This window comes from Halomonas sp. DP1Y21-3 (assembly GCF_019801245.1).
Lineage (GTDB): Bacteria > Pseudomonadota > Gammaproteobacteria > Pseudomonadales > Halomonadaceae > Halomonas > Halomonas litopenaei.
On record NZ_JAHVJM010000003.1, the window covers coordinates 172,551 to 228,243 of the forward strand.

General features: G+C 65.8%; 53 protein-coding genes and 2 pseudogenes (2 of these 55 only partly in view). 35 read left to right on the top strand and 20 right to left on the bottom strand.

All coding sequences use genetic code 11. The features are described 5' to 3' along the window. Positions 1–932: the 5' portion of a type I glyceraldehyde-3-phosphate dehydrogenase gene (gene gap / locus KUV74_RS09445; protein WP_045993129.1), read on the bottom strand. Its footprint begins 70 nt before the window's first position; the window shows 932 of its 1,002 coding nt (coding positions 1–932); the start codon lies at positions 930–932; its stop codon lies beyond the left edge, outside the window. 360 nt (positions 933–1,292) lie between these two features. On the opposite strand from gap, the gene KUV74_RS09450 reads away from it, so the two are divergent. After that, positions 1,293–1,769, top strand: coding sequence for a methylglyoxal synthase (locus KUV74_RS09450; RefSeq protein WP_045993128.1), 477 nt, complete (start codon positions 1,293–1,295; stop codon positions 1,767–1,769). A gap of 20 nt (positions 1,770–1,789) precedes the next feature. After that, the gene (pgi, locus tag KUV74_RS09455) at positions 1,790–3,460 is read left to right on the top strand and encodes a glucose-6-phosphate isomerase (protein ID WP_045993127.1); all 1,671 of its coding nucleotides are present in this window, start codon (positions 1,790–1,792) and stop codon (positions 3,458–3,460) included. A gap of 291 nt (positions 3,461–3,751) precedes the next feature. Here the strand turns inward: pgi and KUV74_RS09460 are convergent, their stop codons facing one another. Both KUV74_RS09460 and KUV74_RS09465 read right to left on the bottom strand, forming a co-directional pair. Then, the gene (locus tag KUV74_RS09460; protein WP_222516209.1) at positions 3,752–4,171 is read right to left on the bottom strand and encodes a fluoride efflux transporter FluC; all 420 of its coding nucleotides are present in this window, start codon (positions 4,169–4,171) and stop codon (positions 3,752–3,754) included. Between the two features lie 22 nt (positions 4,172–4,193). After that, positions 4,194–4,562, bottom strand: coding sequence for a fluoride efflux transporter FluC (locus KUV74_RS09465; RefSeq protein WP_124805054.1), 369 nt, complete (start codon positions 4,560–4,562; stop codon positions 4,194–4,196). A 422-nt stretch (positions 4,563–4,984) separates the two neighbouring features. On the opposite strand from KUV74_RS09465, the gene ybiO reads away from it, so the two are divergent. Continuing rightward, complete coding sequence (gene ybiO, locus KUV74_RS09470; RefSeq protein ID WP_261395253.1) at positions 4,985–7,360, top strand: mechanosensitive channel protein; 2,376 nt, start codon at positions 4,985–4,987, stop codon at positions 7,358–7,360. Positions 7,361–7,653: 293 nt separating this feature from the next. Here ybiO and KUV74_RS09475 read toward each other — a convergent pair whose 3' ends face one another. The 4 genes from KUV74_RS09475 to hemC are packed head-to-tail and all read right to left on the bottom strand — an operon-like array spanning position 7,654 to position 12,191. Further along, complete coding sequence (locus tag KUV74_RS09475) at positions 7,654–8,880, bottom strand: heme biosynthesis HemY N-terminal domain-containing protein (RefSeq protein ID WP_045993949.1); 1,227 nt, start codon at positions 8,878–8,880, stop codon at positions 7,654–7,656. Then, the gene (locus tag KUV74_RS09480) at positions 8,877–10,469 is read right to left on the bottom strand and encodes a uroporphyrinogen-III C-methyltransferase (RefSeq protein ID WP_222516210.1); all 1,593 of its coding nucleotides are present in this window, start codon (positions 10,467–10,469) and stop codon (positions 8,877–8,879) included. Before KUV74_RS09480 ends, KUV74_RS09475 begins: the two co-directional genes overlap by 4 nt. Positions 10,470–10,494: 25 nt before the next feature. Next, positions 10,495–11,259, bottom strand: coding sequence for a uroporphyrinogen-III synthase (locus KUV74_RS09485; RefSeq protein ID WP_045993947.1), 765 nt, complete (start codon positions 11,257–11,259; stop codon positions 10,495–10,497). Next, positions 11,259–12,191 (bottom strand): hydroxymethylbilane synthase, encoded by a 933-nt coding sequence (hemC, locus tag KUV74_RS09490; RefSeq protein ID WP_045993946.1) that lies wholly within the window; start codon positions 12,189–12,191, stop codon positions 11,259–11,261. The genes KUV74_RS09485 and hemC overlap by 1 nt, the downstream gene beginning before the upstream one ends. Before the next feature lie 330 nt (positions 12,192–12,521). Here hemC and argH point away from each other — a divergent pair, with 330 nt between their 5' ends. From argH to KUV74_RS09530, 8 genes and pseudogenes are all read left to right on the top strand, one after another. Then, on the top strand, positions 12,522–13,937 hold the full coding sequence (gene argH, locus KUV74_RS09495) for an argininosuccinate lyase (RefSeq protein WP_108131863.1): 1,416 nt from the start codon (positions 12,522–12,524) through the stop codon (positions 13,935–13,937). Further along, positions 13,934–14,068, top strand: a pseudogene (lptM, locus tag KUV74_RS21045) (LPS translocon maturation chaperone LptM); the annotation flags it as partial. The gene argH and the pseudogene lptM, both read left to right, overlap by 4 nt. 83 nt (positions 14,069–14,151) lie before the next feature. Then, entirely contained in the window at positions 14,152–15,459 is a 1,308-nt protein-coding gene (gene lysA, locus KUV74_RS09505; protein WP_222516211.1) for a diaminopimelate decarboxylase, read from the top strand. After that, a complete protein-coding gene (dapF, locus tag KUV74_RS09510) occupies positions 15,459–16,292 on the top strand; it encodes a diaminopimelate epimerase (protein WP_045993942.1) in 834 nt (277 codons plus the stop codon). The genes lysA and dapF overlap by 1 nt, the downstream gene beginning before the upstream one ends. Positions 16,293–16,407: 115 nt before the next feature. Further along, on the top strand, positions 16,408–17,127 hold the full coding sequence (locus tag KUV74_RS09515; protein WP_045993941.1) for a DUF484 family protein: 720 nt from the start codon (positions 16,408–16,410) through the stop codon (positions 17,125–17,127). After that, positions 17,120–18,100, top strand: coding sequence for a tyrosine recombinase XerC (locus KUV74_RS09520; RefSeq protein ID WP_222516413.1), 981 nt, complete (start codon positions 17,120–17,122; stop codon positions 18,098–18,100). Before KUV74_RS09515 ends, KUV74_RS09520 begins: the two co-directional genes overlap by 8 nt. Next, positions 18,097–18,855, top strand: a complete 759-nt coding sequence (locus KUV74_RS09525; protein ID WP_231498545.1) for an HAD family hydrolase — start codon at positions 18,097–18,099, stop codon at positions 18,853–18,855. The genes KUV74_RS09520 and KUV74_RS09525 overlap by 4 nt, the downstream gene beginning before the upstream one ends. Positions 18,856–18,930: 75 nt before the next feature. Continuing rightward, on the top strand, positions 18,931–20,064 hold the full coding sequence (locus tag KUV74_RS09530) for a fimbrial protein (protein WP_222516212.1): 1,134 nt from the start codon (positions 18,931–18,933) through the stop codon (positions 20,062–20,064). A gap of 40 nt (positions 20,065–20,104) precedes the next feature. On the opposite strand, the gene yihA is transcribed toward KUV74_RS09530, so the two are convergent. Beyond that, positions 20,105–20,713, bottom strand: coding sequence for a ribosome biogenesis GTP-binding protein YihA/YsxC (gene yihA, locus KUV74_RS09535; RefSeq protein WP_108131866.1), 609 nt, complete (start codon positions 20,711–20,713; stop codon positions 20,105–20,107). 233 nt (positions 20,714–20,946) lie between these two features. On the opposite strand from yihA, the gene KUV74_RS09540 reads away from it, so the two are divergent. From KUV74_RS09540 to KUV74_RS09565, 6 genes are all read left to right on the top strand, one after another. Further along, positions 20,947–21,567 (top strand): c-type cytochrome, encoded by a 621-nt coding sequence (locus KUV74_RS09540; RefSeq protein WP_045993937.1) that lies wholly within the window; start codon positions 20,947–20,949, stop codon positions 21,565–21,567. Positions 21,568–21,781: 214 nt separating this feature from the next. Then, positions 21,782–22,423, top strand: coding sequence for a thiol:disulfide interchange protein DsbA/DsbL (locus KUV74_RS09545; protein WP_045993936.1), 642 nt, complete (start codon positions 21,782–21,784; stop codon positions 22,421–22,423). Then, on the top strand, positions 22,420–23,244 hold the full coding sequence (locus KUV74_RS09550) for an endonuclease/exonuclease/phosphatase family protein (protein ID WP_045993935.1): 825 nt from the start codon (positions 22,420–22,422) through the stop codon (positions 23,242–23,244). Before KUV74_RS09545 ends, KUV74_RS09550 begins: the two co-directional genes overlap by 4 nt. Before the next feature lie 300 nt (positions 23,245–23,544). Then, positions 23,545–24,105, top strand: coding sequence for a TRAP transporter small permease subunit (locus KUV74_RS09555; RefSeq protein WP_124805047.1), 561 nt, complete (start codon positions 23,545–23,547; stop codon positions 24,103–24,105). Next, positions 24,106–25,509, top strand: coding sequence for a TRAP transporter large permease subunit (locus tag KUV74_RS09560; protein ID WP_222516213.1), 1,404 nt, complete (start codon positions 24,106–24,108; stop codon positions 25,507–25,509). It begins immediately after the preceding gene. A gap of 266 nt (positions 25,510–25,775) precedes the next feature. Continuing rightward, entirely contained in the window at positions 25,776–26,879 is a 1,104-nt protein-coding gene (locus tag KUV74_RS09565) for a TRAP transporter substrate-binding protein (RefSeq protein WP_045993932.1), read from the top strand. Between the two features lie 138 nt (positions 26,880–27,017). Here the strand turns inward: KUV74_RS09565 and KUV74_RS09570 are convergent, their stop codons facing one another. Next, positions 27,018–27,443 carry a YqaA family protein gene (locus tag KUV74_RS09570; protein ID WP_045993931.1) on the bottom strand — a complete coding sequence of 142 codons (426 nt, stop codon included), beginning with the start codon at positions 27,441–27,443 and terminating at the stop codon, positions 27,018–27,020. Between the two features lie 74 nt (positions 27,444–27,517). On the opposite strand from KUV74_RS09570, the gene thiD reads away from it, so the two are divergent. The 5 genes from thiD to KUV74_RS09595 all read left to right on the top strand — a co-directional run bounded on the left by thiD (position 27,518) and on the right by KUV74_RS09595 (position 32,449). Then, entirely contained in the window at positions 27,518–28,348 is an 831-nt protein-coding gene (gene thiD / locus KUV74_RS09575; protein WP_222516214.1) for a bifunctional hydroxymethylpyrimidine kinase/phosphomethylpyrimidine kinase, read from the top strand. A 182-nt stretch (positions 28,349–28,530) separates the two neighbouring features. Further along, a complete protein-coding gene (locus KUV74_RS09580; RefSeq protein WP_045993929.1) occupies positions 28,531–29,376 on the top strand; it encodes a universal stress protein in 846 nt (281 codons plus the stop codon). 86 nt (positions 29,377–29,462) lie between these two features. Further along, a complete protein-coding gene (locus KUV74_RS09585) occupies positions 29,463–30,074 on the top strand; it encodes a chalcone isomerase family protein (protein ID WP_052704448.1) in 612 nt (203 codons plus the stop codon). 233 nt (positions 30,075–30,307) lie between these two features. Further along, positions 30,308–30,745, top strand: coding sequence for a D-aminoacyl-tRNA deacylase (dtd, locus tag KUV74_RS09590; RefSeq protein ID WP_045993928.1), 438 nt, complete (start codon positions 30,308–30,310; stop codon positions 30,743–30,745). 291 nt (positions 30,746–31,036) lie between these two features. Next, a complete protein-coding gene (locus tag KUV74_RS09595; RefSeq protein WP_222516215.1) occupies positions 31,037–32,449 on the top strand; it encodes a uracil-xanthine permease family protein in 1,413 nt (470 codons plus the stop codon). Between the two features lie 65 nt (positions 32,450–32,514). On the opposite strand, the gene KUV74_RS09600 is transcribed toward KUV74_RS09595, so the two are convergent. Further along, entirely contained in the window at positions 32,515–34,461 is a 1,947-nt protein-coding gene (locus KUV74_RS09600) for an ATP-binding cassette domain-containing protein (protein WP_108449484.1), read from the bottom strand. Positions 34,462–34,532: 71 nt separating this feature from the next. Here KUV74_RS09600 and KUV74_RS09605 point away from each other — a divergent pair, with 71 nt between their 5' ends. The 7 genes from KUV74_RS09605 (at position 34,533) to KUV74_RS09635 (ending at position 40,781) form a co-directional block, all read left to right on the top strand. After that, positions 34,533–35,060 carry a TIGR02444 family protein gene (locus KUV74_RS09605; RefSeq protein WP_261395267.1) on the top strand — a complete coding sequence of 176 codons (528 nt, stop codon included), beginning with the start codon at positions 34,533–34,535 and terminating at the stop codon, positions 35,058–35,060. A 158-nt stretch (positions 35,061–35,218) separates the two neighbouring features. Beyond that, complete coding sequence (gene dctP, locus KUV74_RS09610; RefSeq protein ID WP_108131873.1) at positions 35,219–36,241, top strand: TRAP transporter substrate-binding protein DctP; 1,023 nt, start codon at positions 35,219–35,221, stop codon at positions 36,239–36,241. Between the two features lie 217 nt (positions 36,242–36,458). Beyond that, positions 36,459–37,037, top strand: coding sequence for a TRAP transporter small permease (locus tag KUV74_RS09615; RefSeq protein ID WP_045993924.1), 579 nt, complete (start codon positions 36,459–36,461; stop codon positions 37,035–37,037). A 34-nt stretch (positions 37,038–37,071) separates the two neighbouring features. Beyond that, positions 37,072–38,355 carry a TRAP transporter large permease gene (locus KUV74_RS09620; RefSeq protein ID WP_045993923.1) on the top strand — a complete coding sequence of 428 codons (1,284 nt, stop codon included), beginning with the start codon at positions 37,072–37,074 and terminating at the stop codon, positions 38,353–38,355. Between the two features lie 45 nt (positions 38,356–38,400). Then, a complete protein-coding gene (locus KUV74_RS09625; RefSeq protein ID WP_045993922.1) occupies positions 38,401–38,844 on the top strand; it encodes a universal stress protein in 444 nt (147 codons plus the stop codon). A gap of 169 nt (positions 38,845–39,013) precedes the next feature. Continuing rightward, the gene (locus KUV74_RS09630; protein ID WP_045993921.1) at positions 39,014–39,730 is read left to right on the top strand and encodes an FKBP-type peptidyl-prolyl cis-trans isomerase; all 717 of its coding nucleotides are present in this window, start codon (positions 39,014–39,016) and stop codon (positions 39,728–39,730) included. Positions 39,731–39,734: 4 nt separating this feature from the next. Then, positions 39,735–40,781 (top strand): PHB depolymerase family esterase, encoded by a 1,047-nt coding sequence (locus tag KUV74_RS09635; protein WP_222516216.1) that lies wholly within the window; start codon positions 39,735–39,737, stop codon positions 40,779–40,781. Positions 40,782–40,808: 27 nt separating this feature from the next. On the opposite strand, the gene KUV74_RS09640 is transcribed toward KUV74_RS09635, so the two are convergent. Then, positions 40,809–41,435, bottom strand: a complete 627-nt coding sequence (locus tag KUV74_RS09640; protein WP_261395271.1) for an SCO family protein — start codon at positions 41,433–41,435, stop codon at positions 40,809–40,811. Continuing rightward, positions 41,432–41,953 (bottom strand): hypothetical protein, encoded by a 522-nt coding sequence (locus tag KUV74_RS09645; RefSeq protein WP_222516217.1) that lies wholly within the window; start codon positions 41,951–41,953, stop codon positions 41,432–41,434. Before KUV74_RS09645 ends, KUV74_RS09640 begins: the two co-directional genes overlap by 4 nt. A gap of 157 nt (positions 41,954–42,110) precedes the next feature. Between KUV74_RS09645 and KUV74_RS09650 the strand changes: the two genes are divergently transcribed. Further along, complete coding sequence (locus tag KUV74_RS09650; protein ID WP_108131876.1) at positions 42,111–43,022, top strand: AEC family transporter; 912 nt, start codon at positions 42,111–42,113, stop codon at positions 43,020–43,022. A 642-nt stretch (positions 43,023–43,664) separates the two neighbouring features. Here the strand turns inward: KUV74_RS09650 and KUV74_RS09655 are convergent. Continuing rightward, positions 43,665–44,594 (bottom strand): LysR substrate-binding domain-containing protein, encoded by a 930-nt coding sequence (locus KUV74_RS09655; RefSeq protein WP_222516218.1) that lies wholly within the window; start codon positions 44,592–44,594, stop codon positions 43,665–43,667. A 247-nt stretch (positions 44,595–44,841) separates the two neighbouring features. Here KUV74_RS09655 and KUV74_RS09660 point away from each other — a divergent pair. Continuing rightward, positions 44,842–45,711, top strand: a pseudogene (locus KUV74_RS09660) (DMT family transporter); the annotation flags it as partial. A gap of 58 nt (positions 45,712–45,769) precedes the next feature. Here KUV74_RS09660 and trmB read toward each other — a convergent pair. The 3 genes from trmB to thiS form a co-directional block, all read right to left on the bottom strand. Next, positions 45,770–46,516 (bottom strand): tRNA (guanosine(46)-N7)-methyltransferase TrmB, encoded by a 747-nt coding sequence (gene trmB, locus KUV74_RS09665; protein WP_045993958.1) that lies wholly within the window; start codon positions 46,514–46,516, stop codon positions 45,770–45,772. A gap of 85 nt (positions 46,517–46,601) precedes the next feature. Continuing rightward, complete coding sequence (locus tag KUV74_RS09670; protein WP_045993915.1) at positions 46,602–47,396, bottom strand: thiazole synthase; 795 nt, start codon at positions 47,394–47,396, stop codon at positions 46,602–46,604. Between the two features lie 86 nt (positions 47,397–47,482). After that, on the bottom strand, positions 47,483–47,683 hold the full coding sequence (thiS, locus tag KUV74_RS09675; protein ID WP_181248714.1) for a sulfur carrier protein ThiS: 201 nt from the start codon (positions 47,681–47,683) through the stop codon (positions 47,483–47,485). 106 nt (positions 47,684–47,789) lie between these two features. Here thiS and KUV74_RS09680 point away from each other — a divergent pair, with 106 nt between their 5' ends. Continuing rightward, the gene (locus tag KUV74_RS09680; RefSeq protein ID WP_222516219.1) at positions 47,790–48,182 is read left to right on the top strand and encodes a DUF423 domain-containing protein; all 393 of its coding nucleotides are present in this window, start codon (positions 47,790–47,792) and stop codon (positions 48,180–48,182) included. A 9-nt stretch (positions 48,183–48,191) separates the two neighbouring features. On the opposite strand, the gene KUV74_RS09685 is transcribed toward KUV74_RS09680, so the two are convergent. After that, positions 48,192–48,605 carry a PaaI family thioesterase gene (locus tag KUV74_RS09685; RefSeq protein WP_045993913.1) on the bottom strand — a complete coding sequence of 138 codons (414 nt, stop codon included), beginning with the start codon at positions 48,603–48,605 and terminating at the stop codon, positions 48,192–48,194. 200 nt (positions 48,606–48,805) lie between these two features. After that, positions 48,806–50,992, bottom strand: coding sequence for a malate synthase G (locus KUV74_RS09690; RefSeq protein ID WP_222516220.1), 2,187 nt, complete (start codon positions 50,990–50,992; stop codon positions 48,806–48,808). A 473-nt stretch (positions 50,993–51,465) separates the two neighbouring features. On the opposite strand from KUV74_RS09690, the gene KUV74_RS09695 reads away from it, so the two are divergent. Together KUV74_RS09695 and KUV74_RS09700 are read left to right on the top strand one after the other, a co-directional pair. Continuing rightward, the gene (locus KUV74_RS09695; protein ID WP_052704447.1) at positions 51,466–52,488 is read left to right on the top strand and encodes an alpha/beta hydrolase; all 1,023 of its coding nucleotides are present in this window, start codon (positions 51,466–51,468) and stop codon (positions 52,486–52,488) included. Beyond that, complete coding sequence (locus KUV74_RS09700; RefSeq protein ID WP_261395276.1) at positions 52,473–53,009, top strand: hypothetical protein; 537 nt, start codon at positions 52,473–52,475, stop codon at positions 53,007–53,009. Before KUV74_RS09695 ends, KUV74_RS09700 begins: the two co-directional genes overlap by 16 nt. Positions 53,010–53,118: 109 nt before the next feature. Here the strand turns inward: KUV74_RS09700 and KUV74_RS09705 are convergent, their stop codons facing one another. Continuing rightward, positions 53,119–54,624 carry a YifB family Mg chelatase-like AAA ATPase gene (locus KUV74_RS09705; RefSeq protein WP_222516221.1) on the bottom strand — a complete coding sequence of 502 codons (1,506 nt, stop codon included), beginning with the start codon at positions 54,622–54,624 and terminating at the stop codon, positions 53,119–53,121. A 119-nt stretch (positions 54,625–54,743) separates the two neighbouring features. Then, positions 54,744–55,124: an accessory factor UbiK family protein gene (locus KUV74_RS09710; protein WP_222516222.1), complete on the bottom strand. Its 381-nt coding sequence runs from the start codon at positions 55,122–55,124 to the stop codon at positions 54,744–54,746. 397 nt (positions 55,125–55,521) lie between these two features. Here KUV74_RS09710 and KUV74_RS09715 point away from each other — a divergent pair, with 397 nt between their 5' ends. Next, on the top strand, positions 55,522–55,693 hold the 5' portion of the coding sequence (locus KUV74_RS09715; RefSeq protein ID WP_045993909.1) for a P-II family nitrogen regulator. It continues 167 nt past the right edge of the window; only the first 172 of its 339 coding nucleotides appear in the window; the start codon lies at positions 55,522–55,524; the stop codon falls past the right edge of the window.

Here is a 55,693-nt window from a genome sequence, read left to right on the forward strand (position 1 = left end):
CAGGCCATGACCTTGACCAGGCGACCATTGACGCGGGTGTGGTTGGCGTCGAAGGTCGAGGAGGCCGGATCGTGGTTGAAGTCGATGGACACCAGCGGCTGGGCGTTGACGTTGAGCACCGGAGAATTCTCCGCCGCCTTGGCCACGATCTCGTTGATCTCTTCCTTGGTGGTGTCGCGCGAGGCGTTGAACACCAGATCCACCAGCGAGACGTTGATCACCGGCACGCGCACGGCCAGGCCATCCAGCTTGCCGTTGAGCTCCGGTAGCACCTTGCCCACGGCAGCGGCAGCGCCGGTCTTGGTCGGGATCATGGAGTGGGTGGCGCTACGCGCGCGGTACGGGTCCTTGTGGTACACGTCAGACAGGTTCTGGTCGTTGGTGTAGGCATGGACCGTGGTCATCAGGCCATTCTCGATACCGACGGCGTCGTTGAGCGCCTTGGCCACCGGCGCCAGGCAGTTGGTGGTGCAGGAGCCGTTGGAGACGATGGTATCGCTGGCCTTGAGCACGCCGTCGTTGACGCCGAACACGATGGTGGCGTCGCCGTCGGGGCTAGGCGCGGAGACCAGCACCTTGGCGGCACCGGCCTCGACGTGCTTGCCGGCGTCGGCGCGCGTGGTGAACAGGCCCGTGCACTCCATCACGATGTCTACGCCGAGCTTCGCCCAGGGCAGGCTGGCCGGGTCACGCTCGGACAGAATAGCGATACGGTCGCCATCGACGCTCAGACTCTCCTCGTCATGTTCTACCTTGAAGGGAAAGTGACCGTGAGCGGTGTCATGGCGCAGCAGGTGGGCGTTGAGCGAAGGATCACCGAGATCGTTGATGGCAACGACCTCAATCCGGTCCCGGTAACCGTTTTCGTACAGTGCGCGCAGCACGTTGCGACCGATACGTCCGAAACCGTTGATGGCAACCTTGAGCGTCATAGCGAATATCCCCCTGAGCGGCGAAAGCGTTCTTGCGTGAAAGCTGGTGAGTCGACGGTAGGCGGATTCACTAAAGATGCAAATCCCCCGCAAGGACGTCGTCAGTGGGCACCAATGTGGTACAGACAGCGCCGGGACTCAAGCACTATTTTGTTAAACTTACAACATTTCTCCAAAAACATTGATGAAGGACACTCTAATAAGCACGAAATTTCGACAACTTACTGCCCGCGCCTTCTCTATGAAGGCCCGCGCTAGACCTTAGTCGCATCGCCAAGCCGTAGTAATATTACCTTCAACGCTCTAAGGTATCCCTCATCCCGGTGACACCATTCACCACGCCTTTATCCCGGAGGCCCCATGCCCCAACCCGTCAAGGAAGTCAGCCGCATTCTGCCGGCTCGCAAGCGCATCGCCCTGGTCGCCCACGACGGCAAGAAGCAGGAACTGATGGAGTGGGCCTCCCGCTGGAAGGACACCCTGATCGCTCACCAGCTGCTCGGCACCGGCACCACCGCCGCGCGGCTCAGCCGCACCCTGGGGCTGGAGGTGGAAGGCCTGATGAGCGGTCCGCTGGGAGGCGACCAGCAGATCGGTGCTCGCATCACCGAGCAACGACTCGACCTGCTGATCTTCTTCTGGGACCCCTTCGCCCCCCAGCCCCACGACCCGGACGTCAAGGCGCTGCTGCGCCTGGCCGCCCTGTGGAACGTGCCGGTGGCCTGCAACCCCTCCAGCGCCGACTTCATGATGAGCTCGCCCTGGCTCGGCCAGGACTACGAGATGCAGATCCCGGATGCCAACGCCTGGATTTCCTCTCGCAGCGATAACAACTGACCAATATCGAGGATTCTCCCGTGTTCCAGCTGACCCGAAGCGTGACCTGGCAGTCGCTGTTGAAGCTTCGCGACGAGACCGCCGACGACCGGATTCGCGACTACTTTGCCAAGGATCCGAAGCGGTTCGACAAGATGAGCCTGCGCGTGGGCGGGCTTTTTCTGGACTACTCCAAACACCAGATCTCCGACGCGGTGCTGGAGAAGCTGGTCGAGCTGGCCGAACACTCGGCGCTGGTCCAGCGTCGCGCCCAGATGTTCTCCGGCGACATCATCAACGTCACCGAGGACCGGCCGGTACTACACACGGCGCTGCGCAATCTGGGGGACAGCCCGGTCATCGCCGATGGCAAGGACGTGATGCCGGAGATCCACGCCACCCGCGAGCAGATCAAGCGCTTCTCCGAAGAGGTCCGCAGTGGCAACTGGAAGGGCTACAGCGGCGAGCGTATTCGCGACGTGGTCAACATCGGCATCGGTGGCTCCGACCTCGGCCCCAACATGGCCAGCCGCGCCCTGCTCAAGTACCGCCAGGCGGACCTGAACTTCCACTTCGTCTCCAACGTGGACGGCGCGCATATCCAGAAGGTGCTGAGCCGCCTCGACCCGGCCACCACCCTGTTCATCGTCTCGACCAAGACGTTTTCCACCCAGGAGACGCTGCTCAACGCCCGCACCGCACGGCGCTGGTTCGTCGAGAACGCCGGCGATGACGCCGACATCGGCGCTCACTTCATCGCCGCCTCGACCAACCGCAAGGCGGCGATGGAGTTCGGCATCCGCGAGGAGAACGTGTTCGAATTCTGGGCCTGGGTCGGCGGTCGCTATTCGATGTGGTCCTCGATCGGCCTGCCCATCGCCCTGGCGATTGGCTATGAAGGCTTCATCGAGATGCTCGAAGGCGCCTACGAGATGGACCAGCACTTCCAGAACGCCCCGCTCGGCGAGAACATGCCGGTGCTGATGGCGCTGATCGGTATCTGGTACATCAACTTCGTCGGTGCCGAGACCCAGGCCATCGTGCCCTACGACCAGGCCCTGCATCAGCTGCCGGCCTTCCTGCAGCAGCTCGACATGGAGTCCAATGGCAAGTCGGTCGATATCTTCGGTCGCCCGGTGGACTACAAGACCGGCCCCATCGTGTGGGGGCAGACCGGCTCCAACGGCCAGCACGCCTTCTTCCAGCTGTTGCACCAGGGCACCCGCTACGTGCCCATCGACTTCATCGCCTCGCTGAAGCCCGAGCCCGGCGTCGAGGACCACCACTTCGCCCTGCTCACCAACATGCTGGCCCAGGCCAACGCCTTTATGGAAGGCAGCAGCAAGGGCGGCGACCTGGACCCCTACAGCTGCCCCGGCAACCGCCCCTCCAGCGTGCTGCTGCTCGACGAACTGACACCACGCAACCTGGGCGCGCTGATCGCGCTCTACGAGCACAAGGTGTTCGTCCAGGGGGTGATCTGGAACATCAACTCCTTCGACCAGTGGGGTGTCCAGCTGGGCAAGCGCATCGCCGGCGAGATCAGCGAGAAGATCGACGAGCGCAGCCAGGACTTCGACGCCTCGACCCAGGGACTGCTGGGCCTGGTGCGGGAGCACTTCCAGGCGCCCGGCAAGAGCGTGGAAAAGGCCGCTGAAAAGGCAGCGAAGAAGACCGCCAAGCCCGCCGGCAAGGACGCCAAGGCCAAGTAAGCGGGGCGGAGGCGGAAGGTGCCGAGCACCGAGTGCTCGGCACGGGCCCGCCATGGCGGGCACCCAGCGACGGACAAGAAAAGCCAACGGGCCACCCCGGAGTCTGCGCTCCAGGGTGGCCCGCCTAGGTCTGGCTCGCGCGGGTCTGGCTCGCGCTGTTCTGGCTCGCGCTGGTCTGGCCTGCTTTCCGCTGGCTCGCGGGGGCCGGAATAGCGGGATAGCGTCTGGCTTGCCGAGACGAGGCCTGGGCTACTTAAACGACCGCCGGGGCTACTCTGACGAGCGTCTGGGCTACTCGGACGAGCCTCTGACCAGGGCCCGCCGTGCGCTGACGTCACCGGCCCAGGCCGCCGCCAGCCATAGCGGCACGCTCAGCACCACATAGGCCAGCGCCAGCCAAGGGCTGCCGCCGGTGGCCAGGCGGGCCGCTTCGAGGCTGAACAGCGAAAAGGTGGTGAAACCTCCACAGAAGCCCGCCACGACAAGCGGATGAAGGCTCGCCAGCCGAGGGCTGTCGCTCAGGGCCGCATGGGAAGCAAAGCGGGCAATCAACCAGGATCCCAGCACGTTGACCAGCAGGGTCGCCCAGGGAAAGGACGACGCCACCAGGCCCGAGACCGCGACGCCGGTCAAGAGGCGACACACCGATCCCAGGGCGCTGCCAAGGCCCACCGCCAGATAGAGCCGCCAGACGCTTGTTGCCTGACTCATGCTTCTCCCCTCTGCCGACACCTCACAGGCCACCCCCGAGGGCAAGTCCCGCCACCACGGCGGCCAGGCCGGCCAGCAGGGTCAACGAGACGTTGAGCGCGGCCGCTGCATGACGACCTTCGCGCATCAGGTCCAGGGTCTGCAGACTGAAGGAGGACACCGTGGTGAAGCCGCCCATCACCCCGCTCAGCAGCATGAGTGCCGCGGTCGAGCCTGCCACCAGGCGACTGGCCAGCAGGCCGATCACTAAGGCTCCCAGCAGATTGACGATCAGGGTCCCCCAGGGGAAGCGTACTCCCCAGGCGGCCGCTGCCCGACGACTGACGAACAGTCGCCCCATGCCTCCTGCGGCGCCCCCCAGCGCTACCGCTGCCAGCGTCCACCACTCCATCACCAATCGCCTCGGCCAAAACCGCCATGGTATGCAAATACCTGGGCGATGTCGTGACCGGTGGCAATACCGCTGGACCTCGCCCTCGGCGTGGCGAAACGGGCTGATCGCAGATGGCCCGTAAAGCGACAAGGCACAGACAATACCGAGCCTCGGAAGGCGGGAAATCAAAGACGCTGAAGGTGCTGAAAATCTAAAAAAAACGCCGCCCGAGGGGGCGGCGAAGTTGTGCTTGCCTAGCAGGGATGAAGCGCATGGGATGCGTTCACGATCAATATGGCACAGAATTGGCAATCCGTACAACTTTTGTACATCCTTGATTGCGTACAAGCGGCAAACGGGCATGTTAGCCTGCGACAGATTCGTCCAAGGACGCCCCTCTGCCCCGACGGGCCCACCCATCAAAGGAGAAGGTTTGCGTGATGCGATCACGACTCTGCTCTCGACTCTTCAGCGTGCTGATGCTCGCGCTCGTGCTGCTCGCGGGACCTGCCATCGCCCAGCAGGGCGGTGACGCCAGCGGCTCTGGCGGTTCCTCCAGTGACGGTCCGGCCTACTCGACCCTGGCCGACCTGCTGGAAAACGAACAGGCGCGCAGCCAACTGATCGAACAACTGCGACAGATGGCGGAAAACGCCCCCGAGCAGGCCCAGGCCGCCGGTGAACAGGCCGTCGACAGCGCCGCCGAGGCTACCCTGCCCAAGCAACTGGCGGACATGACCAGCCGCGTGGTCAGCGAGTTCGGCAATCAGTTCGAGAATCTCGCCGCCATCTTCGGTGGCATGATCGACGGCGCCCTGACCGAAGGCGAACTCAACTTCGATCTGTTCACCCAGGCGGCGATCAACCTCGGCCTGGTGATTCTGGCGACCTTTGTGCTGTTCGTGATCATCAGGCGTCTGGTCAGGCCACTGTTCACACGGTTGAGCCAATATTCGCAGAACGGTCAGAACCTCAACCCCACCATCCGCCTGGTGCTGTGCGTGGTGCTGGCGGTGTTCGTGGACGCCGCCGTGGTGGGTCTTGCCTACGTCGGCGGCAACCTGGCCGCCACTTTCGCCATCGGTGAAACGGGTAGCCTGTCGACCCGGGCGTCGCTGTTCCTCAATGCCTTCCTGGTCATCGAGCTGTTGAAGGCGGCCGTGCGCATGCTGTTCGCCTCACGCTACGAGGGCCTGCGACTGCTGCCCATCACCGCTCCCAGCGCGTCCTACTGGAATCGCTGGATCGCCCGGCTGATTGGCCTTACCGGCTACGGCCTGATGGTGGTGGTCCCGTTGATCAACACCTACCTGTCTTACCGTGTCGGTGAGGGCATCGGCGCTCTGATCATGATCGGCGCCTACCTGTACGCCATCACCGTGGTGCTGATCAATCGCAGCCGCCTGCGCGATGGGCTGTTCGATGCCGCTGTCAGGTCCAGCCTGTCGGCCTCCCGTGTCGCGCTGCGCCTGCTCGGCCGCATCTGGCATCTGCTGGCGATCACCTACTTCACCGTGGTGCTGGTGCTGACCCTGACACGCCCCGAGGACGCCCTGCCGTTCGTGCTGATCGCGACCCTCAAGACCCTCGGTATCGTGCTGGCTGCCATGCTGGTGTCGCGCCTGCTGGCCCAGGCCATCGGTCGTCGCATCACCCTGTCCGGTGAGCTGCGCAAGAAGCTGCCGCTGCTCGAGGCACGCCTCAACTCCTATGTCCCGACGATGCTGCGCGCCTTCAACGTGCTGATCCTGATCGTCGCCGCCATGGCCCTGCTCAACGCCTGGGGCGTGTTCGACATGGCCACCTGGTACGCCTCCGAAGCGGGTCGCGTGCTGGTCAGCCAGGTGATCAACGTGGCCATCATCCTGATCGTCGCCGCGGCGGTCTGGATCGGCCTTGCCAGCCTGATCGAACACAAGCTGAATCCGACCACCGGCCGCGGCATGCCCTCGGCCCGGGCCCAGACGCTGCTGTCGCTGTTCCGCAATGCCCTGGCCATCGCCATCGTCACCATGACGGCGATGATCGTGCTGTCGGAAATCGGCATCAACATCGGACCGCTGATTGCCGGTGCCGGTGTGCTCGGTCTGGCCATCGGTTTCGGCGCCCAGAAGCTGGTGCAGGACATCATCACCGGTATCTTCATCCAGGTGGAAAACGCCATGAATACCGGCGACGTGGTGACCCTGGGCGGCATCACCGGCACCGCCGAGAAGCTCAGCATCCGCTCGGTGGGTATCCGTGACCTACACGGCACCTACCATCTAGTGCCGTTCTCCAGCGTCGATGTGGTCTCCAACTACATGCGTGGCTTCGGCTACCATGTGGGCGAATACGGCGTCGCCTACCGCGAGAACGTGGACGAGGCCATCGTCGCCCTGCGCAACGCCTTCGACGAACTGTCCTCCGACGAGGACCTCAAGTCCGAGATCCTCGAACCCCTCGAGGTGGCCGGTGTCATCGCCCTGGCCGACAGCTCGGTCAACATCCGGGTGCGCATCAAGACCACCCCCGGCAACCAGTGGGCGGTGGGCCGTGCCTACAATCGTCTGGTCAAGCTGCATCTGGACGAGGCGGGCATCGAGATCCCCTTCCCGCACACCACGATCTTCTTTGGCGAAGACAAGCAGGGCCAGGCGCCCGCCGCCAACCTGCGCCTGGTCGAGAAGGATGTGGTGGCGACCGGCGAAGCCAGGGATACCGCACCGCTGCCCGGCGAGGACGGCAGTATCGACTCGCCCCGCGAGCACGAGACCCGCGAGGATGCCGAGACCAACGCCAAGTTCAGGGGCGACTACGACCCCGACGGCAACTGACAGACCTTACCTGCAACGCTTCTGGGGCGGCCTACGGGCCGCCCCTTTTTATTGATCGAATCGCCAGGGTGCCGAGCCCTGACGCCACGCTCTGGCGCCACAGCTCTGACGACACAGGCGTGGCGGCAGCTGCACGCCGCAAGCCGGGCCTGTACTCGCCTTCAGCATGGTGACGCCACGCCGCGCTGGCGCGGCGCACGAGACCCATCCACCAGGACCACAAACGCCACGGGCGGGGCCGAAGCCCCGCCCGTGGCGTTTGTGGGTACTGCTTAGTAGATCGAACGCCTGGCTCAGGCCTGCTGAGCGTCGCTCGGCTGCGGCAACGAGGGCAGCGACTTGTCGAGCAGCTCGACGCTCTGGCGATAGTACAGCTGGCTCTTGTTGTGCTCGCCCAGGTTGGCATAGAGCCGCGCTAGCTCGGCACAGACCACCCCGCTGGGACGCTGACGCTGGCTCGCCTCGAAGTACTCCTGGGCCTTGCCCCAATAGGCGTTACGCAGCGCCAGACGCCCCAGGGTCAACAGCAGGTCGGGATCATTGGGCCGCTCCTGCAGCCACTTCTCGGCGGTCACCAGCTGACGTGAAGCGTCCACCCCAAGCAGGCCATAGCGCAGCACCAGACGGCTGTCCCAGTTGGTCTTGAGCGAGTGGCGCAGCAGTTTCTCGGCGATCACCTGTTCGTCGCAGCGCACCAGCGTCTCGACGTAGAGCACCAGCAGGTCGATGTTGGTGCGCAGGTACTCGGGCATGTCGGACCACAGGTTGCGCACCCGCTCGATATCCTCGGGATTGCGCGTCTCCTGCAGGATCAGCTCGCGGTAGGCCTGCAGCTCGAGCTGTTCACGCTCTTCCCGGGCGATCAGCTGCTGGTCGGCCAGACGCGGCAGCAGGCGACGCAGGCCGTCCCAGTCGCTGACGCTGATATAGGCGGCCTTGAGCTGCTTGAGCACCTGGGGATGGCGCGGCAGATGACGGTCCAGACGGGTCAGGATCGCCAGCGCTTCCTCGTACTGCTGGCGGTCCAGCATCAGCTGGGCCTGCATCATGCCCACCGCGGGATCGGCGCCGTCGGTGGAGATGTGGGCCCGCTTCAGCAGGGTGTCGGCCTGGTCGTAGCGGCCCTGGTAGTGGGCCGCCAGGGCGGCAGACAGGTAGTTGACCAGCGGGGTGCTGGAGTCATCGGCGGCCTTGACCAGGGCCTTCTCGGCGCGCTTCCAGCGCCCTTCTGCCAATGCCACCAGGCCGCGCACGGTGCGCTTCATTGCGGTGCGATTGCGTGCCCGCGAGTTCCACACCTTGAAGCGGCTGACCGGACGGCTCAGGCGGAACAGCACGCGCAGGGCAAAGTGCAGCACCATGAACAGGGCCAGCAGGATCACCAGGCCGAACCAGAACGAAGTCTGGAAGGAGGTGTCGCCCACCCGCACCAGCCAGTAGCCGGGCACCGACATCATCAGCTGACCAAACAGCGCCCCGAGCGCGAGGCCAACGACAATGAGCAGGATCAGCTTTCTCATGCGTTATCTCCCTGGCCGGAAGCGCCCGCTTCGAAGCGCTGCTCGATGAACCGGGCCAGCGCCTGCTGGGAAGCGCTGATATCGGGAAGCTCCGGGCGGATGGACTTGCCCTTGAGCTCGCCCAGACGAGCGATCACCGACTGCACCGACTCGTCGTCGACGTCGTAGTAGCCTTCGAGCAGGGTGATGGCCTTGTCGAGGCTGGCCTCGTACAGGCCGGTCTCTTCCTTGAGCAGGGCCAGCTGGGACTGCTCCAGCACCAGGCGCAGGCTCTGACGCAGATAGGACTCCTGCTCCGGGGTGATCAGGGCTTCCAGCGCCTGGTCGTGGTGGCGTACCGTCACCAGCTCCTTGAGCTCTTCACCGACCCGTGCCAGCTGCTCCTGCCAGGCACCGGAAGGAGCCTCCTCGATGGTGGTATCGGCGGTGAACTGCTCGATGTCCTGGGCCAGCGGCAGGCCGGCGATCTGCTCCTGCTGGGCGTTCAGGGCCAGGTAGAGGCCAGTCCGGTCAACCTTGGGCACCGTCTGCAGGGCGGCAAGCTCCTCGGCGATGGCGCGGCGTACCGGGACCAGTGCCGGATTGTTGGCCTCTTCCAGGCGAGCGTCGGCGGTGCGCAGCAGCGCCGCAGCACCTTCGACGTCACGCTCGAGCTGCAGGCGCTGATTGGCCAGACGCAGCAGGTAGGCGGCCTCGGCGTGCAGCCAGTCACGCTCGTCGGCGTTCTGTTCCTTGGACAGCTCGGCCAGTACCCGATCGAGGGTCTGGTTGACGTCGGACTTGTAGGCGTCGAAGTCGCTCTTGATGCCGTCCACCGCCTGGCCCATGGTCTCGCGACGCTCGGCAAGGCCGCTTTCCAGCTGGGACGACAGCTCCTGGACCTCGGCCACGCTGGGGCTGTTCTGCTTGAGCTGGTCGATGCGCGCGGACATGGCCTGCTGCAGCTGCCAGCCCTTCCAGCCGACAAAGGCCACGCCGGCGATCAGGATCAGCACCAGCACCAGGGCCACGACGCCGGCCTTCCCTCCACCAGAGCCGCCGGAAGACGAGGTCGCGGCACCGCCGGCGCCGGCAGAAGCCCCACCGTTACCACCCTTGCCTGCCGCTGGGCTGGGCTTGTTGTCACTGGGCTTGTTGTCACTAGCTTTGGCGCCACTGGCCTTGGTGTCACTGGACTTGCCATCGCCGGGCTTGCCGGCACTGGCCTTGCCGCTGTTGTCGGGCTTGCTAGCGCTGGGCTTGCTGTCGCTGGGCTTGCTGGCACTGTCCCCGGCGGCGCCCTTCGCTGCAACCGGAGCGGCGTCACTCGGCGTGGCCTTGGCGGTGCCTGCGCTCGACGCCGTGGCGCCGGCAGGCGATGAGCTGCCCGTCGCCGCAGCGGGTGTGGAGGATGCCGCGCTGGCACTGGACGAAGTGGATCCGGTCGAGCTGCTGCCACTCTTGTCGCGACGCCGCGACCGCCGCTGGGAGCCCCCCTTGCCCGCGCCGCCCTTCGAGGCGTCCGTGCCTGAGGTCGCGCTTCCTGTGCCCTGCTGGCCGGAAGCGGACGGGGTCTGCTGCTCGTCCTGATCGTGCTGTTGGTTGCTCATCTGTCGCTAGCCCTTTTAGAGATCTTCATTCGCCATCCTCTGGGTCGCAGGTCCTTGCCACCGCGGCCGCCAGCGCCGCAGGAGACGCGCCAGACGCCACGACCGGGATGCGAAATCCCAGCGTTTTCGCCAGTGTAGCCAACCGCTGGCTGGATACGACAAGCGGTTGTTGAAAGGCGGCCTCTGAACACCATCTTGCCAGATGTTCAAGGATTTCTCCGCTACTGACCACCAACGCCTGATAGCCCCCTTGTTCGAGCCATGTTCTGGCCCCGGCGTCGGGAGTGATCAGGCGACGTCGATACACCTCGAGACGCGTGACACGCGCGCCCCTCTGCCCCAGGGTGTCGCCCAGCAGCGGGCGGCCACCTTCGCCCGCCACCAGCAGCACTCGCTGGTGCTCCAGGCGCTGCAGCGAGGCCAGCGCCAGCAAGGCCTCGCTGGTCTCTTCTCCGGCGGCGGGGGCAGGCACCCTCACCTTTAGCCCCAGCGCCTGGTGCAAGACCATCGCCGTGGCCTGCCCGACGGCGTACAGTTCAAGCCCCTGGGGCAGCTGTGGCCAGTAGCGATCCAGCGCCTCGACCAACCGCTCGGCGGCGGCGGGACTGATGACTACCACCTTATGAAAGTGGTCGATGTCGAGCCAGGCCGAGCGCACATCTGCCGTCTCTGGCACAGTTTCCTGCCGCATCACCTCGAGCCGCTCGGTGCTGAACCCCTTGCTTTCGATGGCCTCGGCCAGCGCTTGGGCGCGTTCGCCGGGCCGGGTGATCAGTACCGGAGTGCCCATCAACGCGGTCCGTAGACCTCGGCCAGGATATCCCCGGCGCCCTGCTCCAGCAGCTGCTCGGCGACGCGGATCCCCAGCGCTTCGGGTTCGTCCACCGAGCCACGCCCCTCGGCACGCAGCACGCGGGAACCGTCGGGCGTGCCGACAAGGGCTCTCAACCACAGGGTTCTGCCATCGTCCTGATAGATGGCGTGCCCACCGATGGGCACCTGGCAGCCGCCTTCCAGACGTGTATTCATGGCCCGTTCGGCACGCACTCTGGTCGCCGTCTCGATATCGTCGAGCGGTGCCAGCAGCGACACCAGCTCGGTGTCGTGCATGCGGCATTCGATGCCAAGCGCGCCCTGACCACAGGCCGGCAGGCAGATCTCCGGTGGCAGCTCCTGGGCGATACGTTCACCGAGCCCCAGCCGCTTGAGCCCGGAGGTGGCCAGCAGGATGGCATCGAATTCGCCAGCGTCGAGCTTGGCCAGGCGTGTCTGGACATTGCCACGCAGACTGATGACCTCGAGGTCAGGGCGGGCCTCGCGCATCTGCAGTCCGCGGCGCAGGCTGGAGGTACCCAGACGGGCACCCTCGGGCAGGTCCTCGAAGCGAGCATAGTCATTGGAGACGAAGGCGTCGGTGGGCTCGGCGCCTTCCAGGATCACCGAAAGCCCCAGGCTCTCGGGAAACTGCATCGGCACATCCTTCATGGAGTGCACTGCGATATCGGCGCGGCCGTCGAGCATCGCCTCCTCGAGTTCCTTGACGAACAGCCCCTTGCCGCCAACCTTGGCCAAGGGCGTGTCGAGAATCTTGTCACCGCGGGTCGACATCGGTACCAGCTCGACCTCGAGCCCGGGGTGAATCGCCATCAGGCGATCGCGAACATGTTCGGCCTGCCATAGGGCCAACTGGCTCTTGCGCGTCGCGATACGCAGCCTGGACATCTGTTGCACGTTGCTCTCCCTGGTCGGGCTTGCGACCAAATCGCCGCGTCCGCCATGTTAAATGAATGACGTCATCATAAAGCACGGTCTCCGTCAGTAAAATCGACGGCGACGGGACCCGTTGCCGCGCCTGCCAGAAGCGCCTGCTGCCACCCTCGTTTCAGGGGCTGATGCCGCACCGTCCTTGCCGGCCCGCTGCACCCTCGCCTCAAGGGCCGACTCTGGTACACTTTGGGCATACCAACGACAACGGCTGCCGGCTCCGTCAGCGCCCTCGGCGCCGGCCACCGATCACGTCGCCATCGCATCGTCATTCAGGAAGTCCATTCAATGAGCCAGACCACCAACCAGTCCTGGGGCGGCCGCTTCAGCGAACCCACCGACGCCTTCGTCGCTCGTTTCACCGCCTCGGTCGATTTCGACCAGCGCCTGGCCCGCCATGACATCCAGGGCTCCATCGCGCATGCCACCATGCTCGCCCAGGTTGGCGTGCTGAGCGAAGAGGAACGTGACGCCATCCTGACCGGGCTCAAGGAGATCGAGACGGAGATCGCCGAAGGGCGTTTCGAGTGGTCGGTGGCGCTGGAAGACGTGCACATGAACATCGAGGCACGGCTGACCCAGAAGATCGGCATCACCGGCAAGAAGCTGCACACCGGGCGCTCGCGCAACGACCAGGTGGCCACCGATATTCGCCTCTACCTGCGCGAGGAGATCGACCTGGTCGCCAGCGAGCTGGCGCGGCTGCGTGCCGGGCTGATCGAGCTGGCCGAGGGCGAGGCCGACACCATCATGCCGGGCTTCACCCACCTGCAGACCGCTCAACCGGTGACCTTCGGCCACCACCTGCTGGCCTGGCAGGAGATGCTGGCCCGCGACCACGAACGCCTGCTGGACTGCCGCAAGCGGGTCAACGTGCTGCCGCTGGGCGCCGCCGCCCTGGCCGGCACCACCTACCCCATCGATCGTCACCTGACCGCCGAGCTGCTCGGCTTCGAGCGCCCCGCCGAGAACAGCCTCGACGCGGTCAGCGATCGGGACTTCGCGATCGAGTTCACCGCCTTCGCGAGCCTGCTGCTGATGCACCTGTCGCGGATGAGCGAGGAGCTGGTGCTGTGGACCAGCGCCCAGTTCGACTTCATCGACCTGCCCGACCGCTTCTGCACCGGCTCCTCGATCATGCCGCAGAAGAAGAACCCGGACGTGCCCGAGCTGGTGCGCGGCAAGACCGGCCGCGTCTACGGTCACCTGATGGGCCTGCTGACGCTGATGAAGTCGCAGCCGCTGGCCTACAACAAGGACAACCAGGAAGACAAGGAACCGCTGCTCGACACCCTGGATACCGTCAAGGGGTGCCTGCGCGCCTTCGCCGACATGGTCCCGGCCATCGTCTCCAAGGGCGATTCCATGCGCGAGGCCGCTCGCAAGGGCTTCTCCACCGCCACCGACCTTGCCGACTATCTGGTACGCAAGGGCGTGGCCTTCCGTGACGCCCATGAAATCGTCGGTCAGTCCGTGGCCTACGGCATCGAGAGCGGCAAGGATCTGTCGGACATGAGCCTCGACGAACTGCGCCAGTTCTCCGACGTCATCGGCGAGGACGTGTTCGAGGTGCTGACCCTGGAAGGCTCGGTGGCCGCCCGCAACCATATCGGTGGCACCGCACCCGACCAGGTGCGCGCCGCTGCCCAGCGCGCCCGTGAGGCCCTCAAGACCCTTGCGTCCGGCCAGGGAGGCGCCCAATGAACCGCCTCGTCAAGGTGCTGCGACCCGCCCTGTTGCCGGCCCTGCTGCTGGCCCTGATGGCCCTGGCGGGCTGCGGCCAGAAAGGCCCCCTGTACCTGCCCGGTGACGAAGAAGCGGCGGAGCGCTACGGCCCCCGCGAAACCGTCGAGGACGAACAGGGCGAAGAGGACAGCCAGGAAAGCGACCAGAGCGCGACCGAGGACGAGAGCTGAGCATGGATCACTTCAACTACCGAGACGGCGAGCTGTACGCCGAAGAAGTGCCTCTGGCCCGCATCGCCGAGGCGGTGGGCACCCCCTGCTACGTCTATTCACGTGCCACCCTGGAGCGCCACTTCCAGGCCTACCGCGAGGCACTGGGTAGCCACCCGCATCTGATCTGCTACGCGGTCAAGGCCAACAGCAACCTGGCGGTGCTCAACGTGCTGGCGCGCCAGGGGGCCGGTTTCGACATCGTCTCTCAGGGCGAGCTCGAGCGGGTGCTGGCCGCCGGGGGTGACCCGGCCAAGGTGGTGTTCTCCGGCGTCGCCAAACGCCCCGACGAGATGGCGCGCGCGCTCGAGGTCGGCATCAAGTGCTTCAACGTGGAGTCGCGCCCAGAGCTTGAAGTGCTCAATGAAGTGGCCGGCCGCCTGGGCAAGGTGGCGCCGGTGTCATTGCGGGTCAATCCCGACGTCGACGCGGGCACCCATCCGTATATCTCCACCGGGCTCAAGGACAACAAGTTCGGTATTCCGGTGGACGAGGCGCTGGAGGTCTACCGCCTGGCCGCCGAACTGCCGCACCTCAAGGTCACCGGACTCGACTGCCATATCGGCTCGCAGCTCACCGAGATCGCTCCCTTCCTCGACGCCCTGGAGCGTCTGCTGGTGCTGCTCGACCGCCTGCGCGAGGAGAACATCGAGGTCTCGCACCTCGACCTGGGCGGCGGCCTCGGCGTGCCCTACAGGGACGAGACGCCGCCGGCCCCGTTCGACTACGCCTCGAAGCTGCTCGAGCGCCTGTCGCGCTGGGACGGCGGAGAGCGCCTGACGCTGCTGTTCGAGCCGGGCCGCTCGATCGCCGCCAACGCCGGCGTCATGCTGACCCGGCTGACCTACGTGAAGCCCGGCGAAACCAAGAACTTCGCCATCGTCGACGCGGCCATGAACGACCTGATTCGGCCCTCGCTGTACCAGGCCTGGCAGGCGATCATCGAGGTCGATACTCGCCTGGACCGCGCAAGCGACGTCTACGACGTGGTCGGCCCGGTGTGCGAGACCGGCGACTTCCTCGGCAAGGAGCGTCAACTGGCGGTGGCCCCCGGCGACCTGCTGGCGGTGCGCTCGGCAGGCGCCTACGGCTTCGTGATGGCCTCCAACTACAACAGCCGCCCGCGTCCGGCGGAGGTACTGGTGGACGGCGACGGCTATCAGGTGGTGCGCCGACGCGAGACCCTCGAGGACCTCTGGGCCGGTGAGTCGCTGCCCGGCGAATCGCAACCGGGATCGGCATCGGGATCGACGTCAGGAGCACCGCGCTGATGCTTCTGCACTTCACCAAGATGCATGGCCTGGGCAACGACTTCATGGTGGTCGACCTGGTCACCCAGCGGGCCCGCATCGAAGCCGAGGAAATCCGCCGTCTGGCCGACCGGCGCTTCGGTATCGGTTTCGATCAGCTGCTGGTGGTGGAACCGCCGCGGGACCCGGACATGGACTTTCGCTACCGGATCTACAACGCCGACGGCAGCGAGGTCGAGAATTGCGGCAATGGTGCGCGCTGCTTTGCCCGCTTCGTACGTGACAAGCGGCTGACCCACAAGCGCCAGATCCGGGTCGAGACCGCCGGCGGCCCGCTGGTGCTGGATGTGCATGACGACGAGCAGGTCAGCGTCGACATGGGTGCCCCGCGCTTCGCCCCGCCGAGCCTGCCCTTCGAGGCCGACGAGGACCGCCTGCGTCACACCCTCGAGGTCGACGGCGAGACCCTCGAGATCGCCGTCGCCTCCATGGGCAACCCCCACGCGGTGATCAAGGTCGACAGCGTCGACCAGGCGCCGGTGGAGCGCCTGGGCCCGCTGGTCGAACACCACCCGCGCTTTCCCAAGCGGGTCAACGTGGGCTTCATGCAGGTGGTCTCCAGCCACGAGATTCGCCTGCGGGTGTTCGAGCGCGGCAGCGGCGAGACCCTGGCCTGTGGTACCGGCGCCTGCGCTGCGGTGGCCTGCGGCATTCGCCAGGGCCTGCTCGAAAGCCCGGTGACCGTCCACCTGCCCGGCGGCAGCCTGACGATCCGCTGGGAAGGTGGCGAGCGCCCCTTGATCATGACCGGCCCCGCCGAGCGGGTGTTCGATGGACGAATTCCGCTGCGTTGACCCCAGGCGCACAGGACTCGACGGGACTGGGCTAAGCTGCCAGCAAGGTACCGGTCCCTCGCTTTCCCGGAAAATCGATCCAGCCTAGACATTGAACTCCAACAGGAAGACGCGCATGCCTCAAGCCGCCCCAGAGCCCCGCAAGACGCTCGACCCGGACCGCGTCGCCGAATGGCTGGCACGCCACCCGGACTTCTTCGTCGGTCGCGAAGGCCTGCTGCAGAGCCTCACGATTCCCCACCCGGAGACCCAGGGCGCCACCTCGCTGCTGGAACGGCTGGTCCATGACCTGCGCAAGCGCGCCGAAGGCGCGGAACTGCGGCTCGAGCAACTGCTCGACTCGGCCCGCCACAACGAGGCGCAGTATCGGCGCACCCGCGAGCTGGTGCTGGCACTGCTGGAAGCCCAGGACAACGACGCCCTGGGCCAGGCCCTGGCCACCCAGCTAAGCGAGCGCTTCCAGACGCCAGCGGTGTCGCTGTGGTGCCCCGCCAGCCTGACCGATCGCGACCCCAGACCGCCCCAGGCCCCGCGTCACGTGCTCGACGACCACACCGGCCAGCGCCTGACCGCGCTACTCGATGGGCGCGCCAGCCGCTGTACCCGTCTTACCCCCACCGACTGGAAGCGCCTGCTGCCACACGCCAAGGCGCCGACCAAGTCGGGCTCCTGCGCCATCGCCCGCATGACCCTGGGCGAGCCCCAGGGCTTCGTGGTGCTGGCAAGCCCTGATCCCGACCACTTCCGTGCCAGCATGGACACCCTGTTTACCGAGTACCTGGCCGAGGTGCTGGTGCGCCTCAGCGTGCGCCTGTGCGAGCGTGATGATGGCTGAAAAGGCGGCTGAGACGACGGCTGAGACGACGGCCAAGTGGCAGCTTGCCGGCGCGGTAGCGGACTTTCTCGATGAGCTGGGTCGCACCGCCAGTGCTGCCACCGTCGACGCCTATCGGCGTGACCTGGCCACCTTCGAGAACTGGTGGCACGCCCAGGCCAATGACACCGACGCCAGGCCGCCGGATGATCAGGCCCTGACGTCCCACACGCTCAGGCGTTTTCTGGCCGCCGAACGCAGCCGAGGCATGGCACCGCGCAGCCTGAAGCGCCGCCGCGCCGCCCTGTCGCGACTGTGTGAACACCTGGTGGCGGCTGGCCGACTCGACTACAACCCGGTCGGCCTGAGCCGCGGCCCCCGGGCACCGAAGGATCTACCTCGGCCGGTGGACGTGGACCTGCTGGCGCGCTTTCTCGACACTCCCCACGACGGCTCGCCGCTGTCGGTACGCGACCAGGCGATGCTGGAGCTGCTCTATTCCAGCGGGCTACGGCTGGCGGAGCTGGCGGCGCTGGATCTCCCCGACCTCCACGGCGGCCGGGTGCGGGTCCTCGGCAAGGGCAACAAGCCGCGCCAGGTGCCGGTGGGCTCGCGTGCGCGCCAGGCCATCGACCAGTGGCTCGGCGTGCGCTCGGTGCTGGCCGCCGACGGCGAAACGGCGCTGTTCGTCGGCCAGCAGGGCCACCGGCTGGGCCATCGTGCCATCCAGGCACGCCTGGTCACCCAGGCCCGCCGGCGCGGCCTGCCGGAGCACCTGCATCCTCACCGCCTGCGCCACTCCTTCGCCAGCCACCTGCTGGAATCGAGCCAGGACCTGCGCGCCGTCCAGGAGCTGCTGGGCCACGCCAACCTGTCCACCACCCAGGTCTATACCCGGCTGGACTGGCAGCACCTGGCCGAGAGCTACGACAAGGCCCACCCCCGCGCGCGGCGCAGCCAAAGCGACGACAGCCATTCCGGAGACACCCCTTGATCGACCACGCGGCAGCGGACGACTTCAGCCGACTCAAGGCCATCACCTTCGATCTGGACGACACCCTGTGGGACAACAGCGGCGTCATGCAGCGCACCGAGCAGGGCCACGTCGACTGGCTGACCGAACAGCTCGGCGCCTGGCAGCGCGGCCGCGAGGAGCCGTTGACGCCCCCCATCGCGCTTTCGGACTACCTGCGTGAACGCCAGGCTCTGGCCAGGCGCAGCTGGTCGCGGCGCGGCGACTTCAGCTGGCTGCGTGAGCGCACCCTGATCCAACTGCTGGAGGAAAGCGGCGTCAACCGGGCGGCGGCTCACTGGTGGGCGGCGCTGGCGATGCAACGTTTTCACTCGCTGCGCATCCTGGTCACGCCCTTCCCCGACACCGACGCCATGCTGGAAAGACTGAAGGGCCGCTATCGTCTCGGCAGCATCACCAACGGCAACGTGGCCTTCCACCGTCTGCCGCTGGCCCGACACTTCCAGGCGCGTATCGCCGCCGGCGAGATGTTCGCACCAAAGCCCGATCCACGGCCCTTTCTGGCGATGCTGGCACGGCTTCAGGTCAAGGCCTGCGAGACCCTGCACGTGGGCGATTCCTGGGAGGAAGACGTGCTGCCGGCGATTCGCCTGGGCTTGCGGGCGATCTGGATCGCGCCGCCAGAGGCCGAGACGGCTCCCTTGCCACGCGGCGTGACCCGACTGTCTCGGGTCACCGAGCTGCCAGCCCTGCTCGGTGAGCATCAGGATCAATAAAGCGAGAAAAACCCCGGCGACCGCCGGCGCCACGTGGTAAACCGGCAGGCACCTGTTCCCTGAGTGCCTGCCGCCATGCCCCGCCCGCTCTATCGCCCCCTCGCTTCATCACCGCCGACCCGGCGTCACCTGCGACGAGTGCTCAAGCTCGGGCTGGCGTTTGCCCTGGTTTCGGGACTGGGGCTTGTTTCGGGGCTGTCTTCGGGACTGCTTTCGGGGCGTGTTTCAGGACTGGGGCCCGCTCTCTCCCTGCCCCTGGGCATCGCGCCAGCCCTGGCGGCACGCCCTACCTGCGACACCGTACGCCCGCCCGGTACCTGCGGCCTCTATAGCACCGGCATGTCCTACCCCTCGACCTTGTCCGGCACCACGCCGGAAGGCAACACCGCGGGGATAGCCTCCTTCCACACCACCTACGCCTGCCAGACCGGCAGCGACGGCCGCGTCTATATCCTGCTCGATACCCAGGGTTCCTACGACAGCGCCACCGGTGACGCCGAAAGCTCAGTGCAAGGCTTCTACTTCGACAAGGCCGACACCAGCATGGGCGGCCATCACCACCAGACCCTGGTCGCTTCCCTGCGCACCGCCAACCATGCATCTGGCTGTGTCTCCGGCAGCGTCACGAAGGAGATACCGATCGTACGCCATGGCGACACCGAACCGGGCAACTACAAACAGTTTACCTACTGGCCTCATACCCACGTGGCGACCAGCACCGGCGCCAGCGACAACTATACCGGTACGGTAGTCGGAGTTGGCGGCGCTTACGTCACCGTGATCGAGAGCACCTGCAAGATGTGGACCCCCTACATCATCCTGCCCGATATCGACCTCAGCGAGCTGCCGGGAGCAGGATCTCGGGGCGGCACCACCACCGCCTACCTGAGCTTCAACGACTGCGATGAGGTCAACATGGCGGATTTGTCCATACGCTCGAGCGGCGCCAGCGTCATCAACGCCCGCCAAGGCATCCTCGGCAACGCCGACACCTCAGGTGAAGGCGCCAAGGGCATCGGGCTGGCGCTGGAAATCGACGCTTTTTCAGCCCACGACTTCGACCCCGTGGACCTGTCTGGCTCGCGAGCGGTTGGCCTGATGGGGGAGGCGCCCAAGGTACCGTTACGCGTCAGCTACTACCGCTATGCCGAACAGGCATCCGGGGGGCGCGTCAAGGGGCTGCTGGAGGTCACCGCCACGTACAAGTAGCCGGCGGGCTCGTCAGGCTGGCTAGGGCTCGTCAGGCTGGCTAGCCTTCGTGCGCAAGCCAGCCGTCCAGGCGCCGATGGGCCTCGTCGACGCCCTGGCGCTTGAGCGCCGAGAAAAGCTGCACGCTGACCAGGTCCTCCCACTCACGCAGCCGCGAGCGCACCTGCTGCAAGGCATTCTTGGCCGCGCCCTGCTTCAGCTTGTCGGCCTTGGTCAGCAGGATATGCACCGGCAGGTCGCGCTCATCGGCCACATCCAGCAGCGCCAGGTCGAACTCGGTCAATGGGTGACGCACGTCCATCACCAGCACCAGCCCCTTGAGCGAAGCTCGCTTCTGGAGGTATTCGGCCAGGTGGCGCTGCCACTCCAATTTGACCTTTTCGGGCACCTTGGCGTAGCCGTAGCCGGGCAGGTCCACCAGCCGGCGCTCGCTGTCCTCGCCCAGCGAAAAGACGTTGATGAGCTGGGTGCGACCCGGCGTCTTGGAGGTACGCGCGAGCGCCTTCTGTTGGGTGATGGTGTTGATCGCGCTGGACTTTCCGGCATTGGAACGTCCGGCAAAGGCGACCTCGACACCACTGTCTTCGGGGCATCGGGCCAGCGTCGGCGCACTGGTGAGGAATCGGGCCAAGGAGTAGTTGAAAGCCATGAGATGGAAGAAATCCTGACGGTGATCAAAGGTAGGGTCGAGGGCCCTGGCATTCCCGCCCCCGGGGTGTTTGGTTATAGTAAGCTTTGAGGCGGCTGCGACCCGGGGAATCATCATAACATTGTGCCGCTGTCGCCAGCGACCGGCCTCAGCGCGGGCGCTTCCCCCTGCAGTGAAGGCCATGCCTTCCGCGGGACCGTGAAAACATTAAAAACGGCATAAGTGAACTAGCGATGAGACAGTTACTGGCAAGCCTGGCAATCTCCATCGGCGTCGTCGGCGCCGCCCATGCCGACCTCCAGAGTGACGCAGACGCCGCCGCAGGACGCGACAAGGCCACCGCCTGCGCCGCCTGTCACGGCCAGACCGGCGCCAGTATCGCGCCGACCTTCCCCAACCTGGCCGGCCAGCAGGCCTCCTACCTGGCCAAGCAGATCATCGACATCCGTGACGGCACCCGTCCGGTGCCGCAGATGGCCGGGCAGGTGGACAACTTCAGCGACCAGGACGCCTGGGACGTGGCCGCCTTCTTCGCCGGCCAGGACCCGGTGGTGGGGCAGGCCAAGGATGACGAGGCGTTGCTCGAGCGCGGCGAGGCGCTCTACCGCGCTGGTGATCTGGCCAAGGGCATCCCGGCCTGCAGCGCCTGCCATGGCCCGACCGGCAGCGGCATCGGCTCGGCGGTCTATCCGGGGCTTTCCGGCCAGCACGCCGGCTATGTGGTCAGCACCCTCCAGGCATTCGCCTCCGGCGCCCGCGCCAACAGCCCCGGCGGCGTGATGGCCGACATCGCCGCCAAGATGAGCGATGCCGACATGGAAGCCGTGGCCAACTACGTCCAGGGACTGCACTGATCGATTCACCTTTCGATGCGTCCCGCGGGGCGGCCCTTGTGGCCGCCCCGTTGCGTTTACAAGCAAAGATAGACATGCGACGCCTGCCCAATCGGGATATTCGGGAACCCTTCGAACGTTGTAGACTCAAAACAGCGTTCGCTTTGCGGCTCCAGGTTCGTCGCGCCCTCGCGCCGCCATGGCATGCCCGCCTCAATCAAGGAGAAAACATTCTATGCTGAAGTCACTGATGATGGGCCTCGCTGGCCTTAGCCTGTCGACCATGGCGGTCGCCGCCTCAATCACCGAGGGCGAGGACTACACCGTCGCCCCCAATCAGGTCGAGCTGGGCAGCGACGATGGCAAGATCAACGTGACCGAAGTGTTCTGGTATGGCTGCCCGCACTGCTACTCGCTGGAAGATCCGCTCAACGCCTGGGTCGCCGAGCTGCCCGATGACGTCGAGTTCGAACGCATGCCGGCCACCCTGGGCGAGACCTGGGTCAAGCATGCCAAGGCCTTCTATGCCGCCCAGCAGCTCGAGATCCTCGACGAGGTGCACGAGGACTTCTTCGACGCCATCCACCAGGAAGGCGAGCAGCTTACCGAGCCAGCAGACATCGCCGCCTTCTTCAGCGACTACGGTGTCAGCGAAGAGCAGGCGCTCAAGGCGCTGGACGGCTTCGGCGTGAAGTCCCAGATCAATCGCGCCAGCGCCACCATGCGCAACCTCGAACTGATGGGCGTCCCCGCGCTGATCGTCGATGGTCGCTACATCGTCTCGCCGAGCACCGCCGGCAGCCTCGACAACATGCCGCGCATCGCCGAGGCGCTGGTGGAGCAGATCCGCAGCGAACAGGAGTCTGGAGCCCAATGACGTCACTGGCCGAGGAACGCCACCCCACGCTGGACAGAGGTCACCTGAGGCTGGTGACCTTCAACCTGCAGGTGGGTATCCAGACCTCGGCCTACCACCACTACCTCACCCGTAGCTGGCAGCACCTGTTGCCTCACCCGCGTCGGCAACGACGTCTGGACATGATCGCCGAGGTGCTGTCGCACTTCGACATGGTGGGGCTACAGGAGGTGGACGGCGGCAGCTTTCGCTCGAACCAGGTCAATCAGCTCGAGTACCTGGCCATGCAAGGCGGCTTCCCCCACCACTATCAGCAGCTCAACCGCAACCTCGGTCGACTTGCCCAGCACAGCAATGGCCTGCTCTCCCGGCTGGCACCCAGCCGCATCGAGGAGCACCGCCTGCCGGGAACCCTGCCCGGCCGGGGCGCCATCCATGCGCGCTTCGGCCAGGGCCCCGAGGCCCTGCACCTGTTCGTCGCCCACCTGGCCCTGGGCCAGCGCACCCAGAACCTGCAGCTCGACTACCTCAGCGAGCTGATCCAGCCACTCAAGCACGTGGTGGTGATGGGGGACCTGAATTGCACCCCGGATCGCCTGCACGCCCACGACCGCTTCTGCGCCTCGTTGCCGCTGCATCCGGTGCGACCGGCACTGAGCTACCCTTCCTGGCGCCCCAGCCGAGCGCTGGACCATATCCTGCTGTCGTCGTCGCTGGAGGCCGATGAGGCCGAAGTCCTCGACCGACTGTTTTCGGACCACCTGCCGGTGGCCGTCGACATTCGCCTGCCCCAGCCCTGCCTCGCCGCCATCCAGGCCGATCAGCCCGAGCAACCTGCCTGAACCGCTCGCCTGAGCTTCCCACCTGAGCTTCCCACCTGAGCTACCCGTCTGAGCCGCACGCCCGACCCACCCGCCAGAGCCATCCTGTCGGCGGCGGACCTCGACTTTTGGTGTCATGACAGTGCTACCTCGACTGCCGTATAGTCAGCGTTGACGTGCACCGAGATTCGCTAATGTCTCCGCGTGCCACACTATCCATGACGCCAGGTCCCCCCGGCAAGCCGACGTCCTGCCCTGGCGACGGCGTGCCCGGGCGCCAGCCTGGACAATGATCGCCCTGACACCACCAGCGAGTTCCTAATGTCTACATCTTCCGGCTTGCCGGGGCCACTGGCGGCCCTGGACGCCTTCTCCGAACGCCTTGGCAGGGGCCTTTCCTGGCTGATCCTGGCGATGATGATCATCCAGTTCCTGATCGTGGTGCTGCGCTATGCCTTCAGCGTCAACAGCATCCCCATGCAGGAATCGGTGATGTACATGCACGCCGCCGTGTTCATGCTGGCGGCGGCCTACACCCTGAAGCACGGCGGGCACGTGCGCGTCGACATCTTCTATCGAGCGATGTCGCCCAGGCGCAAGGCGCTGGTCGACCTGCTCGGCACCCTGCTGCTGCTGCTGCCGGTGATGGGCTTCGTGATCGCCACCAGCCTCGGCTACGTCGGCAAGTCCTGGGCCATCTTCGAGGGCTCACCCGACGCCGGTGGCATCCCCGGGGTGTTCCTGCTGAAGACGCTGATACCGGCCTTCGCCGTGCTGATGATTGTCCAGGGCCTCGTCGAGATCTACCGCAATATCCTGATTTTAAAGGGACGTCTCGACCCCAACGCCCTTCCCCATGACGCCGACGAGGAGCACCTGTAAATGCTGGAGTTCATGCCCCTGGTGCTGTTCGGTGTCATCTGTACGGTATTCATGTTCGGTTTTCCGGTCGCGCTGTCGCTGGCCGGTACCGCCCTGGCCTTTGCCGGGCTCGGCTACGGCCTGGAGTCCCTCGGCATCGATGCCAACTTCGACGGCAGCTACCTCAACGCCTTCCCCAATCGCCTCTACGGCATCATGACCAACACCACCCTGCTGGCGGTACCCTTGTTCGTGTTGATGGGGGTGCTGCTCGAGAAGTCCAAGGTCGCCGAAACCCTGCTCGACGCCATGGCCCTGCTGTTCGGCTCGCTGCGCGGCGGACTCGGCATCTCGGTGACCCTGGTCGGCATGATGCTGGCCGCTTCCACCGGCATCGTCGGCGCCACCGTGGTCACCATGGGCCTGATGTCGCTGCCGACCATGCTCAAGCGCGGCTACAGCCAGTCGCTGGCCACCGGCACCATCTGCGCCACCGGCACCCTGGGTCAGATCATTCCGCCGTCCATCGCTCTGGTGCTGCTTGGTGACGTGCTGTCCAGCGCCTACCAGCAGGCCCAGCTGTCCATGGGCATCTTCAGCCCCAAGACGGTGTCGGTGGGTGATCTGTTCATGGGGGCGCTGGTCCCGGGCCTGATCCTGGTGCTGGTGTATATCGTCTACGTCAGCCTGGTGGCGCTGTTCAAGCCCAGCGCCGCCCCTGCCGCCGATCGCCAGGAACTGATGGCCGAGCTGGGCCACACCTCGGGCATCGGCCTGTTGCTGCTCAAGGGCCTGGTGCCGCCCATCGTGCTGATCGTCGCGGTGCTCGGCTCGATCCTGGCCGGACTGGCCACCCCCACCGAGGCTTCCGCGGTGGGTGCCTTCGGCGCCCTGGTGCTGGCTCTGGCCTATCGTCGCCTCGATCTGGCCACGCTCAAGGACGTGCTGCGCTCCACCACCCACGTCACCACCATGGTGTTCCTGATCCTGATCGGCGCGGCGCTGTTTTCACTGGTGTTCCGCGCCTACGGCGGTGAAGAGCTGGTCACCCATCTGTTCGAGAACATGCCCGGCGGGGTAGTCGGCGCCACCATCATCGTGATGCTGGTGATCTTCCTGCTCGGCTTTATCCTCGACTTCATCGAGATCACCTTTGTAGTGGTGCCGATCGTCGGTCCGATCCTGCTGGCCATGGGCCTGGATCCAATCTGGCTGGGCATCATGATCGCGATCAACCTGCAGACGTCCTTCCTGACGCCTCCCTTCGGCTTCGCCCTGTTCTACCTGCGCGGGGTGGCCCCGGAGTCGGTACCGACGTCCGCGATCTACCGAGGCGTCATTCCGTTCATCGTGCTTCAGCTCGGCATGCTGCTGGCCCTTTCGTTCTTCCCGGAACTGGCCACCTGGCTGCCGGAGCAGTTCTGATGCCGAAAACCTCAACGCCGGGCCCTTTCACTCTCGACGCTGGCCCGCAGCTCGCCACCTGACTGCCGGAGCAGTTCTGATCCGGCGCGTTGGCGATGCGTGGACGGCAGCCCACGCCGGGGGGTGCCCCCGGCGTCTATAGTTGCCCGACGAGCCATCGCCCGCTTCACGGCGTCTCGGGCCATCCCGCGAGACGCCAACTACCCGCCGGCCCTACCCTGGCCGGCAGGTCCCGACAACGCCAATACCATACAAAGGGGACTTACATGCAACGCAGCTCAATCGCCAAGGCCATTACCCTCGCCGGTGCCTCCGGTCTACTGCTGGTCGGAGCCCAGGCCCAGGCCCAGGACACCTTCGAGTGGAAGCTGGTCACCTCCTGGCCGAAGAACTTCCCCGGTGTCGGCCAGGGTCCCGAGCGTCTGGCCAAGCTGGTCGAGGAAATGTCCGACGGCCGCCTGACGATCGAGGTGTTCGGTGCCGGCCAGCTGGTACCGGGCTTCGAGGTCTTCGACGCCGTCGCCGAAGGCACCGCCCAGATGGGCCACTCTGCCTCCTACTACTGGAAGGGCAAGGCGCCCGCCGCCCAGTTCTTCGCCGCCGTGCCTTTCGGCATGAACGCACAGGAAATGAATGCCTGGCTGCACTATGGTGGCGGCCTGGAGCTGTGGAACGAGCTCTACGATGACTTCGGCGTCGAGGTCATGACCGCCGGCGCCTCCGGCGTACAGATGGGCGGCTGGTACAACCAGGAAATCAATTCTGTCGACGACCTGGACGGCCTCAAGATGCGCATGCCGGGCCTCGGTGGTGAGGTCATGAACCGCATGGGCGTGGCCATCGTCAATATGCCCGGCGGCGAGATCTTCACCTCGCTGCAGTCCGGCGCCATCGATGCCACCGAGTGGATCGGTCCGTACAACGACCTGGCCTTCGGCCTGCACCAGGCCGCCGAGTACTACTACTACCCGGGCTGGCATGAGCCGACGGTGATGTTCGAGGCCATCGTCAACGATGAGGCCCTGGCCGAGCTGCCCGCCGACCTTCAGGCGATCCTGCGCACCGCGGTACGCGACGTGAACCAGGACGTGCTGGACGAGTACACCGCGCGCAACAACGATGCCCTGGCCACCCTGATCAACGAACACGACGTCCAGCTGCGCAAGCTGCCCGACGACGTGCTCGCCCAGGCTCAGGAGATCTCCGCCGAGGTGGTGCAGGAACTGGCTGACTCCAGCGATATCGCCGGTCGCATCTACGAGTCGTACCGCGACTTCCAGGACAAGGTGGTGAACTACCACGCCATCTCCGAGCAGGCCTACTACAACGCCCGCAACCCGGACGGCGGCACCGACTTCGGCCAGGAGTAACCCATCCAGAAGGTGTCGAGCATTGCCGACACAAGCACCCAGGGGCCGCCTCGCGCGGCCCCTGTCCGTTTTCGGGGCACGGGCGGACATCGTGTCGACTCTCGAGCCTTGCTCGAAGCGCTCGCTCTCGAGCAGTGATCAGCCGCAGCTGAAATAGCGTTCGGCAAACCACAGCAGCACCGCGTAGCGCCCGCCCTTGCTGACGACGATCCACAGCGTGGCACGCCACCATGGCAGCCGGGCGATTCCCGCGAGTACCGTCAGCGGATCCCCCACCACCGGCAGCCAGGCCAGCAGCAGACTCGCTTCTCCGCCCTTGCGATACCAGCGCTGGGCTCGTGCCAGTCCCGCCCGGGAGGCGGGAAACCAGCGCCGATCCACATACTGGGTGGCGTAGCGGCCCAGGGCGACATTGACCAGACTGCCCAGGGTATTGCCCAGGGTGGCAACCAGCCACAGCGCCAGCGGCGCTTCGCCCCGGCACCACAGCCCGGCCAGCCATAGCTCGGACCCTCCGGGCAGCAGGGTGGCGCTGGCGAACGCCATGACAAACAGACTCAGCATGATGCGCTCGACATTGGCTCTCTCAGCGCCGCCTCTTGTATTCTGTGTTTTCTGCTGACTTTCGGGTGTCTTTCATGTCCCACGCCGTATCCATCCCTCACACGCTGACCATCGCCGGCTCCGACCCTTCTGGCGGCGCCGGCCTCCAGGGCGACCTCAAGACGCTGTCGGCCCTGGGCACCTATGCCACCAACGTCATCACCGCGGTGATCGCGCAGAATACCTGTGGGGTACGCGAGGTGCACCCGGTGGCTGCAGAGAGCATCCGGGTGCAGCTCGATCACCTGCTCGACGACGTGCGCATCGACGCGGTGAAGATCGGCATGGTCGCCAGCCGCGAGGTCGCCGAGACCCTGCGAGAAGCGCTCGAGACCAGGCGTCCCCGCTGGATCGTGCTCGATCCGGTGATGGTAGCCAAGAGCGGCGACATCCTGGTGGATGAGGCCGGGATCAGTGCGGTACGCGATGTGCTGGTGCCGCTGGCCGACGTGATCACCCCCAACCTGCCCGAGGCGGCGGTGCTGCTGGGGGTCGAGCCGCCCACCAGCGCCGATGCCATGGAGGCGATGCTGCCGGCGCTCAAGCAACTGTCCGCCCCCTATGTGCTGCTCAAGGGTGGCCATCTCGATGGTGATAGCTGTCCCGACCTGCTGGCCTCGCCCGGTGGCGATCGCTGGCTGCCGGCGCCGCGCATCGATACCCAGAACCTGCATGGTACCGGTTGTGCCCTGTCCTCGGCGATCGCCGCCAAGCTGGCCCATCTGCCCCAGGACGCCGACGAGTCGCAGGTCATCGACGCCATCGGCGACGCCAAGCGCTGGCTGCACCAGGCGCTCGACGCAAGCCGGCGGCTGTCGGTGGGCAAGGGGCGCGGCCCGGTGCATCACTTCCACGCCTGGTGGTAGCGGCAGGAGCAGTGGCGGGCGATGGCGGGCCGTGAAAGCCACGACACGCCGAGTCTGATCTGATCCGAGCGCAGGACGGGCGCTATCGTGCACTGACAGGGACTGACGACGCCGTTGCTTGCGCGAATCGGCACGTCCGCCCATGCTGAAGGTTCACCCACTGGCGTCGTGAGGGCAGAGCCATGACTCGCACCCTGCTGTTTGCCTGTGACCTGTCGGCAGAAAATCGTTCCGCCTTCGGCCGCGCCATCCGCCTGGCCAACGAGATGGGCGCCCGTCTCGACGTACTGCACGTGCTGGATCCCTATCTGCCCCACCGGGTGCTGCGCGACCTGGAAGGTGCGGTAGTAGATGACATCCACGCCATCGCCACCGACCTGCGCGAGGACTACGCACTGGCCGAACCGCCGCTGCTGGTGCAGACGGTGACCGGCGCCCCCTACGCCGAGATCATCCGTGAGGCCCACGATCGCAACGCCGAGATGATCATCCTCGGCACCCATCGCAAGCGCGGACACCCTGACCTGATCGGCGGTACCACCCTGGCCCGGGTGCTGTTGAGCGCCCCCTGTCCGGTGCTGACCGTCAGCCAGCCCCCCGCAGAGCCGTGGAACGACATCCTGGTCCCGGTGGATTTCTCCCTGACCTGCCGTCGCACCCTGCGCGAGACCCTGCGACACTTTCCGGAATCCCGCCTCGAGTTGCTCCACGCCTGGGACGTGCCAGGCGAGCGCGAACTCGGCTCCGATACCGACTTCGCTCAGTGGCGCGATCGTGAGGTCATCCGACTTAGACAGCAGCTCGAACAGGAGATCGACCACCTGATGGCGGAATTCGATCGGGTGCCGGAACTGGAGCTGGTGCTGGAACAGGGCGACCCCCTGGACGTGTTGATCGCCCATCTGCGCCGTCAGCCTCCCGATCTGCTGGCGCTGGGCAACCGCAGTCAGGCGGGCAGACGCAGTCAGATTACCAAGCGTCTGCTGGCGGAGCCCCGTTGCGACATCATGCTGTGCCGCGCCTGGTAGTCACGGGAAGAACGCTCTACAAAAACTGTACATAAGTCATATCTCGCGCCATGATGTGTACAACATCATGTCACGGGAGTTTCATCATGCCTTCGCGACAACCCCGACAGCACCCGCTGGTTCGGCTGCTTGCCGCCGTCAGCCTGATCACCTGTCTGACCCTGACCATGGCCGCGCCCCCCGAGGCCAACGCCCAGACGTCGACGCAGCAGGTCAGCGTCAAGAGCGCTAGCTTTGCCACCCAGATCGACGACGGCCGGCGCTACGAGATGATCGGCCACGGGCTCTTCACCTATCTGGTGTGGGACGCCTACGCCGGCGCCTACTACCAGGCCGCGGGGTACCCCCGCCCCGCTCCCGAATCCGACGTCCCGCGCCGGCTGGTGCTGCACTACTTCCATGCCATCGAGGCCGACGACTTCGCCAGCACCACCCTCGAGACCGTGCGCGAGCAGGTCGGTGCCGTGGACTTTCCGTCGATTCGCCGCCCGCTGACCGCGCTGGTCGACAGCTATCGCTCGGTCGCGCCGGGCGACCGCTATTCGCTGACCTGGGATGGCGAGAGCCTGATCCTGGCGCTCAATGGCGCCCCGCTGTACCGCTCCAACGACAAGGCGCTTGCCAACGCCATGTTCGCCATCTGGCTCGGTGAAGATCCCCTGGACCGCGACTTCCGCGACGCTCTGCTGGGGCGCTGACGCCGGCGCCTCCCTGGCCAGGCAGGCCCGTGCTAGGCTAGGGCTTGTCTGAAAAGTGCCTGCGCTCGGTAATACGGCGTTAAAAATCGGATCAAAATGCTCATTTACACCCCGTAAACTGCGCTTTCTCACCGATTTTTGCCTTGTCTAACCTTCGCTCGTCGACTTTTCGGACAGCGCCTAGCGGGCCCTGCTGTGTGTAATCCCCCACCTGTTGCCAGAGGAAGCCCTGCATGAAAGCCCTGATCCAACGTGTCCGCCGTGCCAGTGTCGAGGTCGAGGATCGCACCGTCGGCGCCATCGACCACGGCCTGCTGGCCCTGGTCGGGGTGGAAAAAGGCGATGACGAGGCCTCGGCCGACCGCCTGCTGCACAAGCTGCTGCACTATCGCGTGTTCGCCGATGACCAGGACAAGATGAATCTCAATGTGCAGCAGGCCGGCGGTGGCCTCTTGCTGGTATCCCAGTTCACCCTGGCCGCGGATACCCGCAAGGGGCTGCGTCCCAGCTTCTCCAGCGCGGCGCCGCCGGCCGAAGGCGATCGTCTGTTTCACTACCTGCTCGATCAGGCCCGCCAGCGCCATGCGCCGGTGGCCAGCGGCGAGTTCGGCGCCAATATGCAGGTGGCACTAATCAACGACGGGCCGGTGACCTTTCTGCTGGAGAGCTGAGAGCCCCCTCCTGGCGCCGAGCGCCAACATGCAGCTCACCTTCAGGACGATTAATCAACGACGAGCCGGTGACCTTTCTCCTGGAGAGCTGAGAGCCCCCTCCTGGCGCCGAGCGCCAACATGCAGCGCACGCGGCGTCGTGCCACCTTTCTGACTTTCAAAAGCCCGATCGCAACGCGATGTCGGCGGGGCGGTAAACCAGACTGTCTCGTCTCGCCCCGTCTCACCTTGATGTTTATGGAAACATTTACCACAATCACCTGTATACAAAAACAACCGGTGATCGTATCCATGAGCAACGCCCGCTACCCCGCCAGCGTCTCGGTCTTCGACTTCCACGGCCGGCCACCGCTGAGCCGTGCCCTGCCACTGTCGCTGCAACACATCCTCGCCATGATCATGGGTACCATCACGGTGCCGATCATCGTCTCCGGTGCCATCGGCGCCTCCACCGCCGAAACCCTGCTGCTGATCCAGATTTCGCTGGTGGCCTCGGCGCTGTCGACGCTGATCCAGCTGTTCGGTGTCTGGCGCTTCGGTGCCCGCCTGCCGACCATCTTCGGTGTCGGCTTTGCCTACGTGCCCACCCTGACCGCCGTGGGCGCCCAGTATGGCCTCGGCGGCATCCTCGGCGCCCAGTTGATCGGCGGCATGGCGATGCTGCTGGTCGGGTTCGGTATCCGCCCGCTGCGTCATCTGTTTCCGCCGGTGGTGGCGGGGGTGGTGGTGCTGGTGATCGGCCTGTCGCTCTACGACATCGCCATCCACTACATGGCCGGGGGCAAGGGGAGCGCCGACTACGGTGGCGGCAGGCAGTGGCTGGTGGCGCTGGTCACTCTGGCCGTGGTGCTGGCGATTTCCCAGTTCGGGCGGGGCTTCATCAAGCTCGCCGCGATCATCTGCGGCATCGTGGTGGGCTACGCGCTGGCACTCGCGCTGGGCATGGTGGACTTCACTGCGGTGCATCAGGCGGCCTGGTTCAGTGCGCCGCGCCCGCTCCCCGTGACGCTCGAATTCGCGCCGGTGGCGATCCTGTCCATGGTGATCATCTGCGTGGTCAATTCGGTGCAGACCATCGGTGATCTATCCGCTACCACCATCGGTGGCATGAATCGCGAGCTGGGCCATCGGGAGCTGTCCGGGGGCTTGCTGGGCAACGGCCTGTGCACTCTGGTCGGTGCCCTGTTCGCGGCTCTGCCGACGGCGTCGTTCAGCCAGAACGTCGGTATCGTCGCCATGACCAAGGTCATCAGTCGTTCGGTGCTGGCACTGGCGGCGCTGTTTCTGCTGGCGGCGGGACTGATGCCGAAGTTCGGCGCGCTGATGACCACCATTCCCTATCCGGTGCTCGGTGGCGCCACCATCACGGTGTTCGGCATGATCACCATGACCGGTATCCAGCTGCTGACCCGCGACGAGCTGTCCGGGCGCAACATGACCATCGCCAGCCTGGCGCTGGCGCTGGGCCTCGGGCTCGCCGCGGCGCCGCAGGCCATCGCCGCGCTGCCGGACACGATCGAGATGGCGATCGGTGGATCACCCGTGGTGGTGGCGGCGCTCACCGCCGTGCTGCTCAATCTGCTGCTGCCTCACAAGAGCCTGGCCGATGAGCAGGCCGAGCGCGAGCGGCTGGCCGCGCGCATGGAAGCCAGCGACACGGCTCCCGCAAGCGTGCCCGCCTCATCCCGGTGCGACTCGCAATAGCCGTTCGCCACGCCCACTCGCCCCGGCTATCGGGCGACCCGAGGCGCTATCGAACCGAGCGTGGCTCAGCCCGAGAGCGCCTCGTTCATTTCCTCGAGCGCCTCTTCGGCGGCGAGCCAGTCGGCCTCCAGCTCCTCGAGGCGCGCCTTGAGCTCGCCCTGGCGCGCCAGACAGTCGGTCAGTTCCTGCTTGCGCGCTGCGTCGGTGTAGAGCTCAGCGTCGCCGAGCTGCGCTTCCACCTCGCCGAGTTCAGCCTGGACCTTCTCCATGGCCTTTTCGGCCTTGTCGCGCTCGCGCTTCAAGGGCCTGAGCTTCTCACGCAGCTCGGCGGCGGCGCGGCGCGAGGCCTTGCGATCCTCCCGCGGGGCGGCCTGGCCAGCCTCGGCCCTGTCGGCCTTGTCTTCCCTGGCTGCGCGACGATCGCTTTCCAGGCGTGACTTGAGCCAGGCCCGGTAATCCTCCAGGTCGCCATCGAAGGGTTCGACCCGATGGTCGGCGACCTTCCAGAACTCGTCGACGGTGGCCTTGAGCAGGTGGCGGTCGTGGGATACCACGATCACCGTCCCTTCGAACGACGCCAACGCCTCGGTCAGCGCCTCGCGCATCTCCAGGTCCAGGTGGTTGGTCGGCTCGTCGAGCAGCAGCAGGTTGGGCTTCTGCCAGGCAATCAGGGCCAGCGCCAGGCGTGCCTTCTCGCCGCCGGAGAACAGCTCGACCCGGGCAAACACGTCATCTCCCGGAAAGCCGAAGCCACCCAGGAAGTTGCGGATATCGCTGTCGGCGGCCTGGGGCGACAGGCGTTGAACATGGGTGAAGGGGGTCGCCTTGAGATCGAGCCCTTCGAGCTGGTGCTGGGCGAAGTAGCCCACCGCCAGGTGCTCGCCGGGTACCCGACGGCCAGAGAGCAACGGCAGATCGCCGGTCAGCGACTTGATCAGGGTCGACTTGCCCGCGCCATTGGGACCGAGCAGTCCGATGCGCTGTCCCGGCAGCAGGGTCAGCTTCACGTCGGACAGCTGGGTGCGCTCGCTGCCGTCCTCGCGACGATAGCCCAGGCTGGCGTCATCGATCACCAGCAGCGGATGAGACGTCTTGTCCGCCGCCGGCAGGGTAAAGTGAAAGGGGGAATCGACGTGGGCCAGGGCGATGTCGCCCATGCGCTCGAGCATCTTCAGTCGGCTCTGGGCCTGGCGCGCCTTGGTCGCCTTGTAGCGAAAGCGGGCGACAAACTTCTCGATTTCCTCGCGACGCGCCTGCTGCTTCTCGGCCTGGGCCTGCTGCAGCGCCAGCTTCTCGGCGCGGGTCCGCTCGAAGGTGGTGTAGTTGCCCCGATAGAGCACCAGGCTGCGACGATCGAAGTGCACGATGTGGTCACACACCGCATCGAGAAAGTCGCGGTCGTGGGAGATCAGCAACAGGGTGCCGGGATAGCGCGTCAGCCACTGCTCTAGCCACAGCAGCGCGTCCAGGTCCAGGTGGTTGGTCGGCTCATCGAGCAGCAGCACGTCGGAGGGCATGAACAGGGTACGCGCCAGGTTGGCTCGCATGCGCCAACCGCCGGAGAACGCCGACAGCGGCTTGTCCAGATCGTGCTGGGCAAAGCCCAGCCCGACCAGCAACTGGGCCGCGCGGGCTGGCGCGCTGTAGCCGTCCAGCGCCTCGATGGCGCCGTGAAGTTCGGCCTCGCGGTGATGGTCACCGTCGGCCTGGGCAGAGGCGAGGGCAACCTCGGTACGCCTTAGCTCCGCATCCCCGTCGAGCACGTACTCGATGATGGGGCGAGACAGCGCCTCGACTTCCTGCGCCATATGGGCAATGCGCTGGCCGCCACTCATCTCGACCGCGCCCTTGTCGGCGCCGATCTCGCCGAGGATCAGGCCAAACAGACTGGACTTGCCGGCGCCATTGGGGCCCACGATACCGGCCTTGTGGCCGGCGTGCAGGGTCAGGTCGGCACCCTCGAACAACGGCTCGGCGCCGCGTTGCAAGGTTACTTGGCGCAGTGCAATCATCACGGCTCCATCGGGATGAGCCCGCCGGGCCGGGCACCCGCGAGCTTCTATAATAAAAGAAGGATATCGTCTTGGACCCCGATTCTACCGAATTCACCGCTCGCCTGCGCCCTCGCCTGGCGACTTCGCCGCTATGGGACTTCGCCCTGGCAATCTATGCCCGGCCAGGCGTCGAGCAAGCCTGCCTGACGCTGCAGGATGAGCACGGCTGGGATGTGTGTGAACTGCTGTGGCGATGCTGGCTGTATCAACAGGGCGCCCAGGCAGGTGCGCTGCCGTCAGAGGTCGCCGCCTGGCAGCGCGAGGTCACCCAGCCTCTGCGCCGACTGCGCAGGGATCTGAAGCCCCAGGCGCAAGCCGACTCGCAGGTGGCGAGCGTTCGCTCGCGGATCAAGCAGGCGGAGCTCGAAGCCGAGCAACAATGCCTGCAGATGCTCATGAAAATTAGCCTGAACGAACTGGCTTTCTCGCCGATACCCGCCAGACTCCAAGGTCTAGAAAATGTGCTGCTTTCTAGCCAACAACGGCAGAAAAAAACGCAACTTATGGCCATAAGAAGCGTGGAAAGCCAGCTTGACCCTCTTCCGGCAGCGCGCTAGCCTGACGTTAACTGCATGAGAATTCCTGCATTTTTTGCATGATTGATCTTGTTCGCGCCAATAGCACAAGGTCCGAGATTCCGAAGCGAGACACGAAGCAATACAACAGGCGAGCGCGATCCGCCCATAGCTCCAACACCTGCAGAGGAACCACAAGAATGAAGGCAACACAGCTGCTGACCACCGCCAGCATCGGCGCCCTGATGCTGGGTCTTTCCTCCACCGCCATGGCCGACAACTGGCGCTACGCCCACGAAGAGTACGAGGGCGATGTCCAGGACGTCTTTGCCCAGGCGTTCAAGCAGTACGTCGAGGAGAATTCCGACCATTCCGTCCAGGTCTACCGCTTCGGCGAACTGGGTGAATCCGACGACATCATGGAGCAGACCCAGAACGGCATCCTGCAGTTCGTCAACCAGTCTCCCGGCTTCACCGGCGCGCTGATTCCCGAAGCCCAGATCTTCTTCATTCCCTACCTGCTGCCCACCGACGAAGAAACCGTGCTGAAGTTCTTCGACGAGAGCAAGGCGATCAACGAGATGTTCCCCGAGCTCTACGCCGAGCACGGGCTGAAGCTGATGCAGATGTACCCGGAAGGGGAAATGGTGGTCACCGCCGACGAGCCGATCACCTCGCCGGAGGACTTCGACAACAAGAAGATCCGCACCATGACCAACCCGCTGCTGGCGGAGACCTACGACGCCTTCGGCGCGACCCCCACGCCGCTGCCCTGGGGCGAGGTCTACGGCGGTCTGCAGACCGGCATCATCGACGGTCAGGAAAACCCGATCTTCTGGATCGAGTCCGGCGGTCTGTACGAGGTCTCCCCGAACCTGACCTTCACCGGCCACGGCTGGTTCACCACCGCCATGATGGCCAACCAGGACTTCTATGACGGCCTGTCCGACGAGGACAAGCAACTCGTCCAGGACGCCACCGACTCCGCCTACGACACCACCATCGAGCACATCCAGGGCCTCGCCGAAGAAGCCCTCGGCAAGATCCAGGAAGCGTCTGACGAGGTCACCGTGACTCGCCTGGACGACGAACAGATCCAGGCCTTCAAGGATCGCGCTCCGCAGGTCGAGGAGAAGTTCATCGAGATGACCGGTGAAGGCGGTCAGGAACTGCTCGACCAGTTCAAGGCTGACCTGGAAGCGGTTCAGTCCGGCGAGGAGTAATCCTCGTCTGAGCCATCGCTCCCGAAAGGGGCAGCCCTACCCGGCTGCCCCTTTTGTGTTTCCAGAGCCCTGAATAGCGACCCGACAGTCGCCGCCACGCCAGGCGCGCTGCGTGCATCCAGCGTTGACCAGATGGCTGCGAACCGCGACCCAGAGGGCGTACGCTGCGATACAGGTACGTGCGTTTCTCCCGGAATTCCCGACCAAGGATCCCATCATGACCGAAGAAGAATCCGAACAGCACTACCACTCGGGGTTGCCTGGTTTTCTGGGCACCATCGATACGTGGATCAGCAAGCTGGAAGCCATCATTCTTGCAGTGGGTGTGCTGCTGATGGCGGCCAATACCATCGCCAACGTCGTTGGCCGCTTCGTGCTCGGCGAGAGCATCTTCTTCAGCGGCGAGATCAACCGCATTCTGATCATCATGATCACCTTTGCCGGTATCGGCTATGCGGCGCGCCACGGGCGCCATATTCGCATGTCGGCGATCTACGATGCCCTGCCGGTAGGTGGCCGCAAGGCATTGATGATCTTCATCTCCCTGTTTACCTCTCTGGTGATGTTCTTCCTGCTGTACTACTCGGTGATCTACATCGTCGACCTGTATGACAAGGGGCGCATTCTGCCCGCCCTTGGCATCCCGATCTTCTGGATCTACCTGTGGGTACCGCTGGGCTTTCTGATCACCGGTATCCAGTACCTGCTCACCGCCATCAAGAACCTGACCTCCCGCGACGTCTACCTGTCGACCGGCGTGCTGGATGGCTACAAGGATACGGAGACCGAAGTATGAGTGACGCGACGGTGGCAGCAGGAGGACAGCCCCAATGACAACCATAATGGTCACCACCATGATCGCCCTGCTGTTGCTGGGCTTCCCCATGATGATCCCGCTGATCACCGCGGCGGTCATCGGTTTCTTCATGATGTTCAACGGCCTGGACCAGATGGACACGCTGATCCAGCAGATGATGGCAGGCATCCGGCCGGCCTCGCTGATCGCCGTGCCGATGTTCATCCTCGCCGCCGACATCATGACCCGCGGCCAGTCGGCAGAGCGCCTGATCAACATGGTCATGGCCTTCATCGGCCACGTGAAGGGCGGCCTGGCGGTATCCACCGCGGCCTCCTGCACCCTGTTCGGCGCCGTGTCCGGCTCGACCCAGGCCACCGTGGTAGCGGTGGGCTCGCCGCTGCGCCCGCGCATGCTCAAGGCCGGCTACTCCGACTCCTTCACCCTGGCGTTGATCATCAACTCGAGTGACATCGCCTTTCTGATCCCGCCCAGCATCGGCATGATCATCTATGGCGTGATCTCGGGCACCTCCATCGGCGAGCTGTTCATCGCCGGCATCGGGCCAGGCCTGCTGATCCTGCTGATGTTCTCCATCTACTGCGTGCTCTACGCGGTGATCCGCGACGTCCCCACCGAGCCCAAGGCGTCCTGGAGCGAGCGTCTCTCCGCGGTGCGTCAGGCGCTGTGGCCGCTGGGCTTCCCGGTGATCATCGTCGGCGGCATCTACGGCGGCATCTTCAGCCCCACCGAGGCCGCCGCGGCCTGCGTGCTCTACGCGGTGCTGCTGGAGTTCGTGGTGTTCCGATCACTGAAGATGAACGACATCTACGCCATCGCCAAGTCCACCGGCCTGATCACCGCGGTGGTGTTCATCCTGGTCGCCGTGGGCAACGGCTTCTCGTGGATCATCTCCTTCGCCCAGATCCCGCAGGCCATGCTCGAGGCGGCCGGGATCAACGAAGCGGGTCCCACGGGCGTGCTGATCGCCATCTGCATCGCCTTCTTCGTCGCCTGCATGTTCGTCGACCCGATCGTGGTCATCCTGGTGCTGACGCCGATCTTCGCGCCGGCCATCGAGGCCACCGGACTCGACCCGGTGCTGGTGGGTATCCTGATCACCCTGCAAGTGGCCATCGGCTCGGCGACGCCACCCTTCGGCTGCGACATCTTCACCGCCATCGCGATCTTCAAGCGGCCCTATCTGGACGTGATCAAGGGCACACCGCCGTTCGTGTTCCTGCTGATCCTGGCCGCGGCCCTGCTGATCATGTTCCCGCAGATTGCGTTGTTCCTGCGCGACGTCGCCTTCCGCTAGGCGGCGTCTATCGGATGCGCGGAGACCAAGCTTGAGGAGAGACCGATGTTCAATCGAATCCTGGTGGCGGTGGACGGCTCCAAGGGCGCCCTCAAGGCGCTGGAGAAGGCCGTGGGGCTGCAGTACCTGACCGGCGCCGAGCTCTACATCCTGTGTGTGTTCAAGCACCACAGTCTGCTCGAGGCCTCCCTGTCGATGGTTCGCCCGGACAAGCTGGACCTGCCCGACGATGCCCTCAAGGAGTACGCCTCGGAGATCGCCGTGCATGCCAAGAACCACGCGGTGGAACTGGGGGTACCGCTGGAAAAGGTGCGCGCCTTCGTCAAGGGAGGCCGCCCCTCGCGCACCATCGTGCGCTTCGCCCGCAAGCGCGAGTGCGATCTGATCGTGATCGGCGCCCAGGGCACCAACGGCGACGCCAGCCTGATCCTGGGCAGTGTCGCTCAGCGGGTGTCGGGGTCGGCGCAGTGCCCGACCCTGGTGGTCTAGCGCCACACTCATCACGGCAACCACAGACGCAGCCGCAACCACAGGCCCGGGTCATGCCCGGGCCTGCCTCGTAGGGGGTAACGCACGGCGGGTGCGGAACCCTTTTGCCCCTGTTACAGTCACAACAACGACATTCACACTACGGCCAACGCGCCAGCCAAGGATTTCCATGAAGACACTGCTGACTTCCGCCTCCCTGATCGCCCTGCTGGGCGCCGCTCCCATGGCCTTCTCCGCCCCCGAGAGCGACCAGGAAAAGCTTAGCTACAGCCTGGGTGTGACCCTGGGCCAGAGCATCAAGCAAGACGTGGAAGACCTCGACACGGATGCCTTCAGCGAAGCGATCAAGGACGTGTTCGCCGACGACGGCCTCGACATGACCGACGAGGAGATCGCCGCCGCCCTGACCAAGTTCCAGGAAGAGGCCATGGCCAAGCGCGCTGAAGAACAGCAGCAACGTGCCGAAGAGATGGCCCAGCAGGCGGACGCCAACAAGCAGGAAGGCGAGGCCTACATGGCCGAGAACGCCGACAAGGACGGCGTTACCACTACCGACTCCGGGCTGCAGTACAAGGAGCTCGAGGAAGGTGACGGCGCCTCCCCCGAGGCCGGCGACACCGTGCAGGTCAACTACGAAGGCAAGCTGATCGACGGCACCGTGTTCGACAGCTCCTACGAGCGCGGCGAGCCGGTATCCTTCCAGGTGGGCCAGGTCATCGAGGGCTGGCAGGAAGCCCTGAAGATGATGAACGTGGGCGACACCTGGGAAGTCGTGATTCCGCCGGAGCTGGGCTACGGCGCGCGTGGCCAGGGCCCCATCGGCCCCAACGAGACCCTGATCTTCAAGGTCGAGCTGCTTGACGTGAACCCCAGCGACGAAGGCTGAGTCGATGACTCACCTTAGTCGTGCCAACGCCAGCCTCCTCGCGGGGCTGGCGTTTTTCGTGCTGGCACCTCAGGCCTCGGCCGACTCCCCCGACGCCCTGCCCGCGCTGGGTCTCTCGAAGGACCGTCTGGCCACCATCGGTGTCTCGTCCGGCGGCTACATGGCCGCGCAGCTGGCGGTGGCCTGGCCCGAGCGCTTCGATGCACTCGGGCTGGTCGCCGCCGGCCCCTGGGGCTGTGCCCGGGGCGAGCTGAGAGTGGCGCTCGGTCAGTGCATGTTCACTCGCCTTGGCGACCCCGACCTGGCGGCGATCGACAGCCGCCTTGCGGACTACCGCGAGCTTGAGCGCGCGGGTAGCGCTGAATCGCTCGACGACCTCAAGGTGTATCTCTGGCACGGTGAGGACGATGGCACCATCGATCCCGACGTCGGACACGCCGCCGCTCGACAATGGCGTGACTGGCTCGCCGACGATGATCAACTGAAGACGGTGTTTCAGGACGGCGCGGGGCACGGCTGGCCGGCGCTGGACGCCGCTGGCGAAGCGGACCTGGCCGACTGCGAAGAGGGCGGTGCGCCCTTCCTGCTCGACTGCGGCCTGGACCTGGCCGGCGAGGCGCTGGGCTGGTGGTGGGACGATCTAGCGCCTGCCGGCGAGGCCGACGACCAGCGCCTGCTGGCCTTCGACCAGAGCGAGTTCGACGCCAAGGGACTCGCCGACACCGGCTTTGTCTATCTGCCGAAGCAGTGCGAAAGCGGCGACTGCGCACTGGTGGTGGCGCTGCATGGCTGCCAGATGGGCGTGGACGACGATGAAGGCGCAGCGACGCCATTCACCCGGGCAAGCGGCCTGAACCGTTACGCCAAGAGCAACGACCTGGTGGTGCTCTACCCCCAGGCCGAGGCCAGCCTGGCCAATCCCAAGGGATGCTGGGACTGGTGGGGGTTCAGCGAGAGTACCTGGCAGCGTGATCCTTTGCATGACAGCCGGGACGGTCGTCAGGTCAGCGCCCTGATGCAAATGGTCGATAGACTGCAGGAAGCGCCCTGAGGCTCATGATCGACAGGCTGCAGGAAGTTAGTTCAACACCCGATCCAGCGCCGCCGAGAGCGGCCCCGGGGTCGGAGCATGCAATACCCGTTCGATGATTTCGCCGCTGGCGTCCACCAGATAGAGCGAGGCCGAGTGATCCACCAGATACTCCACGGCGGATTCCGGCGTCTCGACCTTGCGCCAGACGACGCCGTAGCGCTTGCCGATATCGGCAAGCTCGGCCTGGCTACCGGTGGCGCCGATGAAGTCGTCGCCGAAGGCCTCAAGGTACTCCGACAACCGCTCCAGGGTGTCACGCTCGGGGTCCACCGAAATCATCAACGGCACCACCCGCCGACGCTGCTCTTCGGGCAGTGCCTGGCGCGCCTGGCGCACCACCGCCAGGCTCATGGGGCAGACGTCGGGACACCAGGTGTAGCCGAAGAAGATCACCGCCAGCTGGTCATCATCGAGATCACTCAGCGCAAAGTCGCCCACGGTCGACGCCAGGCGTATCTCACCAGCGACCAGCCCGTCCTGCTCGGCAGGCTGCCAGGGCTTGAAGGTCCACAACAGGGCCGCCGCCAGCATCACCACCGCCGCCAGGACCAGCCCCAGGGTCCGTCGATCGAAGCCGTGTCGTCGTTGCTGCTGTCGTTGCCGTCGGGTCATGGCAGGCTTCGCTCCACGTCCAGATCGAAGGTACTTCCGAGACGCCCACGCGGCGCATCGAAGCTGACCCGGGCACGCCAGGTCATGCGCTCACGGGTGCAGATGCCGAGCTGTCCCATCCCCTGAAATCGGCCCGGTTCGCCGCCTTGCACGGCGTCGAGATGGAAGCGATGCTCGCCCATGTCCATGCCGACCCCTTCGAACACCACCCGTACGTTCTGTGCTTCCACGCCGTCGATGCGTACTTCGAGGGGCAACGACTCCAGCGGGCGAATGTCGCCCTCCACCGGGATCGCCAGGGTCAGCCGCTCATCCTCCTCGAGGCCGACGCCGCAGGGCCCCTGGTGCAGATCGCAGCCGGGCGCGGCCGGATACCAGGTCGTCTCCTGGTGATCGCCAAGCTCGTAGCGCAGCAGGTACCATAGGGCGATCAGCAAGGTGACCACGGTCACCGTGATCAGCAGGCGAAGCCGAGGACGACGGGCGCCGCGCGAGGCTGGGGACTGGCGCGAATGCATGTCGGAGGGCTGCCTCCAAAGGGAATGGGCGTAGGGTAAGCTTATCAGCAAAACTCCGACGCCCCCTGCGCGACAATGTCGCAGCCGTCAACGCGCGCTTGCTCACGCTCGACGGCGCACTATTCTGCCACCGGCCTCGCCCGGACAAGGAACGTACATGGCCTCCATCACTGCGGCCCTGGGCCCGCTTTTTCTGCTTATCCTGCTTGGCGCCGTGCTGGGTGTCGGACGCATCCCAGGCGGGGACTTCTGGGCGCGCATGGAGCGCCTGATCTACTTTCTGCTGTTTCCCGCCATGCTGGTGGCGACCCTGGCCAGGGCGGACATCAGCCAGGTACCGGTGGCCAGGCTCGCCCTGGTGCTGCTGGGCACCATGCTGGTGCTCTCCGCTCTGCTGTGGTGGCTCAAGCCCCGCCTGAATCTCGACGCCGCCGCCTTTACCTCTGTCTTCCAGGGCGCGGTGCGCTTCAACACCTATGTCGGCGTCGCCGGCGCCGCTGCGCTGCACGGTCCCCAGGGCGCCACGGTGGCAGCGGTGGCCCTGGCGCTGATGATTCCCACGGTCAATGTGCTGTGCGTGCTGACCTTTATCGCCGCGGGCACCCTCGGCCGCTCAGGTCTATGGCGCTCACTGCTCGCCCTGGCCCAGAACCCGCTGATCCTCGCCTGCCTGATCGGCATCGGGCTCAATCTCTCGGGGATCGGCCTGCCGGGCTGGTCGGCGGGAACCCTGGAGCTGCTGGGACGAGCGGCGCTACCGCTGGGGCTGGTGGCCGTAGGGGTGGCACTGCGACCCCAGGCCCTGCTGAGGCGCGATCTTGGCCTGTGGGTCTCGAGCCTGGTCAAGCTGGTGCTGATGCCGGCGCTGGTGCTGGTGCTGGCATGGTTGCTGGGCCTCGACCCTGTCAGCCAGGATGTGGCGCTGCTGTACGCCGCCCTGCCCACCGCCACCTCCGCCTATATTCTGGCACGCCAGCTGGGCGGTGACGCTGAGCTGATGGCCGGACTGATCACCGCCCAGACCCTGGCGGCGATGATCAGCCTGCCGCTGTGGATGCAGCTGACCTGAGGGGCCAGGCGAGGCTTTATTAAAAAAGATTCTCGTTTGTGTTGACGAAACAAATGAGAATGATTTACGCTGAGGTTGTCGGCGTTGATGAGTCGCCGGCGCCAGATACCAGACATTGCCAGTCGCTATCTGGTTTCTCCTCCTCATTGCTAGTCACGGTCCTTGCGCCGCTTCCCTCTGGAAGCGGCTTTTTCATGGCCGCCTGGTTCGGTCCCGTGGCCAGCGCTCCTTCGCCTCGTTGCCCACGACGTCCTGCCACCGCTTGATTCCGCCATCCCGAGCCTCTGCCCGGTTTCGCCTGCTGTCTTGGCGCCGCCCCTCGCATGCGTTCCCCTTGGCAGAAAGCCAGCGAGGGTGAGCGGACACACCGCCTTAATAAAAAATATTCTCGTTACGCTTGACGAAGAAAATGAGAATGATTTACGCTGAGATTGTCGGCGTTGATGAGCCGCCGGCGCCAGATACCAGACATTGCCAGTCGCTATCTGGTTTCTCCTCCTCATTGCTAGTCACGGTCCTTTCACCGCTCCCCCGGGAGCGGTTTTCTTTTTTCTGGCCATCGAGGCTTCTGGTCAACCTTGCCCCAGGGCCTTGGCTCCTGTTCGTCGCACCGCTCCCTGCGTCTCACCGCTCTCGTTCATCTCACCCCAGTGCCAGCGGCCTGGCCTCGCGGCTATTCGCAGCCCAGGGGCCTGCACCGCTCAGACGCTGGCGCAAGAGCCCCGCCAGGGCTTCCACCGCCGGCCATGAGGCTGCGGCGATGCGCCGGCTGAAGTACAGGCAGGCGTCGCTGGTACCCAGGTGGGGCAGCCCCTCGGCCTCATCCAGCACGCGCATGCGCGGCGTCAGCCGCTGGCGATCGAGGATGCTCACGGCCAGGCCGACTTCCACGGCCTTTTCCACCGCATGGATGCTGGTACTGGTGAAGACCGCGTACCAGTCGCGCCCCTGACTCTCCAGGGCCTCGACCCCGAGCGATCGGAATGGGCAGTCCAGCGGATGCAGCGCCAGCGGCAACGGCGCCTCGTCGGCGATGCGAAACTCACGAGACGCCGCCCACACCGGCGAGGTCTGCCACAGCGTTTCGCCATTGGTCAGCTGATGCGGACGGTCCAGCGCTACCGCCAGCGACAGCTCACCGCGCTCCAGGCGCCGGGCCAGCTCTCCGCTGGGCGCCGTGACCGCCTCCAGCAGCACATTGGGGTGGCTGGCCAGAAAATCAGGCAGCACCTGCTCGACCAGATGCGGGGCGTAGCCCTCCGGCATGCCGAAGCGCACCCGCCCGCTGAGTCCCTGTCCGGTCAGTCGCGCCACCAGGCCGTCGTGCTGGCGCAGCAGCTCACGCGCCTCCTGCAGCAAGGCCTCGCCGGCCGGCGACGGCGACACTCCGCGTGGCCCACGGATCAGCAGGCGCGCGTCGAGACGCTGCTCGAGGCGCTTGATCTGCATGCTCAAGGCACTAACGGTGCGGTGTCGCAACTCCGCCGCCGCCGCCAGACTGCCCTGCTGGGCCACCGTCACAAAGCTGCGCAGCGCCTCCAGATCCAGCGCCGCTCCCGTGTTCTCGGTCATCGTTGCTCCCCCCTATGGCGCCAGACCACCCTACCCGAAGACTTCAATATTATTTAAGTCAGCGTGAAAAACGTTTCGCTACTCGAAAGGCTAGCACCACGGCAGACTGCTCATCCAGCGCTTCCTCTATCCAGCGCTGCCGTCATCCACCCGTGCTCAAGGAGGCCCCATGCAGACGCTGCTACCCCGCCTGATCCCCCTGCTCCACCAGCTTCCCCGGCAGCTGGGCAAGCACTCGGGTGCCCTGATGGTCGCCACGGGCTTCGTGGTCTGCTGGAGCAGCGGTTTCGTCGGCAGTCGCATGGCGGTGGACCTGGACGTGCCGGTGATGGGGCTCTACGCCTGGCGCTTTGCCCTGGCGACCCTGCTGGCCTGGGCGCTGGTGGTCTGTCGTCTGGGCCATCCGGGGCATCGCCCGAGCTGGCGCCAGGCAGGCCACGAGTTGCTCACCGGTGGTCTGACGGTGGGCGTCTACCTGCTGACGATGCTGGTGGCGGTGGCCGAAGGTGTGAGCGCCTCGGTGGCGGCGCTGATCGGCGCGCTGCAGCCGCTGGCGGCGGCCCTGCTGGCACGGCACCTGCTCAAGGAGAGCAGCGACAGCGCACAATGGTGGGGCATGGGGGTAGCGACGCTCGGCGCTATGGCGATGATCGCTGGCGACATGCGCAGCGTCGGCGGCGCCCCCTGGTGGGCCTACCTGCTGCCGCTGGTCGCGGTCGCCGCGGTATCGATCGGCAGCATCCTGACGCCGCCGGCGACCGCCAGGCCCGGCGAGGAGAATGGCGGTGTGGTGCCGCTGTCACTGATCACCCGCCTGGCGCTGCAGCTGAGCGCGGCAACGCTGGTGTTCATGCTGGCGGCGGTGATGCTCGAACCAGGCCTGCCGGCGCTGCCTCCGGCGACGCTGGACGCCTGGCTGACCATTGGCTGGCTGGTGGTGCTGGCCACCTTCGGTGGCTACGGCTTCTTCGTGGCGTGCCTGGGGCGCTTCGGGGTGACCCCGACCTCGGCGCTGATCGCGCTGACCCCGGCGGTGACGCTGTTGATGACGCTTTCGCTGTTCGGCGAGCGCCCGGACGGGCTGGGCCTGGCGGGACTGGTGCTGTCGCTGGGTGGCGCCCTGTGGGCGCTGGCGGCCGGGCGACGCGGCCAGGGCCGCGCCGCCGATGCCGGCGTCAGTCGACGCGGCGGAAGATCAGGTCCCAGACACCGTGACCGAGCCGTTCGCCCCGCGCCTCGAACTTGGTCAGCGGACGAAAGTCGGGACGCGGCACATAGGGCGCCGTCTCCGGGGTCGCGGTATTGAGGTAGCCCGGGGCTGCCTCCATCACCTCGGCCATCCATTCGGCGTAGGCTTCCCAGTCGGTGGCCATGTGCAGGGTTCCACCGCTGGCCAGGCGAGTCCGCACCAGCTCGACGAACGCCGGCTGGACGATGCGCCGCTTGTGATGCTTCTTCTTCGGCCAGGGGTCGGGGAAGAACAGCTGCAGGGTGGTCAGACTGCCCTCGGGCAGGCACTGCTCCAGCACCGCCAGGGCATCCTCGCGGTAGACCCGCAGGTTGGTCAGCCCACGCTTGTCGGCTTCGTCGAGCAACTTGCCGACGCCCGGGGCGTGTACCTCGATTCCGATGAAGTCGGTGTCCGGATGGGTCTCGGCCTGCTCGATCAGCGACGCTCCCATGCCGAAGCCGATCTCGACCACCCTGGGCGCCTGGCGGCCGAACAGCGCATCGAGGTCCTGGCGCCCCTGGGCGAGGGTCAGTCCCAGCCGCGGCCAGACTTCCTCAAGCCCACGGGTCTGCGCCTGGGTCATGCGCCCGGCCCGCAGCACATAGCTCTTGATACCACGGCGATGCAGCGGTGCGTCCGGTCCTTCCGGGCCGGTGGTCTTGCCCTCGTCGGGGCGATCTTGGTCGGTCATGATGATGTCTGGGGGCGTGGTGAAAGTGTCAGGGCGAGAAAGCTGAGCAGGAGCGGCAGGCCGGGCCATGCCGCTCCTGCCGGCTTCAGGCGTTGATGCGGCCGGCGAACGGCGATGACGCCTCGGCGCCGCGACGCGGCATGCGACCGGCGAGAAACGCCTGGCGTCCCGCCTGCACGGCATGCTTCATGGCCTCGGCCATCAGCACCGGCTGGCGCGCGTGGGCGATGGCGGAGTTCATCAGCACGCCGTCACAGCCGAGTTCCATGGCCAGGGCTGCCTCGGAGGCGGTGCCGATGCCGGCATCGATCAGCACCGGGACCTTGGCCTGCTCGATGATCAGGCGCACATTGTGCGGATTCTGGATGCCGTGGCCGGAGCCGATCAGCGAGCCCAACGGCATCACCGCGCAGCAGCCGATGGCCTCGAGCTCCCTGGCGACGATGGGGTCGTCACTGGTGTAGACCATCACGTCGAAGCCATCGGCGACCAGCGTCTCGGCGGCCTTGAGGGTCTCCACCACATTGGGATAGAGGGTGTTGTCGTCCCCCAGCACCTCGAGCTTGACCAGCTTGTGGCCGTCGAGCAGTTCCCGCGCCAGCCGACAGGTGCGCACAGCATCCTTGGCGTTGTAGCAACCGGCGGTATTGGGCAGCAGGGTATAGCGCTCCGGCGGCACCACGTCGAGCAGGTTGGGCTCACCGGCCTCCTGCCCCAGGTTGGTGCGACGCACCGCGAAGGTCACGACATCGGCGCCACTGGCGGCGATCGCCTCGCCGGTCTCGTCGAAGTCCTTGTACTTGCCGGTGCCCACCAAGAGACGCGAGGAAAAGGCGTGGTCGGCGACCCGCAGCGGGCTGTCCTGAAAGATGTCGGTCATGCTCAAGTCCTTCTCACGAAACGGAACCAGGCCGCCTTCGAGCGGCACCTCTATAGTCGTCGGTATCTGCTGGCGGGTGGTTCGCCTCAGCCGCCGCCGATGGCATGGACGATCTCGATGCGATCGCCATCCGCCAGGCGGGTCTCGCCGTGCTGGCTGCGCGGCAGGATGTCCTCGTTGAGCTCGACGGCGATGCGGCGCCCGCCCAGACCCAGGGCGTCGATCAACTCCGCCACGGTCTGCTCACGGTCGAGGGCGTGGGGCTCACCATTTAGCTGAATCTGCATGGCCACCTCATTATCAAGATGTCGCGGGGGCAACATTGTAGCGGCTCGGGCCGCCGCGGGGTACGGTTGAGGGCAGATTCCTCTCTCTCGTCGTCAAGGAGCCTCGATGCCGGATCGTCACTGGTGGATCACCCTCGCCCTGTCCGGCGCCCTGGTGGTGGCGCTCGGCGCCTTCGCCGCCCATGGCCTCGACGGACGCCTGCCTGAGCGTCTGACCGCCGCCTTTACCACCGGGGTGCGCTACCAGGCCTGGCACACCCTGGCAGGCCTGGCGCTGCTGGCCTGGCGGGCCCAGCAGCCGCTGGCCGCCCAGCTGACGGCACTGAGGCTGTGGTCGGCAGGTATCCTGCTGTTCTCGGGGTCGCTGTACGCCATGGCCCTGGTCGGGCTCTACGGCGTCGGGCTCGGCCCACTGGGGCTGATCACACCGCTCGGCGGCGTGCTGTTGCTGCTTGGCTGGCTGGCGCTGGCCTGGGGACTATGGCGAGCCCGCGTGTGAGATAGCCTCTCAGTCGTTATCGGGCAGTACGTAGGTCGCCGTCACGTGCGCCACCGGCGCCTCGTCTCCGTCAGAGAACAGCTCCACCTCACCCACCGCCAGGCGGCGTCCCAGCTTGATCAAGCGGGCGTTGGCGATCAGATCGCGATCACCCCGGGCGCGCCGTAGAAAGTGGCAGTTGAGGTTGCTGGTGACCGCCATGGGCTCCGGCCCGATCTGGGCCAGGATGGCCACGTACAGGCAGACGTCCGCCAGTCCCATCATGGTCGGCCCGGAGACGCTGGCGCCGGGCCGCAGATGTTCATCCTCGATGGCCAGGCTCATGGTGGCCCGCATCTCCGAGACGGCTTCGATGGTGCCCATGCGCTGGGGAAAGACGTCGTCCAGAAAATCCTCGATGGCGGCGGCGGTCATCACGGTCATGGTTCTCTCCCTGAAGGCAATCCGGCTCGTGATAGCTTCACCATAACTCAAGCCCGGATACGACGCCTCAACGCCCTCGCTGCTGTGCGCTTTCCCCTCGACACAACGACACACCCCCGGGGAGGCCCGGGGGTGTGTCCAGGGAAACGCCGCCTGGATCGCGGCGTTTGCTTGGCGTACTCGGTGGCGTCCCGAGTGTGTTACTTCGCCTTGTGGACCTGACGCCAGTGGTGCAGCAGCGGCTCGGTGTAGCCGGCCGGCTGCTCACGCCCCTTGAAGATCAGGTCGCTGGCCGCCTGGAAGGCTGTGGACTTGTCGAAGTCAGGGCTCATCGGGGTGTAGGCCGGGTCGCCTTCGTTCTGACCGTCCACCACCTTGGCCATGCGCTTGAGCGTCTCTTCCACACGCGCCGCGTCGACTACGCCGTGGTACAACCAGTTGGCGATGTGCTGACTGGAGATCCGCAGGGTAGCGCGGTCTTCCATCAGGCCCACGTTGTGGATATCAGGCACCTTGGAGGCGCCGACGCCCTGCTCGACCCAGCGCACCACGTAGCCGAGGATACCCTGACAGTTGTTGTCGAGCTCCTGCTGGATCTCGTCGTCGCTCCAGTCGGCAGAGGCGACCACCGGCACGGTCAGCAGCGCCTTGAGCAGATCGTCGCGCTGCTCACTTTCGTCCAGCTCCTCGAGTTCGCGCTGGACCTGGGCCACGTCGATCTGGTGGTAGTGCAGGGCATGCAGCGCTGCAGCGGTGGGAGACGGCACCCAGGCGGTGTTGGCGCCCGACTTGGGATGGCCGATCTTCTGCTCGATCATCGCCGCCATCAGGTCCGGCATGGCCCACATGCCCTTGCCGATCTGGGCGCGTCCGCGCAGGCCACAGGCCAGTCCGACCAGCACGTTGCTGCGCTCGTAGGCCTGAATCCAGTCGGCGCCCTTCATGTCGCCCTTGCGCAGCATGGGGCCCGCCTCCATGGCGGTGTGCATCTCGTCACCGGTGCGATCGAGGAAGCCGGTGTTGATGAACACCACCCGGCTGGTGGCCTCGTTGATGCAGGCCTTGAGGTTGACCGAGGTGCGGCGCTCCTCGTCCATGATGCCCATCTTGAGGGTGTTGCGGGCCATGCCCAGCAGGTCTTCGACACGCCCGAACAGGGTGTTGGCGAAGGCCACTTCCTTGGGACCGTGCATCTTCGGCTTGACGATATAGACGGAGCCGGTGCGCGAGTTACGCGGCTGATCGTCACCCTTGTTGAGGTCATGCAGGGCGATCAGCGACGTCATGATGGCGTCGAGAATGCCCTCGGGCATTTCGTTGCCGTCGGCGTCGAGCACCGCCGGGTTGGTCATCAGGTGACCCACGTTGCGCACGAACAGCAACGAGCGTCCCGGCAAGGTCAGCTCGGAACCATCCGGCGTGACGTAGTCACGATCCGGATTCAGGCGACGGGTGAAGGAACTGCCGCCCTTGGCCACCTCGGCGGTGAGGTCACCCTTCATCAGGCCCAGCCAGCTGGCGTAGACGCCCACCTTGTCCTCGGCATCCACCGCCGCCACGGAGTCTTCGCAGTCCATGATGGAGGTCAGCGCGGCTTCCACCACCACGTCCTTGACGTGGGCCGGGTCGGTCTTGCCGATGGGGTGGCTGTCATCGACCTGGATTTCCAGATGCAGGCCATGGTGGGACAGCAGCACGGCACTCGGCGCGGAGGCGTCGCCCTGGTAGCCCACCAGCTTGCCCGGCTCCTTCAGGCCGGTCTCGCGGCCGCCGTCCAGAGACACCACCAGGTGGCCATCGCGCAGGAAGTACTTGACCGCGTCACGGTGGGAGCCGGTCGCCAGCGGTGCCGCCTGATCCAGCACATTGCGGGCGTAGGCCACGACCTTCTCGCCGCGTTTGGGGTTGAAGCTCGAGCCCTTCTCGCAGCCATCCTCTTCGCTGATCACGTCGGTGCCATACAGCGCGTCGTAGAGGCTACCCCAACGCGCGTTGGCGGCGTTCAGCGAGTAGCGTGCGTTGTTCACCGGCACCACCAACTGGGGGCCCGCCTGGGAAGCGATCTCGCGATCCACGTTTTCGGTGGTCACCTCGACCTTGGCCGGCGGATCGACCAGATAGCCGATTTCCTTGAGGAAGGCCTGGTAAGCGGCCATGTCATTGACCGGTCCCGGGTGCTCACTGTGCCAGGCCGAGAGTTTCTGCTGCAGCGCGTCGCGCTCGGCCAGCAGGGCCTGGTTGGTCGGCGTCAGGTCGTGGAAGATGGCATCGACGCCCTTCCAGAAGGCATCGGCATCGATCCCCGTGCCAGGCAGCGCCTGTTCGGTGATGAACTGGTCCAGCTCGGCGGCCACCTGCAGGCGATGGCGAGAAATGCGTTGCGTCATTGGGTCTAGCTCCTCGTTGGGCCTTGGGTGCCCCCCTGGCACCTTCCAGCCGGACAGGGGAAAAGGTGACTGCTCCAGAATGATTTTGTGGAAAATCATTCCATTTGTAAACCGAAAACCCCGCTCTACCGCTCAAGGCTAGACCAAATGATGAGCTGTCGAGGGCCTTGTCGATTGGGAAACAGTGGTGCCGAACTCGCTGGGTCGCTAGCATGGAACAGGCAAGGAAGCCCAGACAGGAAGGTGTTGACGTGTGCTGGCGACTCCCTCATCTGACGCCGAAGGCCATACCTCCATGGCACAGGTGAGCAACGACGGCCTCCGGACGGTGTCAGAAGAAGCAGGTGGCCAACGATCGGTCAGGGTGCAACCAGGCGCAGGGTGATGACGCTACCCTCCACGCCATCTGGCCGTCCCAGCACAACCGAGTGCCGAGCAACGCACGCCACCGCCCCTTCCCAGCGGAGGACGCTATGACCGACTACACGCCCCTTGAGACCATCGAACGGCTGACCCCGGTGGCAAGACAAGGCGAAGGCTTGGTGGCGACAGCCGCCCCGGCCATGGCAACGACCCTTGAACGCTATCTGGCGCACTATCGGCTCGATGTCCTGCTCACCGAAGGGGTAACGCTGCACGCGGGTAATATCGAGACGCCACGCTTCCGCCTGTGGACTCAGGTATGGCGCCCGCCCCGCCCTCGGGGCACCGCGGTGGTGGTTCACGGCTACTACGACCACCTGGGCCTGTACCGCCACCTGCTCGAGCTGCTGCTGGAACTCGAGCTCACGGTGGTGCTGTGGGATCTGCCGGGACACGGGCTGTCCAGTGGGGATCGTGCCGACATCGACGACTTTGCCGACTACGGCGACTGCCTGCGTACGCTTCAGCAGCACCTGAGCGAAGCCGGCCTGGCCCAAGGACCTTGGGTCGGCGTCGGTCAGAGCACCGGCGGTGCCATCCTGGCCACCGATGCCCTGAGCCGGGGCGATGACGGCCACTGGTCGGCGCTGGTGCTGCTGGCGCCCCTGGTCAGACCCTGGGGCTGGACCCGAGCAGCCTGGGTCCATCGCCTGGTCAGCCCCTTTGTCTCCAGCGTGCCGCGCAAGTTTCGCGCGAACACCAATGATGACGACTTCGCCACCTTTCTGCGCGAACAGGACCCGCTCCAGCCCGTGCGCCTGCCCACCGGCTGGGTCAGCGCCATGCGCCGCTGGATGCCCCGCCTGATGCAGCTGCCCCCGTGCCAGCTACCGACCCTGATCCTGCAAGGCGAGAAGGACCTGACGGTGGACGGGCCCTGGAATCTGGCGGTACTCGGCAAGAAGTTTCCCGGCGCGCACATCTGCTGTCACCCGCAAGCCCGCCACCATCTGGTCAACGAGGCCGAGGCCATCCGCCTGGACCTTTTCGCCGAAGTGCGCCAATTTCTGGAACAACAGCTCAGTGAAGGGCCTCTACCGAAAAGGATGTCATCTCAATGCCCAGATGCTTGACCCGACAGACGGTACACCGCGCCGGCAGCCACGCCTCCCTGCTGCCCTGGCTGGCGCTGGTGCTGCTGGTCTGGCTGGCCGGCTGTGCCAGCGCCCCCGAGCGCCCCGAGACGCTGCGCCAGGCGCTGCTGGGCCTTGGCCAACAGGCGGCCGAGCGGGTCGCCGAGGCGCCAGCCCTGGCAGGGGAAACCCTGGCCGATCAGGTGCTGCTGCTGTCCCCGCCCAAGGTCGACGAAAGGCTGGAGCTCGGCGTCGGCCGTGTCCAGGAGAGCCTGACCCGTGGCCTGCTGGCGATCGACGACGGCCCCCAGGTGCTGGACTGGCAGCCCGGTGATACCCCTGCCGCCGACACCAATCAATGGCTGGTCGACAGCCGACTGATCGCCGATGGCCCACGCCTGACGCTATCTGACCGCGAGCTTTTGCCCTACCGCTTCGAACTCCGCCTGCGCCGCCCCGGCGACGGTGCCGCGCTGTGGTCCACGGTCATCAGCGGCGCCTTCGACGCCGACGCGCTCTAGGGCTTGCCTGAAAAGCGCCTGCGCTCGTCGACTTCTCGGGCCAAGCCTGGACCCGGGCAGGGGCCATGCCTGGCGATAACGGGTGCATGGAACGACCGTGCGGCGCCCGTCAGCCCTTGCGCAACAGCCGATCCAGCTGGCGATAGCCGATGGCCTCGATCAGGTCATCGCGGCACGGACGTTCGCGCCCGGCCAGGTCGGCCAGGGTCAGCGCCACCCGCAGCACCCGGTGATAGGCCCGGGCAGACAGCCGCAGGCGCTCAAGCGACTGCGCCAGCCAGGTGCGCTCGGCCACCTCCAGGGCGCAGGCTCGCTCCAGCGCGGCCCCGGCGAGCTGGGCGTTGAGCACTCCCCTCTGCTGCTGACGCTGACGCGCCGCCATCACGCGTCGGCGCACCATCTCGGTGCTTTCCCCCGGCTGATGCGACGTCAACTGTTCCACCGGCAGCGCCGGCACCTCAACCTGCAGGTCGATGCGATCTAGCAGGGGGCCGGACAGGCGCGCCTGATAGCGCTGGATCTGGGACGCGGTGCATACACAGTCCTGACGCGGATCACCCAGATGGCCGCAGGGGCAAGGATTCATTGCTGCAACGAGTTGAAAACGAGCGGGAAATCGTCGTTCGTGGCTGGCCCTGGCGATATGGATCTCGCCGCTTTCCAGCGGCTCGCGCAATACCTCCAGCACCTGGCGACTGAACTCCGGCAACTCGTCGAGAAACAGCACGCCGCGATGGGCCAGCGAGATCTCGCCGGGCCGCGGACGCGAGCCGCCACCGACCAGCGAGACCGCGCTGGCGGTGTGGTGAGGCGAGCGAAACGGACGACGGCCAAAGCCATCGGACAGAGGAAGCGCGCACACCGAGCGAATCGCCGCTACCTCCAGCGCCTCGTCATCGCCAAGCGGCGGCAGAAGCCCGGGCAGTCGGCTGGCCAATAACGTCTTGCCGGTGCCGGGCGGCCCGGCAAACAGCAGGTTGTGCCCACCCGCCGCCGCCACCTCCAGCGCTCGCCGGGCCTGATACTGGCCTCGCACATCGCACAGATCCAGCGCCGCAGGCCCGTCTTGCGGCGGTGCGGCGGGTAGGTGAGCAGCGAGGGGAATACGCCCGGCCAGGTGGGCGACGACGTCGAGCAGGTGTGCCGCCGGCAGCACCTCCAGGCCGTTGACTAGGGCCGCCTCATCGGCGTTGGCCTCGGGCAGGATCAGGCGCCGCCCGGCCTGACGGGTGGCCATGGCGAAGGGCAGCATGCCGGTTACTGGCCGCAACCGACCATCGAGGGCCAGTTCGCCGGCACACTCGACACCCTCCAGTGCGGCGGCGGGCAACTGACCGGAAGCCACCAGCAGACCCAGCGCGATGGGCAAATCGAAGCGTCCACCCTCCTTGGGCAGATCGGCGGGAGCAAGATTCAGGGTAATTCGACGTAGCGGGTAGTCGAGGCCGCAGGTGGCAAGGGCGCTGCGCACCCGTTCGCGGCTTTCGCGCACTGCGGTCTCGGGCAGGCCGACCAGGGTCATGCCCGGCAGGCCGTTGGCCAGGTGTACCTCGACCTGCACCTCGGGGGCGTCCAGCCCCAGTCCCGCACGGGTGGCAATGATGGCAAGCGTCATGGGCTCCCTGCCTGACGGAAGGCTCATGACCAGTAGAGCACGCCCACCTCACCGGCGCCGCATGCCACCCCCCCGCCAGGGCGGGCCGGCATATCTTGTGACGTTCTGCGTCCGAAGCCTCAGGCGGAGGGCTTGTCGGCTGAACCGCTCGATGCCTCGTCCTGCTTGCCCTGTTCCGGCACCGGCGGCACCGGTACCTCGGCGGCTTCCTCGGCCACGGCTGGCGCCGCGGTCGTTTCGCCAGCGGGCGCTGCACGTTCCTCGACCAGGCTCTCCAGCGCCGCTACCTGCTTTTCCAGCGCCTCGACCCGGGAGCGGGTGCGCTGCAACACGTCCATGAGGATGTCGAAATCCTCGCGTGACACCAGTTCGAGACGATCGAAGGCGCCACGCACCACCTGCTGGACCCCCTTCTGGATGTCTTCCGGGGCCTGGGAGGCGCCCTGCAAGCGCTCGCCGATCTGCTGTGCCAAACGGCTGATGCGATCCTGACTGACCATGATGGCTCTCCTTGAAACGTCGATGGGAACTCCGTTGCCGACAGGATACGCAAGCCGGGCGCCCAACGCATGCTTCGTGGCCCTTGCCCAGCGACGCCCGGCGCATTGGCGACTCCCTGATACCAACAGGCTAACCGGCACGCGACGCAGCACGCGGCCCGGCACAGCATGCTCGCCAATGACGCACCACCAATACGCGCCAGCACCAAAACAGTGCATTAACTTTGATGCAGTGCCGCAAACTCGCGGGTGTTTTTCGTCTCTCGCTTTCAAAAACAACCACAAACCATTGTAAACAAAGATTTTGCCAAATTTATGGCACGTATATCGCTATGCATAGATATCCATGCACCGAGCGGAAACAAGCCGCCACCTTATGCACGTAGGGAGCCATGCCATGAAACTGATCACCGCCATCATCAAGCCCTTCAAGCTGGACGACGTCCGCGAGGCGCTGGCCGACAACGGCGTCCAGGGCATCACAGTGACCGAGGTCAAGGGCTTCGGCCGCCAGAAGGGCCACACCGAGCTATACCGCGGCGCCGAGTATGTCGTCGACTTTCTGCCCA

Coding starts and splice junctions, on each gene's coding strand:
- KUV74_RS09690 (WP_222516220.1), bottom strand. CDS start 50,992: ATGACGCAACGCATTTCTCGCCATCGCCTGCAGGTGGCCGCCGAGCTG.
- KUV74_RS09670 (WP_045993915.1), bottom strand. CDS start 47,396: ATGACCGACATCTTTCAGGACAGCCCGCTGCGGGTCGCCGACCACGCC.
- KUV74_RS09540 (WP_045993937.1), top strand. CDS start 20,947: ATGAGACAGTTACTGGCAAGCCTGGCAATCTCCATCGGCGTCGTCGGC.
- KUV74_RS09545 (WP_045993936.1), top strand. CDS start 21,782: ATGCTGAAGTCACTGATGATGGGCCTCGCTGGCCTTAGCCTGTCGACC.
- KUV74_RS09635 (WP_222516216.1), top strand. CDS start 39,735: ATGACTCACCTTAGTCGTGCCAACGCCAGCCTCCTCGCGGGGCTGGCG.
- lysA (WP_222516211.1), top strand. CDS start 14,152: ATGGATCACTTCAACTACCGAGACGGCGAGCTGTACGCCGAAGAAGTG.
- dtd (WP_045993928.1), top strand. CDS start 30,308: ATGAAAGCCCTGATCCAACGTGTCCGCCGTGCCAGTGTCGAGGTCGAG.
- KUV74_RS09695 (WP_052704447.1), top strand. CDS start 51,466: ATGACCGACTACACGCCCCTTGAGACCATCGAACGGCTGACCCCGGTG.
- KUV74_RS09485 (WP_045993947.1), bottom strand. CDS start 11,259: ATGGGCACTCCGGTACTGATCACCCGGCCCGGCGAACGCGCCCAAGCG.
- dapF (WP_045993942.1), top strand. CDS start 15,459: ATGCTTCTGCACTTCACCAAGATGCATGGCCTGGGCAACGACTTCATG.
- KUV74_RS09645 (WP_222516217.1), bottom strand. CDS start 41,953: ATGCATTCGCGCCAGTCCCCAGCCTCGCGCGGCGCCCGTCGTCCTCGG.
- KUV74_RS09600 (WP_108449484.1), bottom strand. CDS start 34,461: ATGATTGCACTGCGCCAAGTAACCTTGCAACGCGGCGCCGAGCCGTTG.
- trmB (WP_045993958.1), bottom strand. CDS start 46,516: ATGACCGACCAAGATCGCCCCGACGAGGGCAAGACCACCGGCCCGGAA.
- KUV74_RS09705 (WP_222516221.1), bottom strand. CDS start 54,624: ATGACGCTTGCCATCATTGCCACCCGTGCGGGACTGGGGCTGGACGCC.
- KUV74_RS09710 (WP_222516222.1), bottom strand. CDS start 55,124: ATGGTCAGTCAGGATCGCATCAGCCGTTTGGCACAGCAGATCGGCGAG.
- KUV74_RS09520 (WP_222516413.1), top strand. CDS start 17,120: ATGGCTGAAAAGGCGGCTGAGACGACGGCTGAGACGACGGCCAAGTGG.
- yihA (WP_108131866.1), bottom strand. CDS start 20,713: ATGGCTTTCAACTACTCCTTGGCCCGATTCCTCACCAGTGCGCCGACG.
- KUV74_RS09700 (WP_261395276.1), top strand. CDS start 52,473: ATGCCCAGATGCTTGACCCGACAGACGGTACACCGCGCCGGCAGCCAC.
- KUV74_RS09460 (WP_222516209.1), bottom strand. CDS start 4,171: ATGAGTCAGGCAACAAGCGTCTGGCGGCTCTATCTGGCGGTGGGCCTT.
- KUV74_RS09450 (WP_045993128.1), top strand. CDS start 1,293: ATGCCCCAACCCGTCAAGGAAGTCAGCCGCATTCTGCCGGCTCGCAAG.
- KUV74_RS09465 (WP_124805054.1), bottom strand. CDS start 4,562: ATGGAGTGGTGGACGCTGGCAGCGGTAGCGCTGGGGGGCGCCGCAGGA.
- KUV74_RS09550 (WP_045993935.1), top strand. CDS start 22,420: ATGACGTCACTGGCCGAGGAACGCCACCCCACGCTGGACAGAGGTCAC.
- KUV74_RS09530 (WP_222516212.1), top strand. CDS start 18,931: ATGCCCCGCCCGCTCTATCGCCCCCTCGCTTCATCACCGCCGACCCGG.
- KUV74_RS09640 (WP_261395271.1), bottom strand. CDS start 41,435: ATGACCCGACGGCAACGACAGCAGCAACGACGACACGGCTTCGATCGA.
- KUV74_RS09515 (WP_045993941.1), top strand. CDS start 16,408: ATGCCTCAAGCCGCCCCAGAGCCCCGCAAGACGCTCGACCCGGACCGC.
- KUV74_RS09560 (WP_222516213.1), top strand. CDS start 24,106: ATGCTGGAGTTCATGCCCCTGGTGCTGTTCGGTGTCATCTGTACGGTA.
- KUV74_RS09595 (WP_222516215.1), top strand. CDS start 31,037: ATGAGCAACGCCCGCTACCCCGCCAGCGTCTCGGTCTTCGACTTCCAC.
- KUV74_RS09685 (WP_045993913.1), bottom strand. CDS start 48,605: ATGACCGTGATGACCGCCGCCGCCATCGAGGATTTTCTGGACGACGTC.
- KUV74_RS09565 (WP_045993932.1), top strand. CDS start 25,776: ATGCAACGCAGCTCAATCGCCAAGGCCATTACCCTCGCCGGTGCCTCC.
- KUV74_RS09630 (WP_045993921.1), top strand. CDS start 39,014: ATGAAGACACTGCTGACTTCCGCCTCCCTGATCGCCCTGCTGGGCGCC.
- KUV74_RS09555 (WP_124805047.1), top strand. CDS start 23,545: ATGTCTACATCTTCCGGCTTGCCGGGGCCACTGGCGGCCCTGGACGCC.
- KUV74_RS09580 (WP_045993929.1), top strand. CDS start 28,531: ATGACTCGCACCCTGCTGTTTGCCTGTGACCTGTCGGCAGAAAATCGT.
- KUV74_RS09680 (WP_222516219.1), top strand. CDS start 47,790: ATGCCGGATCGTCACTGGTGGATCACCCTCGCCCTGTCCGGCGCCCTG.
- dctP (WP_108131873.1), top strand. CDS start 35,219: ATGAAGGCAACACAGCTGCTGACCACCGCCAGCATCGGCGCCCTGATG.
- KUV74_RS09585 (WP_052704448.1), top strand. CDS start 29,463: ATGCCTTCGCGACAACCCCGACAGCACCCGCTGGTTCGGCTGCTTGCC.
- KUV74_RS09480 (WP_222516210.1), bottom strand. CDS start 10,469: ATGAGCAACCAACAGCACGATCAGGACGAGCAGCAGACCCCGTCCGCT.
- KUV74_RS09625 (WP_045993922.1), top strand. CDS start 38,401: ATGTTCAATCGAATCCTGGTGGCGGTGGACGGCTCCAAGGGCGCCCTC.
- hemC (WP_045993946.1), bottom strand. CDS start 12,191: ATGTCCAGGCTGCGTATCGCGACGCGCAAGAGCCAGTTGGCCCTATGG.
- thiS (WP_181248714.1), bottom strand. CDS start 47,683: ATGCAGATTCAGCTAAATGGTGAGCCCCACGCCCTCGACCGTGAGCAG.
- ybiO (WP_261395253.1), top strand. CDS start 4,985: ATGCGATCACGACTCTGCTCTCGACTCTTCAGCGTGCTGATGCTCGCG.
- KUV74_RS09620 (WP_045993923.1), top strand. CDS start 37,072: ATGACAACCATAATGGTCACCACCATGATCGCCCTGCTGTTGCTGGGC.
- KUV74_RS09650 (WP_108131876.1), top strand. CDS start 42,111: ATGGCCTCCATCACTGCGGCCCTGGGCCCGCTTTTTCTGCTTATCCTG.
- KUV74_RS09475 (WP_045993949.1), bottom strand. CDS start 8,880: ATGAGAAAGCTGATCCTGCTCATTGTCGTTGGCCTCGCGCTCGGGGCG.
- argH (WP_108131863.1), top strand. CDS start 12,522: ATGAGCCAGACCACCAACCAGTCCTGGGGCGGCCGCTTCAGCGAACCC.
- KUV74_RS09570 (WP_045993931.1), bottom strand. CDS start 27,443: ATGCTGAGTCTGTTTGTCATGGCGTTCGCCAGCGCCACCCTGCTGCCC.
- thiD (WP_222516214.1), top strand. CDS start 27,518: ATGTCCCACGCCGTATCCATCCCTCACACGCTGACCATCGCCGGCTCC.
- KUV74_RS09615 (WP_045993924.1), top strand. CDS start 36,459: ATGACCGAAGAAGAATCCGAACAGCACTACCACTCGGGGTTGCCTGGT.
- KUV74_RS09655 (WP_222516218.1), bottom strand. CDS start 44,594: ATGACCGAGAACACGGGAGCGGCGCTGGATCTGGAGGCGCTGCGCAGC.